This is a genomic window from Priestia megaterium (assembly GCF_009497655.1).
Classification (GTDB): domain Bacteria; phylum Bacillota; class Bacilli; order Bacillales; family Bacillaceae_H; genus Priestia; species Priestia zanthoxyli.
Genome location: NZ_CP023317.1, coordinates 4,552,558 through 4,610,228, shown reverse-complemented (window position 1 = coordinate 4,610,228; position 57,671 = coordinate 4,552,558). Strand labels below are relative to the sequence as shown.

The following is a 57,671-nucleotide window of genomic DNA, read 5'->3' as shown; positions in this document are numbered from 1 at the left end:
CAGCTGGTGAAAGAAGGAGAAGCAAATTTTGTTGGGAATTATATGTCTGGTTTCACAGGATTTATTGCTTCTTGGTATTTAATGTTTCTATTGGGCGCCGTTTTTGGAAAAGTGATGGAAGACAGCGGGGCCGCTGATAGTGTTTCTCGCTGGATTGTCAGTAAACTAGGAATGAAAAGAGCAGTGTTGGCGATTGTACTTGCCTGTGCGGTCTTAACATATGGAGGAGTCAGTCTGTTTGTAGTAGCATTCTCTGTCTATCCAATGGCTTTAAGCTTATTCAAACAAGCTGATTTGCCGAGGCGGTTTATCCCTGCTGCTTTAGCATTCGGTTCCGTTACGTTTACGATGACCTCGGCTGGATCGCCTGAAATCCAAAACTGGATTCCAATTGAATATTTAAAGACTAGTCCGTATGCAGGATGGGAAGTTAGTTTAGTTGTAGCGGTAGTGATGGCTGTATTCGGCTACTGGTGGTTAAAGCGCTTGATTTCAAAAGCAGTTAAAAATGGAGAGCGTTTTATATCACGCGAGAAAGATCCAGCAGTAACGGAAAATCAGTCTCTTCCTAATCCGTTATTAAGTTTGCTTCCGCTTGTGGTCGTGCTCATTATTTCTTTTGCACTTCATAAGCCGCTTCAGCAATCTGCGTTGATTGTCGCACTTTTAAGCGGTATCATTGTCACATACATTGTGAACCGAAAACACTTTAAAGGATTTTGGAATGCAGCATCAGAAGGGACGCTTGGAGCGTTAATTGCAATTGGGAATACAGCTGCTGTCGTAGGTTTTGGAGGGGTTGCTAAGGCTGTTCCCGCGTTTGGAGTGGCTGTAGATGCCATGACGCATATTCCAGGCAGTCCGTTGATAGGGGGAGCTATTGCGGTGAGTGTTATCGCGGGGATGACAGGTTCGGCTTCAGGAGGTCAGGCGATTGCTTTGCCAATTTTAGCCCCTCACTATCTAGATGCTGGTGTAAATCCAGAAGCTCTCCACCGTGTAGTAGCTATATCTTCTGGCGTATTAGATTCCTTGCCTCATAATGGTTATGTCGTCACCACAATTAATTCTATTTGTGGAGAAACTCATAAAGATGCGTATGGATCAGTTGCAGCGATGACGGTAATTGTTCCGCTTGTTGGTCTCGTACTTGCGATTATCCTGTTTTCTTTTGGATTTGGTATTTAATAATAGCTGTTAAAGAAAGTAGAGGCGGGGACAAAAGTATTTTAGCTGAAGGAAGATCCGAACGATAAATCGTTCGGATCTTTTCATTATTATGGTGAACTCGGCTTTTATGTGTTTAGTTGCTTTAAGCTGTTGATTGGAGCGCAAGATGAAGCCTTGCACGGAAATGAACAGTTTTGTAGCAAGGAGTCCAGATATCCTATTTATTCAGCTTTAGATAGGATTAACTTAGTTATGTCTAAATCTCTTTGTTTGGCGTTGTATGTATGTTTTTGGGAGAAGTTGTTCATATATAAGAATGAAAGAGGGGATTTAGCAACAAAGCAGTGAGGCAGTGTAGAAACTTTTACAAAATCCGTTGAACAACTTGCAGTTTGCGAACATATTATTTACAATACAAGGTAGTATGATGTAAAAACTATGATAAGGAATAGTAGTGAACGAAGCGAGCTAAGAGAGCTGACGGGTGGTGCGAGTCAGCAAACGGGCGTTCATGAACTCACCTTGGAGTTGTAAATGTGAAGTAAAGTAACATTTACCGTCTATCCGCGTTAAGGAAAATGAGTGAGTACATAATTGTGCTAATTTGGGTGGTACCGCGGGAAGTTTATTCAACCTCTCGTCCCTTTGTTTGAGGGATGAGGGGTTTTTTAGTTTAATTAAATACAGCTGGAGCGTACAAGGAGGATTATGTATGGCTTTTAATCATGAAAAGATCGAACAAAAATGGCAAAAAGTTTGGGAAGAAAATAAAACATTTAGAACAACAGAAGATGAAGGAAAGCGTAAGTTTTACGCATTAGATATGTTCCCTTATCCATCTGGGGCGGGTTTACACGTTGGGCATCCAGAAGGTTATACAGCAACGGACATTTTATCTCGTATGAAGCGTATGCAAGGATACAATGTACTTCATCCAATGGGATGGGATGCATTCGGACTACCTGCTGAGCAGTATGCATTAGATACAGGAAACGATCCGGCTGAGTTCACTGAACTTAACATTAATAATTTCCGTCGTCAAATCAAATCGTTAGGTTTCTCTTACGATTGGGAGCGTGAAATTAATACAACTGATCCTAACTACTACAAATGGACGCAGTGGATTTTCTTACAGTTATATAAAAAAGGCTTAGCTTATGTGGATGAAGTAGCTGTTAACTGGTGTCCTGCGTTGGGAACAGTACTTGCAAACGAAGAAGTTATAGATGGCAAAAGTGAGCGCGGTGGGCATCCGGTTGAGCGTCGTCCAATGAAGCAGTGGATGCTTAAGATCACAGCTTATGCAGATCGTTTACTAGAAGATTTAGATGATCTTGATTGGCCAGAAAGTATTAAAGAAATGCAGCGAAACTGGATTGGCCGCTCTGAAGGAGCTCACGTTCACTTCACAATTGATGGATATGACGAAACATTTACTGTGTTCACAACGCGTCCTGATACGCTGTTTGGGGCAACGTATGCCGTTTTAGCACCTGAACATCCGTTTGTGGATAAAATTACGACAGCCGAACAAAAAGAAGCGGTAGAAGCGTATTTAGATCAAATTAAAAGCAAAAGCGATTTAGAGCGTACAGACTTAGCTAAAGACAAAACGGGCGTATTCACAGGTGCTTATGCAATTAACCCTGTAAACGGTGAGAGAATGCCAATTTGGATTGCTGACTATGTTCTAATGAGCTATGGTACAGGTGCAATTATGGCTGTTCCTGCTCATGATGAGCGTGATTATGAGTTTGCTGTTAAATTTGAACTGCCGATTAAAGAAGTAGTAGCGGGTGGAGACGTTTCAAAAGAAGCTTATACAGGCGACGGCGAGCACGTTAATTCAGACTTCTTAAATGGTCTAGATAAAGAAGAAGCAATTTCAAATATGATTCAGTGGCTTCAAGCAAATGAAAAAGGTGAAAAACAAGTAACATACCGTCTGCGTGACTGGTTATTCAGCCGTCAGCGCTACTGGGGTGAACCGATTCCTGTTATTCACTGGGAAGATGGCACAACAACTGCAGTTCCTGAAGATCAGCTTCCGCTTGTTTTACCAAAAACAACTGAAATCAAGCCGTCAGGTACAGGTGAATCTCCATTAGCAAACATTGATGACTGGGTGAACGTTGTAGATCCGGAAACGGGCAAAAAAGGGCGCCGCGAAACAAATACAATGCCTCAATGGGCAGGCAGCTGCTGGTACTACTTACGCTACATTGATCCAACGAACAGCGAAGTATTAGCAGATGCAGACAAATTAAAAGAATGGTTGCCGGTTGATATTTATATCGGTGGAGCTGAACACGCTGTTCTTCATCTATTGTATGCTCGTTTCTGGCATAAATTTTTATATGATATCGGCGTAGTTCCAACAAAAGAGCCGTTCCAAAAACTGTTTAACCAAGGTATGATTCTTGGAGAAAACAATGAAAAAATGAGTAAGTCAAAAGGTAACGTTGTAAACCCAGACGAAATCGTAGAAAGCCACGGTGCAGATACGCTTCGCCTTTACGAAATGTTTATGGGACCGTTAGATGCATCCATTGCTTGGTCAACAAAAGGGCTTGATGGTGCACGCCGTTTCTTAGATCGTGTATGGCGTTTACTTATCGAGGATAATGGTGAATTAAGCAGCAAGGTTCAAGAAAGCAATGATACTACACTTGAACGCGTATATCACCAAACGGTGAAAAAAGTAACGGAAGATTACGAAGGTCTTCGTTTTAATACAGGTATCTCTCAACTTATGGTATTCATCAACGACGCATACAAAGTTGATGTGCTGCCAAAGCAATACGTAGAAGGATTTGTGAAGCTATTAGCACCAATTTGTCCTCATACAACTGAGGAATTATGGAGCAAACTAGGCCACGAAGATACGATTTCATATGAAGCTTGGCCTGCGTTTGATGAAGCGAAACTTGTAGATGATGAAGTGGAAATTGTCGTTCAAATTAACGGTAAAGTACGTGCAAAATTAAACGTACCTGCTGAGGCATCTCGTGAAGAGCTTCAAGATATTGCAATGGCTAATGAAGATGTTCAAGAGTTCATTGAAGGTAAGACAGTACGCAAAGTGATTGCTGTGCCTGGTAAATTAGTAAACATCGTAGCTAATTAAGTATTGATGTAGAACAGCCCTCCTGACTAAAGAGCAGTCAGGGGGGCTGTTCTAGACCTAAGGGCCTGATGTCCCCCTTTCGGGGTTGACATCAGGCCCTTAGTTAAACCTTTAACTACGATTGGAAAAGCTTAGGTAGGCTGCTGCTTAAGCTTTTCTTATTTAGTGGCATAAAGGTATTTGAATTTGCTACAATAGCGATAGCAAGCTGAATGAAAGAATAGAGAGGAATGACGAAGATGGAAGAAGTAAAAGTGATTACGCCTGAAGAGCTTCAAAAACGCGTTGAAAATGGAGAAGAGCTTCATTTAGTTGATGTTCGCGAAGATGAGGAAGTAGCAGAAGGAATGATTCCAACTGCTAAACACATTCGTATGAATGATATTCCAACCAATGTGGATTATTTCGATAAAGAAAAAGAATATATTTTCATTTGCCGTTCTGGACGCCGCAGTGAAAACGTATGTTACTACCTTCAAGAACAAGGTTATAAAGTAACAAATATGGTTGGCGGTATGTTAGAGTGGGAAGGAAAAACGGTTAATAAATAAGAAAAAGCGCCTTTGACAGGCGCTTTTTTCTTTTGGAATGAAACTTCTACCATTCAACTAAAATGATAGTAGCAAAACAAATGATGACTAAATCTATAAAAGTCTTCATAAAAATAGAGGTAGGAAGAAGTTGAAAATCAGTACGAAAGCCATCATTGAGAGAAGCAGTCCATTCTGATTGAAACAAATTTGATAGGACAAGGTGGTAGAAGCTATGATACAGGTGAAAATGTTTGATAAAGAGCATGAAAAAGATTTAGAGTTTGCGGTGAACCGATTTTTACGCAAATTAGAAGATGAAGACGTCGTGGATATTAAGTACCAAGTCACAGTGGATGTTGATTGTGATGAGCAGGTGTACTGTTTTTCAGCCATGGTTATGTATAAAGCCTAGCATATTATGCTAGGCTTGTTGCAAATTCTCCTGCATTACTGCCAGCCAAACGGCCTGTTACAAGGGCAGAAGTAATATTGTATCCTCCAGTATATCCGTGGATATCAAGAATTTCCCCGCAGAAGTAAAGGCCTTGCATAAATTTAGAAGACATTTCTTTTGGGTGAATTTCTTTAACGGATACTCCGCCTCCTGTGACGAATGCTTTCTCTAAAGAAAGTGTGCCGTTTACAGCAAATTCAAATCGTTTGCACATTCTCGAGAATTCTCTCAGTTTTTCATGCTGAAGCTGTCCCGCTAGCGCTTGGCTATCAATGTCTGCTTGCTCGAGTAAAAATAGTAGATAGCGTTCAGATACAAAACCTTTTAAAACATTTTTAATCGCTTTTTTCGGCTCTTCTTTTGTTGTTTTGACTAATTGTTGAAAAATCTCTTCTTCGTTTTGGCTAGGAAATAAATCAAGAGACATTTGAACAGTGTTGCTTTTTTGTTTCTTTAACTCTTTAACAACATATTGGCTGCAGCGAAGAGCGGCAGGGCCAGAGATGCCAAAATGAGTGAAAATCATATCCATCTGATGAGTGATGACAGGTTTGCCTTTTTTATTAAGTACGCTTAGTCCTACGTTGCGAAGCGATAGACCTTGAAGCGTTTTTGTTTTAATAAAGTGTTCGCTAGATGTAATAGGAACTTCTGTTGGGTAAAGTTCAGTAATTTTATGACCTGCATCTTTTGCCCATTGATAACCGTCTCCTGTCGAACCCGTATGAGGCACTGATTTTCCGCCTACTGCAATCACAACGCTTTTCGTTTGGATTGCTTCTCCGTCTTGAAGCACAACTTCTTTCACGGTGTTGTTTTCATAGTTTACGCGTTTAACGGCTGTGTTTGTGCGAATTGTTACACGAAGACGGTGAAGTTCACTAATTAATGCATCAACAACAGATTGTGCTTTATTGCTAACCGGAAACATACGCCCGTGATCTTCTTCTTTTAATTTAATTCCAAGGCCTTCAAAATAGGAGATGATATCTTCGTTATTAAAAACAGAAAACGCACTGTATAAAAAGCGTCCGTTTCCTGGAATGTGTTTAATAAGTTCATCAATCGGAAGGCGGTTTGTTACATTACAGCGGCCCCCTCCAGAAATGGCAAGCTTTCGTCCAAGTTTATTGCCTTTATCAATTAATAATACGTTTGCACCTGACTCACCAGCTGCAATCGATGCCATCAAACCAGAAGGTCCTCCTCCGATTACGACTACATCATATATCATACTTTCACCAACCTGTCTATTCTTAAAAAATTTTAGTTTGTTCACTGACAAATCTCTCAACATTGGATAAAATGGGCTATAGTCTTTGTTTTTTAGCTTGTTGACGAGTGTGAGTGAGTATAAGACCTTTCTTAGTGTATACTCTCACTTGCTTCTTTTCAATTCTATCATTATTATCAGTATGTAACATTAAGTATCGGAGGCAAACGTATGTCTGATTCAAAATTGTTAAGAGGGACCTTTGTGCTAACGCTTGGCACTTATGTATCCCGAATTCTGGGAATGATTTATTTATTTCCATTTGCGATCCTTGTTGGAACCGTAGGGGGAGCACTGTTTGGTTATGGATATAACCAATATGCTATTTATTTAAGTATTGCTACAGCCGGTATGCCAATGGCCGTATCGAAATTTGTATCAAAATATAATGCACTCGGTGATTATTATACGAGTAGAAGAATGTATCGGGCCGGCATGAAATTAATGCTTGTCACAGGAATACTTGCATTTTTACTTTTATATTCGTTAGCGCCTGTTATGTCTAGAATTACACTTGGAGGTTCTGATTTAAATAACTCCTTAGAAGATGTAGTAATGGTTATGCGAATGGTTAGTGTTGCGTTAATTGTAGTACCGATGATGAGTTTAATGCGAGGATTTTTCCAAGGTCACCAGTCTATGGGACCCACAGCTGTTTCACAAGTAGTTGAACAACTTGTGCGGGTTGTCTTTTTATTAGCATCCACTTATATCGTCATCAAAGTTGTACATGGGAGTCTTGCGCTAGCCGTTGGATTTGCTACAATGGGTGCTTTTGTAGGAGCTCTTGCTGGACTTGCCGTATTAATTTGGTACTGGAAAAAACGAAAGCCTCATCTCGATAAAATGGTGAACGAGCAGACGGTAACGCCTACGCGTATTTCTACCGTATCCATTTTTAAAGAGCTGCTTACGTATTCATTGCCCTATGTATTTGTCAGCTTAGCTATTCCGCTTTATCAGTATGTGGATCAATTCACATTTAACCGTGCGATGGTAGCGGCTGGACAAAAAGAAATAGCGGAGTCCATGAACGGAATTGTTCAGTCTTATGTTCCAAAGCTTGTGATGATTCCTGTTTCATTAGCTACTGCATTCGGTTTGACTCTTGTACCAACGATTACACGTTCATTTGTGAATAAAGATTATAATGTATTGCAAAAGCAAATTGATCAAACATATCAAACGATTATGTTTCTTGTGCTGCCAGCATCTGTAGGGTTAATGGCTTTAGCTGGTCCAGCATATACGTTTTTCTTTGGAACAGATGCATCGGATGCGGGTGGAAATGTCTTGCTTTATTATGCACCCGTAGCTTTATTGTTCTCGTTTTTCACGGTTAATGGAGCTATTTTACAAGGGATCAACAAACAAAAATATGCTGTTTTAAGTCTATTATTTGGATTGATTGTGAAAATTGTCGTGAACGTGCCATTTATTCTTATGTTCCACGAGATCGGTTCAGTTTTAGCGACAGCACTAGGCTATATCGTATCTCTTGTTTATATGTTTGCGCTTATTCAAAAACACGCAAAATATAACTACAGTGAGTTTATAAAACGCTCTGTGCTCATTCTCATTTTTGTTGCGATTATGGGAATCAGCGTAAAAATTGTTTCAGTAGTAATTGGTCTGTTTACAACCCCAGGACGATTCTCTGCCACGGTTATTACGATTATAGGAGCAGCAGTAGGCGGCCTTATTTACTTTATTATTACCTATCGTTCAAGCCTGCTTGAAAAAGTAATGGGAGCGAGGGTAACAGGTGCAATTGAACGAAAGATACTGCGCCGAAATAAACAGCGCAGTGCATAAGAAGATGACTCGTTAGAGTCATCTTCTTTTCAAAAAAAGGAGGATATTACATGCGTTTGGATAAATTGCTTTCTACCATTGGGTACGGAAGCCGAAAAGAAGTTAAAGGTCTTTTAAAGACTGGAGCTGTTAAGGTAGACGGTACAGCGGTTAAAGATGCTAAGGTACATGTTAATCCAGATGAACAAGAAATAACTGTGCATGGCGAAGCCGTTTCTTACCGAGAATTTGTTTACTTTATGCTGCATAAGCCGCAAGGTGTCATATCAGCGACGGAAGATTCTCTTCATGAAACAGTTTTGGACTTATTGGAAATTGACGATGCTGTGTATGACCCATTTCCGGTAGGGCGTTTAGACAAAGATACAGAAGGGCTCTTGCTGCTGACAAATGATGGTCAGCTTGCACATCAGCTGCTATCTCCTAAAAAGCACGTTCCTAAAACGTATTTTGCAAAAATTAATGCGCCGGTGACTGAAGAAGATGCTGAAGCATTTAGACAGGGTGTCACTCTTGATGATGGATACGTAACAAAATCAGCAGAGTTAAAGGTACTAACAAGCGGTGTGGAATCAGAAATTGAATTAACGATCGTTGAAGGGAAATTTCATCAAGTGAAGCGTATGTTTGAAGCAAGAGGAAAAAAAGTAACGTATTTAAAACGTTTATCTATGGGAGCTTTGCTATTAGACGAGTCGTTAGATTTAGGAGAGTACAGGGAGTTAACGGAAGAAGAACTAGCTTTATTACAAAAATCAAATGCCTAAGAAGAGGCGAAAGAAAAAGGAACCTAAGTCTAAAATGGTTCCTTTTTTTGTCCACTTTATTCGACAAGTGAAACATTTCACGTTAAAGCACTTAAACGAGTACCAACTCTGCTTGACGTGCAAATGGAGCGGGGGACTATGCACTCGTCCAAGTCTTGACTTTCTACTGCGTAGAATTTTATCTCTATATATAAATCACTTACTACCCTTGAAATAAACTTACTAGGATGACATCTTGACCTTCTTTTGCGTAGTCGTCCATGTACCGCGACTTGGGCTGCGAACTAAATCATTATATGCTAACACATTCAAGTCACGCTGAATGGTTCTTGGTGTAATACCAAATTCGTCTACGAGCTCTTGCGTTGTAACTGTTCCATTTTTACAAATGAACATATAGACCGATTTGATACGAGTTAGCATTCGATTAGTTGAAGGTTTCAAAAAACCACTTCCTTATTCGTTTTTCGTAAGGCACAACTTCTTTATAACTCTGAGATGTCAAGCACTATTTCAGTCCTTATCCTTATTGTACACAAAATCGACAGAAAAATAAAAGAGAAAACGCAAATTAACACAATATTTACAAAAAATGATATAAATATGTAATCCTTTCGTAACATCTCCTTCCTCTATTTGCACATTTTTTATAGTATATGTAAACAATAAACAAATAGAATCCGTTTTTATCGATTGTGCCTACAAATTATTTCCCGGAATTTTGACTCTGTAAACCTTTGATATGAAAGGAAAGAGACAATTATTTCTTTCTATATAAAGGTATGATAAAGTTAAATTTACCAATAGTAATGATAGATACAATCTGTAAAAGCAGGCAAAGGAGGCACACAGATGACAGCAATTAATTGGAAAGAGGAAGTGCAAAAAAGAGAAGCTGAAATTCTAGCTGAGACGCAGCGTTTTTTGCAAATTAAAAGTGTTTTGACAAGCACAGAAAAAAAAGAAGAGCCATTTGGACCTGGAGTTGCTCAAGCGCTTCACTTTCTTTTAAACAAAGGAAAAAATGACGGGTTTTCCGTCAAGAACGTAGACGGATATGCAGGTCATATTGAAGCGGGAGAAGGAAAAGACCTTCTTGGCATTTTGTGTCACGTAGACGTCGTTCCTGAAGGAGACGGGTGGTCGGTTGATCCATACGGCGGTGAAATAAAAGACGGGAAAATTTTTGCTAGAGGAGCAATCGACGATAAGGGCCCGACGATGGCTGCTTATTATGCGATGAAAATTGTGAAAGATTTAGGGCTTCCTCTATCTAAGCGGGTTCGAATGATTATTGGAACGGATGAAGAAAGTGACTGGAGATGTGTGGACCACTACTTCAATCATGAAGAGATGCCAACGATGGGATTTGCGCCGGATGCGGATTTTCCTATCATTTATGCTGAAAAAGGCATTACAGATGTAGAAATTCGCCAGCAGCCCATTGAAGGAACAAAGGGAAGCGTCCAGCTTACATCATTTGTCTCTGGGCGACGCTACAATATGGTTCCTGATCTTGCAACAGCTGTTCTTGAATTCCATAGTGAAACGGATATTAAAAATAAATATGATCAATTTTTAAAAGATAAATCTTTAAAAGGTTCAATAACCGAAAAGAGCGGTGCGTATACACTTACTCTAGAAGGAGTTTCAGCACATGGAAGCGTGCCTGATAAAGGGAAAAATGCTGGGCTTACACTTCTTCGCTTTTTACACACATTAGAACTTGATGAACAAGCTAATCAGTTTGTAGGTTATGCAAATGCGTATTTAGTCCAAGATGCACTAGGAGAAAAAATGGGCTTAAATCGCAAAGATGAGGTCACGGGTGATTTAACGATAAATGTGGGAATCATGTCTTATAATCAAGAAGAAGCGGGGCACTTTGGCTTAAATATTCGCTATCCTGTATCAGCTCATATTGACGATATTATTGATACGATTAAAGAAAAAAGTGAATCTTATCAAATGACTATCAAACATTTTACAGATTCTAAACCACATCACGTCAATCAAAAACATGAGCTTATTCAAACGCTTCAAAAGGTTTACCAAGAACAAACAAATGAAGAACCTACGCTTATTTCAATTGGAGGAGGAACATATGCCAGAGCATTAGAAGCGGGTGTGGCATTTGGACCTCTTTTCCCAGGCCGTGAAGAAGTAGCGCACGAAAAAGACGAGTACATGGTAATTGAAGATTTGCTTCGTGCAACAGCTATTTATGCACAGGCTATTTACGAATTGGCTAAATAAAAAGAGGTTGAGACATAACGAAACGAATCCAATTTAAAGGTGAATAACTAGGATACATGAGCTGGACTGTTTGTGACACCGCAGTTGATTTCCATGCAAGGCTTCGCTTTCCGCAGGCGGCCGCTGAGTCTCCTCGTCGCCTGGGCTCCTGCGGGGTCTCACCTGTTCTGCTTTTCCCGCAGGAGTCTTCGCCTTGCCCTCCAATCAACTGCTAGAAGTAACGAAACCGATGAACCTACATTCACCATCACAAAAAAACGAACCATGAATCAAACATGTTGATTCATGGTTCGTTTTTCATTTGGGCTAAAATCCTTTTGTTCCAGCCTCTTTATTATTCATATGAGAATAGGTCGCTTGATAAATAACGTTCACCTGTATCGCAAGCAATACATACGACCACTTGATCAGGAGATAATTTTTTGGCTACCTCGATAGCAGCATAGCACGCAGCGCCAGATGAAGGACCGACTAAAATCCCTTCTTCAGAAGCTAGGCGTCGCGTAATATCGTAGGCTTGTTCATCTTTAATTTTTAAAATTTCGTCGTAAACCTCTATGTTAAGCGTATCAGGAATAAATCCAGGGCTTGTTCCTACAAGCTTGTGCTTTCCAGGTCTTCCTCCAGATAATACAGGAGACCCAGCTGGTTCCACAACATGAACGGTCATATTTGGGTAGTTTTCTCTTAGGACTTCACCTGTGCCCGTGATCGTTCCGCCTGTTCCAGCAGTAGCAACAAAAGCAGATAGGTCTTTTCCTAAATCGTTCATTGCCTCAATAATTTCCTTAGCAGTCGTTTTTCGATGTGCGTCAGGGTTTGCATTATTTTCAAACTGCATGGGCATAAATGCATTTGGAATTTCTTTTGTAAGCTCTTCTGCCTTACGGATTGCGCCAGGCATTTTTTCATCGCCAGGTGTTAGAACAACTTCAGCACCATATGCTTTTAACAAGTTAATTCGTTCTTGAGTCATCGTATCGGGCATGACTAAAATAGAACGATACCCTCTTGCTGCTGCATTCATAGCTAAGCCAATACCTGTATTTCCGCTCGTTGGTTCAATAATGGTGGAATTTTCATTGAGCAAGCCTGCTTTTTCAGCTTCCACGATCATATTAAAAGCAGCACGGTCTTTTACACTACGGCTCGGATTAAAAAATTCTAGTTTTAAGTAAACGGATGCTCCATCTGCTGGTTGAAGACGATTCAATTTAACAAGAGGTGTCTCGCCAATCAAATCAGCCATATTGTTAACAACTTTCATTTTTCTCATCCTTTTCTTATAAAAATTCTCTGTATTATTTCTATGATAACACAATTTCTTATTTTTTAAGCACATGACAAATTTTCAGAAAAACCTCTCTATTTGATCCAGAAAACCTTTAAAATAAATCTAGCTCTTTTTGAACATGACAAATTGGGGAAAGATAATGAAAAGAAAAGGAGGGATTTGATGAAAAGTGATCAACACTATTTTATTGGAATCAACGTGCCAGTCTCCATTGCATATCAGGCAGAAAATTGGGCAAAAGAATTAACACCTTTTCCTTTTAAACAATGGACATACCCTGACGATTATCATATAACACTACAATTCTTAGGATTTGTAGATAACAAAAAGGAAAAGCTGATTAACCGCTTAAAAGAAGTAGCCTCCCGTCATTCAAGTTTTTCACTGCAGACCGTTCAGTACGATGTGTTCGGTGCGTATAACAAGCCTAGAGTGCTTTATGTAAGCCTTAAGCCAAATGATAAGCTTGTGAATCTACAAAGGGATATACAAGCTGTATGGGGAGACCTAAGCGGCTTATACGAAAAACGTCCTTATCGTCCCCATATTACGATTGCAAAGAAGTGGGGAGGGGAAGCCGGGCTTTCGGAAGAGCAGTTAAAGCAAACGTCGGTTGAAGAACAGTTTCAAGTAAGTTCATTTGCCCTTTTTGAAGTTCATCCTGCTAGCAAACCTAAATATAAAAAAATACTATCTTTTTCATTGCAGTCACAGTAGCATATGAACATACAAGCATGGAGAGAGGTTATTTAAAGATCACTCTTATTAAAGGAAAGAAAACGCCGATGATAATAGAGAAACAATCGGTGAACCAAGTGTTAGAGGAATTTTAATTAGGGGATTGATGTAAACGTGGCGCAGCTACTTAAGGTGCAAGATTATATTTCCCGTTATGAAAAAGACGTTTATCACTACACGTCTCAGTTTAATCATTTAAAAAAACATAATTGGAAGAAAGCAAAGCAATTGTTTGAACAAGGGCTATTACATGGCCCTCCTGTAAAAGAAGAAACAAAAGCTCAACGTTCATTTTTGCAAAAAGCAAAAGAGCGGTTTACAAGGAAAAAAGAAACGCTTGAAGTGGAAGAAGCGTTCTCTAGCGATAGCGTGGAAAATCAAGAGCTATTGAGGTTTACAACTCTTCCACAAACAGCGGAAGATTTGAAAATATTGTTTTTAGAAAATGTATTTGATCTTCAAATGAAATGGGCTACATCCACTTTATTTGAGTTCTCGCAAGCAGATCGTAAATATTACCATGATGAAGCTCTCCGTTATTTTATTCAGCGCTTTCCTGATACGTATCTCGTGATGTACAAGCCTGTTTTCCTGATTAATAAAGCTCCGGTAGAAGGGGATATCATTATTGTTACTCCAACGGAAACCCTCTGTATTTGTTTAATAGAAACATATAAAAGTGCTGTTTTTCAGTATTCAAAAGAAAATTTTTGGACAGAGTTAAGAGGAAGAGATCAAAAAAAGATATTAAATCCGTTAATTGGGTTAAATCGAATGGAGCAAATTGTCCGAAGTATCTATCGTACTCACGATATTGAACATAGCGTAAAGAAAATATTACTAAGCAGAAATGGATACATTGACTACGCTGCGGAGCCTTATCAGGTTGAATTTGTAGATGCTAGAAAGTATGAAGAATGGTTTTATGAACTTAGGAAATCTAAAGCGCCTTTAAAGTTTAAACAGATGAAAGCAGCTCAGGTACTGCTCGAACACAGCCAGAGTATTTATTTTGACCGGGAATTCGAAGCAGGTGAATAATCCGAACATTCATGCTATGAAAGTGCTTTCGTTTTTGCGTTTGCTACATATAATGCTACTAAAGAGGTAATTGGCATAAGGAGGAGAAAAGGATGACTGGTGATAATAAGTTTCAGGCTTATTTAGATCAAATAGATCGTATTACTGTTTTAGTTCCAACTTCTTATCATGAAGGTCAAATTGATTTTTTTGTGATTAAAGGTGCACAAATGCATGAGACCATCTCTATTGAAAACGTACATGAATTAGAAGGTTTTATCAAATATGAAGGTAAGGTTGAAGAGAGCATAGAAATTGGACATTCGTACGTTATCTGTGATAATCACGGGGAGAAAGTTCCGTTGCAGGTAGGGGCTGTTATACGAACAAAAGAGTTTGATGAAAGATTTTATTATAATCAAAATGATTTGGGTGCATCCTTTTATTCAGATCATATTATGATAAAAGTCTGGGCCCCGACTGCATCAGCAGTGGTTTTAAAATTAATACATGCAAATAGCGGAGAAGAAGAACTGTACGTTATGACTCGTCAAAGAAAAGGCGTATGGGAAAAGGAACTTCCCTTAGATAAAGAAGGGTATTATTATCGATTTTTAATAGATGTAAACGGTCGGACAAATGAAGCGGTGGACCCTTATGCCGTTGCAGCTACAGCAAATAGTGAATACGGAGTTCTGATAAATCTTCATACAGCCTATGTTCATCCCCATGAAAAGCCGCCTTTCCTTCAGCCAACGGATGCCGTTATTTACGAAATGCATGTTCGAGACTTTTCTATTCATCCTTCAAGCGGGATAGAAAAAAAAGGTACGTACCTAGCTGTTACTGAATCAAGCGGTCAGCCAGGCAAACCAACAGGCCTCCATTATTTAAAAGAGCTAGGAGTGACCCATCTTGAATTTCTTCCTATTAACGACTTTGGCGGAGTAGATGAATTAAATCCTCATGCTTCTTATAATTGGGGGTATAATCCATTGTTGTTTAATGTGCCGGAAGGAAGCTACTCTGCTGACCCTTCAAATCCCACCACTCGTATTGTTGAAGTGAAGCAATTAATATCAACGCTTCATCAACAGGGATTCCGTGTTATTATAGATGTAGTTTATAATCACGTATTTGTACGAGAAGAATCACCTTTTGAAAAAATTGTTCCGGGCTATTATTTTCGACATGATGAGTTTGGGATGCCTTCGAACGGGACGGGAGTAGGAAATGATTTTGCTTCTGAACGGAAAATGGCGCAAAAGTTTATTATCGATTCAGTATTATTTTGGATAAAAGAGTACGATGTTGATGGTTTTCGTTTTGACCTCATGGGGATTTTAGATATAGAAACGATGAAAATCATTCGGGAAAAAATAAATGAAATTGATTCTACTATTTTGGTGTTTGGCGAAGGCTGGGATTTAAATACGCCTCTTCCCCACACTCAAAAAGCAATGATGGCGAATGCCCGCCAAACACCTCAAATCGGCTATTTTAATGACCGCTTTCGAGATTCTGTAAAAGGAAGCACGTTCGATGTGTATGAAAAAGGTTTTATCAGCGGGAATATTCATCAAAAAGAAGCAGTGCAATCTGTGATAGCGGGTAGCATTCTGGATAAAGAAGACAGTCCCGCTTTATTTATAAATCCAGCACAGTCAATTAATTATGTTGAATCACATGATAATCATACGCTGTGGGATAAGTTAACGAATTCAAACGGAGAAGAAGACGAAGACACTCGTAGAAGTCGTCATCGCCTTGCTACTGCTATTGTGCTTCTTTCACAAGGCATACCGTTTCTTCATAGTGGTCAAGAGTTTTACCGCACTAAAAAAGGCGTAGAGAACAGCTATAATTCACCCGATGATATTAATGCACTCGATTGGAATCGAAGAAGGGAATTTTCTTCTGATGTGAATTGGGTTCAAGAGCTGATTCGTATTCGCAAACAGCACGATGCATTTCGCTTGGGGGATGCTTCAGCGATTAGGCAGCATGTCTCTTTTCTAAACACGCCGAAATCCGTTATTGGCTATTGCTTATCAAACGTATTGGCTTACGGTCCGTGGAAGAATATTATTGTGTTTTTTAATCAAGGCCTAATGGAAGAAAAAGTAGTTTTGCCAGAAGGACCATGGAAAATAGCACTTGATCATTGTAAAGTATATAAAAATGGGTATCCTACTATAGAGGATAATGCTATAAATGTTCCAAAGCTTAGCGTTCTTATTTTATTTCAAACGTAATTATTGTCTTCAACCACTTGACGAAAAAAGTGTGATGGAGATAATATTTATAAAGGATGGCTATTGATACATATCCTCAATAGCCGTCTTTTTTATTTACTAAGAAAATAACGTCATGATGTCTTAATAGATTGCTTTATTGAGTGAAATTTTTAAACGAAATGTGTGTGTTGAAATTGAAGGTGAATTGGTTGGAAGATATATTAGGAAGCGAATGGGAAATTACTCCTGCTGGCGGAGCGACAGGAGAAGCTTATTTTGCAAAATTTCAAGACCGAAAGCTTTTTTTAAAGCGTAATTCATCACCTTTTTTAGCAGTATTGTCAGCTGAAGGAATTGTACCGAAGCTCGTGTGGACAAGACGAATGGAAAATGGAGATGTGATCACAGCTCAGCACTGGCTAGATGGTCGAGAATTAAAACCAAAAGATATGAATTCGAGTCGAGTGACAGAATTGCTTAGTAAAATTCATCATTCAAACGAGTTATTAGATATGTTGAAAAGGTTAGGGAAAACACCGCTTCTTCCCGAAGACGTGCTAGCCGATATTCTAGAGAACGTGGACGAGCGACTTCAAAAAGAGAGTATTGTAGAGCAGGGAATCAGCTATTTACAAGCAGAGCTTCCTTCCATTCAGACAGATAAATATGTGGTATGTCACTGTGATGTGAACCACAATAACTGGATGCTTGGAGAGAATACGCAGCTATATTTAATCGATTGGGACGGAGCGATGATTGCAGATCCTGCTATTGATTTAGGTTTATTGCTTTATTGGTACATCAATCCATCTCAGTGGGAAGAATGGCTTGATCATTATGGGGTTGAACTAACTGAGAACTTGAAAAAGAGAATGAAGTGGTATGTGATAAGTCAAACCATTTTATTCATTGAATGGCATCGTTCGAAAAATGAACATTCTGAAATGAATTACTGGCTTGAATATCTTCGGATGTTGCTCGTCAACGACATTCAAGCACAGTAGCAAAGGTTATGACAAGGTAGATAGTTCTTGGACCCATTGTGATAAATTTTGTTGATTGGTTTGAATATGTTCGTCTAAATGAGCAGCACTTTTTGCATCTTGCGTGTATTTATAAACGTTTTGTAGTGTTGCTTGTACGTCTGTGCTAGCATATCCTTTTGCTAACATTGATTGAATTAAACGTTCAACCTGTTCACATTCCGCAACCGTTCCGCAGCAATCACTTTGATGATTAGATAAAATATCTTTTACTATATTCATTTGGTGTTCGGCATTTAAAGGCATTAAGCATCATCCTTTCTCGTATGATGCTCTTATTTTTTTCTATCTAAACACAATTATGCATGAAAATGTCGGTTGTTTCGAATAACCGACATTTTCAATGCGTCAAAATAAATTAAAGAGGTGCAACATGAGATTACGAAACAAACCTTGGGCAAAAGATAAAATTGCTGAAAATCCCCAATACGTGGTTCCAAATCCAGCGGAGTATAAAGGAAACTGGAAAGAAGTTTTTGGAAATGAAAATCCTCTTCATATTGAAGTAGGAACAGGAAAAGGCCAATTTTTAGTAGGGATGGCTAAACAAAATCCGCATATCAACTATATTGGAATTGAAATGTATGAAAGTGTCATCTTAAGTGCTCTAGAACGATTGATTGAAGAAGAGCTTCCAAATTTAAAGTTGTTGAATGTAGATGCTAACCATCTTAGTGAGTTTTTTGCAAAAAATGATGTGGGTCGCGTTTATCTCAATTTCTCTGATCCATGGCCAAAAAAGAGACATGCCAAGCGCCGCTTAACATACAAAACGTTCTTAAGCATGTATGAAAATCTGCTGGTTGATGGTGGAGAAATTCACTTTAAAACAGATAATCAAGGGCTATTTGAGTATTCATTGACAAGCTTTTCAGAATATGGACTTCTTCTCAAGTACATTAGCTTAGATTTGCATAAAAGCGATTTTGAAGGCAATGTTATGACGGAATATGAAGAGAAATTTTCACAAAAAGGCAGCCGCATTTACCGCTGTGAAGTAAAATACCTGAATGAAAAAGACTGAGTTACTCAGTCTTTTTTTGTTCAAAAAGAGAAGGGGATAGTGATAAAATAAAAAGGAATATAATGGAGGTGTAAAATGGAAACGCTAACAATAGGCGAATTAAAAGTTACATGGCTTCGTGGAGGGAATAATCATTTAGATGGAGGGGCAATGTTTGGTGTTGTTCCAAAAGAGCTTTGGACAAAAAAATATCCCATTTCAGACGGGAATCGAATTCCCATGAGGACTGATCCTTTGCTCGTTCAAACTGAAAAACACCTCATGTTAATTGATGCAGGTATAGGAAATGGGATGTTGGATGAGAAAAAAAAGCGTCATTTTGGCGTAACGGAAGAATCATTTATTGCTGAAGACTTACAAAAGTTAGGGTTCACGTGCGAAGATATTACTCATATCATTATGACGCATCTCCACTTTGATCATGTGTCAGGCTTAACAAAATGTATCAACGGAAACTTTTCCTCTGCTTTTCCAAATGCAAGAATTTTTGTTAGTGACATCGAGTGGAATGAAATGAGGAATCCTAATATACGTTCTAAAAATACGTATTGGAAACAAAATTGGGAATTTATTCAGCATCAAGTAATAACATTTAGCGACAAAGATGAAATTGTGCCTGGAGTAACGGTTCATCATACCGGCGGTCACAGCGATGGTCATGCTGTAGTTATATTAAAAGGAAACAATGACATCTTAGTGCACATGGGCGATCTTTTGCCAACACATGCACATCAAAATGTCTTATGGGTAATGGCATATGATGACTATCCAATGACTTCGATTGAACAAAAACAGCAGTGGTTAGCTTATGCCTATGAGCATCAAGCTTGGCTAAGTTTTTATCATGATGCTTTTTATCGAGCTGTAAAATGGGATAACAAAGGAGAAATAGTTGACGAAATTAAACGGGTGTATTCAGCGTCAATTCAATAATAGCACCGCTTTTTTTATCAATGAAAAACTCGTAATGTTCCTGTTTTGCATCACGTGTTCTGATAATTCCACCTGTATAACCATAAAAAGAGAGACCATGCTTTTGAATGACCTTAGTCGTCGTTTCAATCCATGAGCCGTCGATTGCCCCATTTTGTTTAAAAGCGCTTTTAACAATCGTAAGGGCTTCCGATGAGGAAATTGACGACGTTCTTTTTTGAATAATATAAGCGCTTGCAAATCCGACTGCAGCTCCTGCTATTAGTTGAGTCCATTTCACGTTATTCACCTGCTTTTTAAGGATATGTTTTCATCATTATATCAAATTGTCGAATGCTTTGTTAAGTTGAGTCATAGAAGAGAAGGACGGAACTAGCAACTATTTCCGGTTTTCGATACAATAAAGAAAATGATACATAAAGGAGAGTATATATGAACAATGAAACGCTATCTCTATTTAAAACATTAACGGAGTTACCAGGTGCCGCTGGAAACGAACATCAAGTACGTTCATTTATGCGCTCGCAAATTGAACCCCTTGTAGATGAAGTCATTCAAGATGGGTTAGGAAGTTTATTCGGCGTTCGCTATAATGAAGAAAAAGGTCCTAAAGTAATGGTAGCAGGACATATGGACGAAGTAGGATTTATGGTTACGTCTGTAACTGATAAAGGAATGCTTCGTTTTCAAACTCTAGGAGGATGGTGGAGTCAAGTACTTCTAGCTCAACGCGTCCATGTGGTGACAAAAAAAGGTCCTATCACCGGCGTAATTGCTTCTATCCCTCCCCATTTATTAGACGAATCACAGCGCAACAAGCCAATGGCCATTAAAAATATGATGATTGATGTGGGCGCAGATAGCAAGCAGGAAGTAGCAGAAATGGGCATTCGTCCTGGCGATCAAATTGTACCGATTTGTCCGTTTACGCCAATGGCAAATGAAAAGAAAATACTGGCAAAAGCATGGGATAACCGCTATGGGTGCGGACTTGCGATTGAATTATTAAAAGAAATAAAAAATGAAAAATTGCCAAATATCTTATATTCTGGAGCTACTGTTCAAGAAGAAGTAGGACTTCGCGGTGCTCAATCAGCTGCGAATATGATTAAACCGGATTTGTTTTATGCACTAGATGCTAGTCCTGCTAACGATACGTCAGGCGATAAAAATGCATTTGGACAATTAGGAAAAGGCGTATTACTTCGTATCTTTGACCGTACGATGGTCACACATAGAGGAATGAGAGAATTTATCTTAGATACAGCTGAGACAAACAGCATCCCTTATCAATACTTCGTTTCTCCAGGAGGTACGGATGCAGGGCGCGTTCATACTTCTAATAACGGAGTTCCTTCTGCAGTGATCGGCGTATGTTCACGTTATATTCATACCCATGCATCTATGATTCATGTGGATGACTATGCAGCTGCAAAAGAATTATTAGTCAAACTTGTACGCTCTACAGACCAAACAACGCTTGATACGATTAAACAAAACGGATAAAGAAGAACAAAGCAGCTGCTTTTGCGGTTGCTTTGTTTCATCATGACAGGAGAAAAAAATGAAAATTGCAATCGGAACGAAGAATCCAACAAAAGTAAATGCAGTAAAAAAAGTATTTGGAGATACTTTTACATATGTAGAGGTAGACGTGCAGTCCGGGGTGTCACCACAGCCTTTTTCTGATGAAGAAACCATCCAAGGAGCGATTAACCGCGCGCGTGCTGCTGTTAAAGAGACAGGTGCTGATATCGGCATTGGGCTCGAAGGAGGGGTGCAGGAAACACCTCATGGCTTATTCCTTTGCAATTGGGGAAGTCTTGTTACCTCTAAGGACCTTGAACCGATTTTAGGTGGAGGAGCTCGTATTCGGCTTCCTGAAGCGGTAGCCGACATGCTTCGTCATGATAAAAAAGAATTAGCCGAAGCTATGGAAGTGTATACAAACCAAAAAAATATTCGAAAAAAAGAAGGAGCAATCGGCATTTTCACCAATGGGAATTTAGATCGGACTTCTATGTTTTATCAGGTTGTTTTAATGCTAAAAGGACAGCTAGATTTTAGGACAAATCAAGCTGTTCAATAGGAAATTTCTTTGTAACCCTTTATAATAGAAAAGCATCAGTGTATGATAGTTGCAACAACTCATATACTATGTTTTGATGTAGAAGGATTAAAAAATGTATGGGGCTTTAGCCGTTTAAATACGAAAGTAAAAGAAAAAGTGGAGGAAAGAAAAATGGAAAAAATGCAAACAATTGAACAATACAAAGAAGTCATTAAAGAGGGAAAGCATATCATGATGTTTTCAGCAGACTGGTGCCCAGATTGCCGAGTAATCGAGCCTGTGCTTCCAGAAATTGAGGCGAATCATAGCGAGTATACATTTCATTATGTCGACCGCGACGACTTTATCGATCTTTGTGCAGAATTAAGCATCTTTGGCATTCCAAGCTTTGTCGGTTACAGCAACGGAGAAGAAACAGGGCGTTTTGTCAGCAAAGACCGTAAAACAAAAGAAGAAATTGAAGAGTTTATTAACGGCTTAAATGCATAAATCAAGTGAAGACTGATAGCGATCTACAGCTATCAGTCTTCATACATAAAAATGAGAAAAGGAGGCGTAAATATGGCGAAAATGAATAGTCAAAAGATGAGAAAGCTACTAGAAGAGCGATTAACGGGTGCGGATTGGTCATTTTTATTTGATCGTGAAAAAGATACGCTGCGCGTTGAACATCAGGAAACGAAAAAAGGTGTAACCATTTCTTTACCCGGGCTAATTGCAAAATGGGAAGAAAAAAAGGAAGCGGCTCTAGATGAAATGGTATATTATATAAAAGAAGCTCTTCGTGTTATGAACGATGAACAGCAGGTAACGGGAAAAGAAAAGCGCATTTATCCAGTTATTCGCTCAACGTCTTTTCCGGATAAATCGAATGAAGACGTGCCGTTGATTTATGATGAACATACAGCTGAAACACGCATTTATTATGCGCTTGATTTAGGCAATACATATCGTCTATTAGATGAGAAACTAATTCGTAAGGAAAATTTAGATCTATCCGCAGTGCGGGAAATGGCTAAATTTAATCTTCGCTCTTTGCCGATTTCACATAAAAAAGATACGGTAGCAGGCAATGACTTTTATTTTGTAAATCAGAACGATGGATACGATGCAAGCCGAATTCTTAACGAGGCATTTTTGCAAGATTTTGCTTCTAGTGTTTCGGGCACAATGGCTGTAGCAGTACCTCATCAAGATGTGCTGATTCTAGCTGATATCCAAAACGAAACGGGTTATGATATTCTTGCGCAAATGACCATGAGCTTTTTTGCAAGTGGACGTGTACCCATCACAGCTCTTTCATTTTTATACGAAAACGGTGAGCTAGAACCTATTTTTATTCTAGGAAAAAATCGCAGTAAAGGACGGGACTAATTATGAATCTTTTTTATAATAAAGAAGGTATCGGCGATACGTTAATCGTCAAGCTAGAAGATATTGCAATTGAAAATCGCACGTTTGAAACAAAAAGCGACGTTGTGCGTATCTTTGATCAAAAATCAAATACAACGGCTGGCTATAACATCTTTCATGCTTCTTCTAAGTTAAAAGTAGAGGGAAATGGTTCTCTTGAATTAACAGAAGAAATGGTGGAAGAAGTAAATCGTGTACTTAGCGAAAGCGGTTTTGAAGGTAAACTTGAAGTGGATTTATCTCCTAAGTTTGTAGTTGGATATGTTCAAGAAAAAGAAAAGCATCCAAATGCAGATAAGCTAAACATCTGTAAAGTAGATGTTGGCACAGAAACACTTCAAATTGTATGTGGAGCACCAAATGTAGACGCAGGTCAAAAAGTCGTCGTAGCAAAAGTAGGAGCGGTTATGCCAAGCGGTATGATCATTAAAGATGCAGAGCTGCGCGGTGTACCTTCTTCAGGCATGATTTGCTCTGCTAAAGAGCTGGCGCTTCCGAACGCTCCTCAAGAAAAAGGGATTTTAGTACTTGAAGACAAATATGAAGTAGGTCAGCCTTTTCAAGCATAAAAGCAGAGTGTGATACTAATTTATAGGGCAAAAGCAGGATGTTTTTTTACACGTATATTTCAAAGCGTTACAGTTGCTGAAAAGCAATTGTCAATTCTTAAAAAGGTTTGATAAAATTAAAAGCCACTAGTATAGACTAGTGGCTTTTTTCGCGTTTAATTATGAGTGCTAATTAAACATGAAAAAATATTTTTGCAAAGAGGAATTTTACTGTATAAATAAGGGAAGCAAAATAGTAGATTTTATAGTAAGAGTTCAAGCATACGTGATAGAATGATAAATGAAAAGATAGTATATATATCCATCTCAGAGAATACTTTGAGGCCAAAGGTAAATAAAGGATGCATGGATAGCTTTTTGTAGATGTCGCAGCACTGCGATATAAGAGGCTAAACGAAGTAAGATAGTCTGATAGAAAGAGTGATAAAAATGGGTTTTGTACGAAAAGTAATGGATTATTTACTAGGATACGAAGTGAAAGAAATCGTTGTAGACGAACATGGAAATACAACGGAAGAATACCCTTTAAATAGAGAAAAAACAATTCCTAAAAAGAAGGCTACTAAGCCTAAACAAATGCAGTCAGTTCATCAAAAGCCAGTGATGAAAGCAGCGCCAAAACCTTCTGTTCCACACTCGGCCAGAACGCAAAAGCGGAATTACAGTGAAGAGCAGCAAGATGTTCATACAAAAGTAGCTTATCAATACCCAAAAGGAACGTTTCGTTTCCCTTTAATTGATGATACGGGAGAAGCAAAAAAGGCAGCAGCTCCTAAAAATGAACCAAGGCCTGTAGCAAAAAAGGCACCGGCTCCGTTTTATCAAGAGCCTGTTCGCAAGTCGGCGCTAACGCAGCCTAAGTCAGTATCTCAGCCGTTAAAAGCGGTATCTGAAAAGAAAGAAGCGATTCCGCAAGTAAGAAAACGTCCGTTCCGTCCGACTGAAATCCCTTCACCTGTTTATGGGTTTAATAAGCGGCCTTCTAATGTTGTACAAAACGGAAGTGAGGAAGTAGTAGAATATGAGCTTCCGAGTACACAGTTATCAAAAGCAGCGTTTGAAGATGAAATTTACCGACGAGCGATGAATACGTCTGTTGTAGAGCCGTTAAGAAAACCAGTTTCTAAGCCTATAGCGGAAGAAGCACAGATTCAAGAAACGGAAGAAATGATGCAACTGTCTTCTCAGCGTTTTGCTCAGTGGAAGCAATATGAGGAAAATCAAAAAGAGAAGATATCATTTCCTGAAGAAAAGCCAAGTTCTTCAGTAGCCGTAAAAGAACAGGAAGAGGTTCCAACTTTTGAAGAATCACATGCGGTCGAACCGTTAGTGGCAAAAGAGAAAGCTACCGACTGGGATTTGGCGGAAGAAACAGCAGTAGCTGAAGAGGCTCCAATTTCAAAGGAAACGCCTCCGTTTGAATCATCCGTTTCTTTCCAACAAGAGATCGGAAATGAAGCTGAAGAGGCAGAAGCAGAAACGTTGATGGAAGAAAGCCCAGCGTTTTTACAAGCAGAAGAAGTAGAAGCACTAAAGCCTAGAAAGAGAGAAGAAGTTCCAGCCGCTGAAAAAGAAAGTCACGTCATTCTAGAAGAGCCAACAAACAGTGTTCATGTTGAAGCAGAACATGAGCTGAATTCTGAAAGTTTACATCCAACGCAACCCGCAGCTGATGAATGGCAACCAGAAGCGGTATCCGCTGTTGTGCACCGAGAGCTTGAAAATTCAGTGATAAAAGAGGAAGAGAGCAGGATGCAAGAAAGTCAAGAGTTACAAGGACAAGTACAGCAAGAGTCAGCTGTAGAACCTCTTGTACCTGCAGAACAGCCAGGGAATGCTGAACGAGCTCGCGGTAAGCGATTAGTGCCTTTTAACGTAATGATGCTGAAAAAAGACCGCACGAAGATGGATAACAGCGCTCGAGAAAAAAGTCAGTCGTCCCAAGGTTCATACCAAAGGCAGGAGGCAGAAGCTCTGCAAAAAAAAACGGAAGTAAGTAGGCAAGAAGAAGTTCACGGTGAAAAAACCGAAGAAGTGGTTCCGCAGGCTTCATTAAAATCTGAAGAACCTGTAAATGTAAAAGCTTCTTCTCCTTATGCATTTCCTGGAATGAACTTGCTTAACATTCCTCCAGCTGCTATTGAAGAAGATAATCAATGGGCGGATGAGCAGCGTGAGCTTTTGGATATGACATTAAAAAACTTTAACGTTCGAGCTAAGGTCGTAAACGTCACGCAAGGTCCTACCGTAACCAGATTTGAAGTACATCCTGAGCCCGGTGTGAAAGTGAACAAAATTACGAATTTAACAGATGATATTAAACTGAGCCTAGCCGCGCGTGATATTCGAATTGAAGCGCCAATTCCAGGGAAAAATACGATTGGGATTGAAGTGCCAAATCGTCAAAGTAAGCCGGTGTTAATTCGCGAAATTTTGAGGCATCCTTCTTTTAGAAAAGATAACTCTCCTTTAACGGTGGCGTTAGGGTTAGATATTTCAGGAACGCCGGTTGTGACTGACTTGAACAAAATGCCTCACGGTTTAATTGCTGGAGCGACGGGGTCTGGTAAAAGTGTGTGTATTAATACCATTATCGTCAGCTTGCTTTATAAAGCTGCGCCACACGAAGTCAAGCTTATGTTAATTGACCCTAAAATGGTTGAGCTAGCTCCTTACAACGGCATTCCGCATTTAGTCAGCCCGGTTATCACGGATGCGAAAGCAGCTACTACAGCTTTAAAGTGGGCAGTAGAGGAAATGGAGCGCCGTTACGAACTGTTTGCACATGCGGGCGTACGTGATATTACAAAATACAACGAACGTGTAAAAGAACATAATGAAAAAAGCGGGGAGCTGCCGTATCTAGTTATTATTATTGATGAACTTGCCGACTTGATGATGGTATCTCCAGGGGAAGTAGAGGAAGCTATTTGCCGTATTGCACAAAAGGCAAGAGCGTGTGGCATTCACTTATTGCTTGCAACGCAGCGTCCTTCCGTAGATGTTATTACAGGCTTAATTAAAGCAAATGTGCCAACGCGTATCGCATTTTCTGTTTCTTCGCAAGTTGATTCACGTACAATTATCGACACAGGAGGAGCAGAGAAGCTATTAGGTAAAGGTGATATGCTGCTTCTTGAAAACGGATCTTCTAAAAGCGTTCGAATTCAAGGGAACTTTGTTTCAGATGAAGAAATTGATCGCGTTGTAGATCATGTCAAAAAGCAAATGAAGCCAACATACTTATTTGATCAAGAAGATTTGTTGAAAAAGCAGCAAAGCTTTGCTTCAAATGAAGAAGATGAGCTTTTCTATGAAGCATGCGAGTTTGTGCTAGACCAAGGCGGTGCATCTACTTCCAGTCTGCAAAGACGCTTCAGAATGGGGTACAATCGCGCAGCGCGCCTAATTGATATGATGGAGCAGCAAGGAATTATTTCAGAAGCAAGAGGAAGCAAGCCGAGAGATGTGCTCATTACCGAAAACGAGCTTCAGGAAATGGAAAGTCAAACAGCCACTTCTACATTTTAAGCTGTTTTTCTGCATGTAGGTTAAAAAAAGAGGCTATGCAAAATCAGCAGGATACAGCTTTATGTGAGCTAACGCTCTGTCACTGTATCCGCCGCCTCTTTTTTTCCTGCTTTAAGTTCGTTTATACAGAATTTGAGTAGGGATTTTGGAAGAAATCCATCAGGAAAAAAAGGAAAAGGTTTGTCAGAACTAGTAAAATGATTTACTATATGTAAGGATAATGTGTGTTTTGCTTTTTTAGCATGTGATAGTTTGCTATCATTTCTCACCAGCTGAAACATATGAGCTGAAGGCGTTTAAAGAGGACAAACCAAAATAATTAGAGTACGAGTGAAGAGTAATGACAGAAGAAAATCATGAACTGATTAACTTTAATGAAATTCGTGAACAAAAGCAGCTTCAGTCTGATAATGCTATTTGCGACTTTTACAATCAATATTTCTTTTTTGTGAACCGCTATACGAATATACGAGAAAAAGTGCGGGCTTCACATCTATTTAAAGAGTTAGTAAACTTGCCTCATGAGGCGGCTCTATCTGATTCCCATGAACAATTATTTTTTCAGTGGTTTGCATTTGAATATGTAACCATTCAGGGGAAAACCCTGCTGCAGCTGTTTTTAGCTGATCAGGCGAAGCAGAAAACAGAGTCGTTTTTAATTCAAGGAGCCTTTTTTTTGACGAGTGTACTAGAGCCAATTATTGTGTCTAAAGTACCTAATTCGTTTTTCTTAAAAGGATATACCCCATTGACAAATGAGCAGGTTATCATCAAAGATGTAAGAGGAAGATTTGCAAATTTAGAGGAACAACAAGTAATTTGGATTCGAAAAATAAAATCAATCGGATATGACGTGTTAATTGACTCTTTCTTTTTAGGACATAAACAACGCATTGAACAGTTAGTAACCCAATATAATGACAAAAAAAATGCAATGACATGGCGATCGTTTTTAAAACATCAGGCTATATACTATGTGATGAAGCCAAAATAAAAGGCCGTTTCGCAAGGGAAGAGAGTAGAAATGGAGTCATGGAGTTATGTTATAAGAAGTGATATAATGTACGAATGTTATCGTGAAATCAGCAATCAAACGACATTTATATACGTTTGTAAGAGCAATTCTAGATAACCGTCATATACTGTCTTACAGATAGACGAATGTTGGAGGTTCTTTATATGACAGTTTACCATTTTGTAGGTATTAAAGGAACAGGAATGAGTGCGCTTGCGCAAATCCTAAACGATATGGGCTTTCAAGTTCAAGGATCGGATATTGAAAAAGAAATTTTTACGCAAAAAGCACTAGAACAGCAGGGAATTCCTGTTTTACCATTTGATAAAAATAATATTAAAGACGGCATGACTGTAATTGCAGGAAATGCTTTTCCTGATACGCATGAAGAAATTGCAGAAGCAGCTTCAAAAGAAGGAGTCAAGCTTGTACGCTATCACCGTTTCTTAGGTGACTTTATGAAACAGTATACGAGTGTAGCCGTAACAGGAGCACACGGAAAAACATCCACAACGGGTATGTTAGCGCATGTGATTCAAGGAGCTGAACCTACTTCATATTTAATTGGAGACGGTACGGGTAAAGGTGTAAAAGACAGCAAGTATTTTGCGTTTGAGGCATGTGAGTATCGCCGCCACTTCTTATCTTATACGCCAGACTATGCAATTATGACGAATATTGATTTTGATCACCCTGATTATTTTGCCAATATCGATGATGTATTCAGCGCGTTCCAAGAGATGGCACTTCAAGTCAAAAAAGGAATTATTGCCTGTGGAGACGATGAACATCTGCAGCAAATTCAAGCGAAGGTACCTGTTCTTTATTACGGATTAGGCGAAGAAAATGATTTCCAAGCACGTAATATCGTAAAAAGCACAACAGGCACAACATTTGACGTGTTCGTTCGAAATACATTCCACGCATCATTTGAGATTCCAGGGTATGGCGACCATAACATCTTAAATGCACTTTCCGTTATTGCACTTTGTCATTATGAAGAAATTGACGTTGCTGTGCTGCAAGAGCGTTTTAAAACATATCAAGGTGTAAAGCGTCGTTTCAGCGAAAAGAACGTTGGCAAACAAGTGCTAATCGATGATTATGCACACCATCCAACGGAAATTAATGCAACGATTTCAGCTGCTCGTCAAAAGTATCCAAACCGTGAAGTTGTGGCTGTTTTCCAACCGCATACGTTTACGCGTACACAAACGTTCTTAGAGGACTTTGCAGCAAGCTTACAGCACGCTGATAAAGTATATCTATGTGACATTTTTGGATCAGCCCGTGAGCATCAAGGTAAATTATCAATTGAAGATCTACGAAGCAAAATCAGCGGAGCTGAATTAATTAATGAAGAAACAATTGAATCGTTAAAAGACCATAATGAAGCTGTATTAGTATTTATGGGTGCTGGAGACATTCAAAAGTTTGAAAAACTATATCAGCAAACCGTATCATAAAAAAGAGGCACTCTTCTGAGTGCCTTTTTTTTATTTCAAAACTCATTTTAAATTTTCAGGGTTTAACGCTTTTAATTCTTCAATGACAAATAGCCCGTCTTTACGAATCAACACGTCATCGAAATAAATCTCACCGCCACCGTATTCTGGGCGCTGAATCATCACCATATCCCAGTGAATATTTGACTTGTTTCCGTTATACGCATCTTCGTAGCACTCGCCAGGAGTGAAGTGGAAGCTTCCGTCAATTTTTTCATCAAATAAAATGTCTTGCATTGGATGTTGAATATACGGATTTACGCCAATCGCAAATTCGCCAACAAAACGAGCGCCTTCATCTGTATCAAAAATGCCGTTGATGCGTTCTGTATCATTAGCGGTTGCTTCAACAATTTTACCGTTTTTAAATGTTAAGGATACATTCTCAAACGTAAAGCCTTGATAGTTAGAAGGAGTGTTGTAAGAAATTGTTCCGTTTACAGAATCACGTACAGGAGCCGTGTATACTTCACCGTCCGGAATATTCATTTCTCCGGCACACTTCACTGCAGGAATATCTTTAATAGAGAACGTTAAGTCTGTATTCTCACCCGTTAAACGCACTTTGTCCGTACGGTTCATGAGCTCAACTAAAGCATCCATCGCTTTGCTCATTTTGCCATAGTCTAAGTTGCATACATCAAAATAAAAATCTTCAAATGCTTCTGTACTCATTTTAGCAAGCTGCGCCATTGAATCGTTTGGGTAGCGAAGAACGACCCATTTTGTTTTTGGAACGCGAATTTCTCTATGTACTTTTTTACCGATCGTATTCCCTTGGATTTTCATTTTATCTGCCGGAACATCTGATTGTTCAAAAATGTTTGAACCAGAACGTAAGCCAATATAAGCATCCATTTCTTTCATCACATTTGCTTCGAAGTCTGCCATCATATTGTACTGCTCTTCTTGTGCACCGTTTAAAAGAGCTCGGTCTACCGAATGATCTTTTAGCAGTACAAACGGGTAGCCACTGGCCTTGTACGCTTCATCTACAAGTGCTGTCACAAGCTCGCGCTGAAGTCCAAAGTTTTCGATTAATACTTTTTCTCCTTTTTGAAGGCGAACAGAATAATTAATTAAATTTTTAGCTAATGTTGCAATTCTAGGGTCTTTCATAAATAGTGCCTCCTTAAAATAACAATGATTGATGATTCACTTTCTATTGTACCCCACTGAGCTTATTTTGTTTGTTTTTATGCTTTAAAATCCTTTTTTTCTTTAGGAAGGGAAATAACTCATATATCGCGAAATAATGTAGCAATCTTCCCTTTTTATGAATAAATGCAGAGAGAATATGGTAAAGTTAAAGAGTCTATAGGGAATAGAAGGTTTAATTGTTTATAAAATTGGGAAAGTAGTTATAACAAGAGAGATGAAAATAGGAGGTGCCTTGCACAGATGGTTATTATTCTTTATTTAAGCGCTGCTATTGTTGCCATTGCGATTTTTTACCTGGTGGTTTCCGTGTCAAAAACATTGAAATCCGTTCAGCACACATTAAATTCAGTGGCAGGTACTTTAGACGGTGTAGAAAAGCAAATGACAGGAATCACAGCTGAAACAACTGCACTTTTACATAAGACTAATCTGTTAGCTGAAGATATTCAGCGTAAATCCGAAGCGCTGAACACAGTCGTGGATTCTGTTAAAGGCGTAGGTGACTCAATCCAAGACCTAAATAAGTCGATTAAAAGCGTATCATCAAGCGTTTCAGAGAAAGTAGAAGAAAATAAAGAAACTGTTGCTCAAGTCGTTCAATGGAGCAATGTTGCATTAGACGTATGGGAACGTATAAAATTAAGAAAACAGAAAAAAATTGACGCGGAGCCTGTACCTGTTGAAGTAAAAGAAAAAGCGGTTCAACGCTCACGCTCATTTTCATAAGGATGAACTTTAAAGGAGGAGACGCATATGTCAAACAAACCAAATAAACCAAACAACACTTCAAATAAAGGCTTTTTAGTAGGAACAGTGATTGGAGGAGTTGTAGGAGCTGCAACGGCATTATTACTTGCTCCAAAATCAGGTAAAGAGTTCCGTTCGGATTTAAATGAGCAGGCAGCTTACGTTCGTTTAAAAACAGAGCAAGCGAAAAACAGCGCTGTTGAAAAAGGACAAGGGTTTGCTCAAACGGCTAAAGAAAAAACGGCTGGTTTATCACAAACATTATCTGAGCAATCTTCACAAGTAGTGGACAAAGTGAAAAACTTCCGTAAAGTAGATCCTGAACACGAAGCATTACCTCCAACGAGCTTAGAAGTGCTTGCTGATGAAGTGGAGTCTCAAAGCAACGAAGACGTTCAACAGAAGCTAACAGAAGCTCAAAAAGCATTAGATGAAGTGGAAAGCACAGTGCCACGACCATAATAAAGAATCAAAAGCGTTTACCCTATAGGGTGAACGCTTTTTTTGTATGTAATTTAGGTTGAACGGCAAGTAAATGTTAGTTTCATCAGAGGGATTTTAATTTAACAAGTTCTTTTCTTTCTATGCTGAAAATAACTTCACCTTATAAATAAATTCATTAGCATTATACATAAAGCTGAGCACTCTTTTTGTATGGAAACGGTCAAACCATGTAAACTTAAGAGTAAGTACAGAAAGGGTGAAAAAAATGAAAAAGATTTCAACAGTTGAAGAGTTCGAACAAGTTATTAAGGAAAACCATCGCTTTTTATTTTTAAAGCACAGCACGACGTGTCCAATTAGTGCAGCTGGTCATGAGGCATTTTCAGCGTTTGCTTCTAGTCATGAAGACATTCCTTCTTATTATCTTCATGTGCAAGATTCACGAGACGTATCCAACTATATTGCTGAAACGTATGAAGTGAAGCATGAATCACCTCAAGCGCTTCTGTTTGAAGATGGAAAAGTGAAGTGGCACGCTTCTCACTGGAACATTAACGAAGAAGAATTAGCGAAAAATGTAGCTCATTAATTGAAAGAGGCTGGTACAAAAGCAGTTTAGGTGAAGGAAGATCCGAACGATTAATCGTTCGGTTTTTTTGTAAGCTGATTGCGGTTTCATCCACTTTTTCGTACAATAGATGTAGTTTAGCACATAAAAGCAGAGAAGCCCCTTACATATATCCTCCATCACCTATCATCTTATGTAGTAACCCTGCTAAACGGATTTTTTAAAATCAGTGAAAGGGTGGACGTACATGACGAATTCAGATCTTCAGCATTTGCGATCTCAAATTGACGAAGTAAATATGAAACTGTTAAAGCTTATTAATGAGCGAGGCGAGCTTGTTCAAGAAATAGGAAAATTAAAAGGAATGCAGTCAACCAAACGGTTTGACCCTGTTCGTGAACGAGCAATGCTTGATGCGATTTTAAGCAAGAATGAAGGACCGTTTCAAACATCTACGCTTCAACATATTTTCAAAGAGATTTTCAAAGCTCATTTAGAGCTTCAAGAAGATGATCATCGTAAAGCACTTCTTGTATCCCGTAAAAAGAAGCCGGAAAATACAATCGTTACGGTAAAAGGAGAAACAATTGGTGACGGACTTCAGCGTTTTGTAGCAGGACCTTGTTCCGTTGAAAGCTATGAGCAAGTAGCAGCCGTAGCAAAAGCCGTAAAGCAGCAGGGTGTGCGGATGCTTAGAGGCGGAGCCTACAAGCCAAGAACATCTCCTTATGATTTTCAAGGCCTCGGCTTAGAAGGACTACAAATTTTAAAAAGAGTAGCTGACGAATATGATTTAGCCGTTATTAGTGAAATTGTCGACCCCGCTGATATTGAAACAGCTGTAGAATACGTAGATGTGATTCAAATTGGTGCTCGTAATATGCAAAATTTTGAGCTGTTAAAAGAAGCGGGTGCGGTGAAGAAGCCTGTCTTATTAAAGCGGGGCTTAGCCGCTACGATTGATGAGTTTATTAATGCTGCTGAATACATTGTATCAAAAGGAAATGATCAGCTGATTTTGTGTGAACGAGGAATTCGTACGTATGAGCGAGCAACGCGAAATACGCTGGATATTTCAGCCGTTCCCATTTTAAAACAAGAAACTCATTTACCTGTTTTAGTCGACGTCACGCATTCAACAGGAAGACGAGATTTGCTTGTTCCAACGGCTAAAGCGGCTCTTGCCATTGGTGCGGATGGAATTATGGCAGAAGTTCATCCAGATCCGGCGGTAGCACTTTCTGACTCAGCTCAGCAAATGGATATTCCGCAATTTACAGAATTTATGAAGCAGCTAAAACCTATATGTAACTTAAATTTATAAAAAAACGTAAAAAAGAAAAATTCGTATACTTTTATGACAAGTTTGAGGCACTTAATGGTTTCAAGCTTGTTTGCCTTTCGTTATAATAAAGATAAGCGAAATTATCACGTATTTTGAAAACAGTCGATAACTTTTGTCAAAATAGGAAAGAATAAGTGCAAATCCAAAAAACAAGAATTTATGAAATTCTCGTGAAACTTGTCGGAAAAAGGCGGTAAATACGTTGCGGTGAAGCACATAGTATCGTATAGTAGTTACAGATATTCGCTATCATTCTGTGAGTGCATATGATATAAATTCGCGATTCACTTTTTTTATTTACTTACTATACACCGTCTTTTACATTGTTACATATAAACTGGTAAAATTGTCTTTGCACACGTAATAATAAGGGCATAACAGGAATGATTTAGATGCATACAGGGTATCTAAGCTGTATGTAAGAGTGAAGGAGCTAGAAATAGCCATTCTATAAAGGAAGATGGATTTATATACGTAAATACAAGAAATGAAATAAGGATAAAATAAACGAAATGTTTTTCGATAAGGAGTGTTTGTTGTGAACGTAACAATTTATGATGTAGCAAGGGAAGCAAGCGTGTCGATGGCAACGGTTTCTCGTGTGGTAAACGGAAATCCAAATGTAAAACCATCAACTAGAAAAAAAGTATTAGAAACAATTGAAAGACTAGGCTATCGTCCGAACGCAGTAGCGCGTGGATTAGCCAGTAAAAAAACAACGACAGTAGGAGTTATCATTCCTGATATTTCAAATATTTTCTATGCAGAGTTAGCGCGTGGAATCGAAGATATTGCAACAATGTACAAGTATAATATCATCTTAAGTAACTCCGACCAAAATCAAGATAAAGAACTTCATCTTTTAAATAACATGCTTGGTAAACAAGTAGACGGAATCATCTTCATGAGTGGGAATGTAACGGAAGAACACGTAGAAGAGTTAAAAAAATCACCGGTTCCAGTTGTACTTGCAGCATCAATCGAATCAACTAACCAAATCCCATCTGTAACTATTGATTATGAACAAGCAGCTTTTGATGCAGTGCAATCACTAATTGACAGCGGTCATAAAAATATTGCATTCGTTTCAGGTACGCTAGAAGAACCGATCAATCATGCGAAAAAAGTAAAAGGGTACAAGCGTGCTCTTACTGAAAGCGGATTGCCTGTACGCGATTCTTATATTGTAGAAGGAGACTACACGTACGATTCAGGTATTGAAGCAGTTGAAAAACTATTAGAAGAAGATGAAAAGCCAACTGCTATTTTCGTTGGAACGGATGAAATGGCATTAGGCGTTATTCACGGGGCACAAGATCGCAGGTTGAATGTACCAAACGATCTAGAAGTTATCGGTTTTGATAACACAAGACTTTCAACAATGGTTCGTCCTCAGTTAACATCTGTTGTACAGCCAATGTATGATATTGGTGCAGTAGCGATGCGTCTCTTAACGAAATACATGAACAAAGAAACGGTAGACAGCAGCATTGTACAGCTTCCTCACCGCATCGAGTTCAGACAATCAACAAAATAATAATACCTGTGAATGAATAAGAACGAATCCAAAGTTCAGACACGGGGAGATAGAATATGAAAAAAATTGATATGCTCACACCTATAGGGATACTAATTGGTATCTCTATGGTTGTGTTTGGGGTTATTTCAAGTGGAGGAATGAGCGGTTTTTTAGCTTTTATTGATGTGCCATCGATTTTAATTGTACTGGGAGGCGTTTTTGGTACGCTGTGCGTGAGCTTTCCGTTAAAACAATTAAAAAATATGGGAAGAGTAGGGAAACAAGCGTTTCAATCGAAAGAAATAAACGTAGAAGAAATTGTAGGAACATTTGTACATTTATCGGAAAAAGCGCGTCGAGAAGGGCTTCTATCGTTAGAAGCAGAGCTTGAACAAATCGATGATTCATTTGTGAAAAAAGGTATTTTGCTAGCCATTGATGGAGTAGAACCAGAAATGATTCGAGAGCTGCTTGAAGCTGAAATAGCTGCAGTAGAAGAAAGACATACGAGAGGTCGAAGTATGTTTGAAAAAGCAGGCGATTATGCCCCCGCTTGGGGAATGATTGGGACGCTCGTTGGGCTAGTGCTAATGCTTAAAAGCCTTAATACCCCTTCATCGCTTGGGCCTAACATGGCAATTGCTCTTTTAACGACTTTCTACGGGGCGCTGCTTTCAAACTTGTTTTTTCAGCCAATCGCAGCTAAATTAGCTGGTAAAACGGAGCATGAGCTTTTTGTTAAAGAAGTGATTATTGAAGGTGTCATCGGCTTGCAGGCGGGGCAAAATTCTCGCTTTGTGCAAGCAAAGCTAAAAGTATTTGCCCCTGTTGAAAAACGAAAGCTGGAAGAAAAGAGAGAACACGTTCGTGAAGCGTAGAAGAAAAAGGTATTCGGCACAGTCGCCAAAATGGATGGTAACATTTGCTGATTTGGTGACGTTAATATTAGTTTTTTTTATTTTACTATTTTCAATGTCTAGCGTTGATAATCAAAAGTTTCAGACCGTTGTCAATTCGCTTACAAGCGGTGGCTCATTAGCTTCTGTAGAAAAGAGCCAGCAGTCTCAAAAGCTGGATAACATTTTAGCGAAAGTGCAAAATTACCTGAAGGAAAATAAGCTTCAGAATGTTATTACTGCTAAGCGAGATGAACGCGGAGTTGTGCTTATTTTACAAGAACAGGTGCTGTTTGAAACAGGACAGGCAGACATTTTGAAGAAAGGTACCCCTTTCCTGGATGAATTAGGAAGGTTATTCAGTACTATTCCAAATGATATTAAAGTAGAAGGTCATACCGATAATCGACCTATTCACACCTATCGTTATCCATCTAATTGGGAACTATCGGCAGCGCGTGCCAGCGGCGTCATACGTTATTTAACGAACCACTTTTCTCTTTCTGCTAACCGCTTTGAAGCACTTGGATACGGAGATACAAAGCCGCTTGTTCCGAACACGTCTAATGACAATTTACAAAAAAATAGACGCGTCGAAATTATTATTTCAGATCCCGAAGCACAGTGAAAAAGGCCATACGTTTGTATAGCCTTTTTTTAAGAATGAGATGTATGAGAACGAATAGGATAAAGAGCGCGCTCAAGAGTTTGAGCGTTTTTTTCTGTTATTTCTGGTTTTCTTGGAATTGGCTGATAGATATTAGGTTCATCATCCCACTGCGTGCAAATGGGGTGAGGCGATACTTTTGTCCATTTTTCAAGCCATGATAGAGGAAGCATGCCTTCTGCCTTTCGTTCAATCATTTCAAGCCAAATGAATGACCAAGCCCGAGGAACAACCCGCCAAATATCATAACCTCCTCCGCCAACCGCAATCCATCTTCCCTGACAGTATTCATGGGCAATTTCATGAGCAATTTTAGGAATCTCACGGTATATTTTCGTGGTGCCGCATAAATGAGTGAGCGGATCGTAATAATGAGAATCGGCTCCATTTTGTGTCAAGATAACATCTGGTTTAAAAAAAGCAGCTACTTCTTTTAAAGAGGTCTTATAAACGTCGAGCCAAGACTCATCTTCCGTATAAGCATCAACAGGCACATTAAATGAATAACCATAGCCTTCACTGTGCCCGCGTTCGTTAACGTTTCCCGTGCCTGGAAACAAGTAGCGTCCCGTTTCATGAATGGAAAGAGTACAAACGGAAGGATCGTCATAAAATGTCCATTGCACGCCGTCACCATGGTGAGCATCTGTATCGACATAGAGGACGCGCGCGTTGTACTTTTGCTGCATATATTTGATGGCTACCGCGCTATCGTTATAAATACAGAAGCCGGAAGCTTTTCCTCGAAAGCCGTGGTGCAATCCTCCTCCTAAATTTAGAGCATGCTTAGCTTTTCCAGTCATCACATAATCTACAGCCGTAAGTGTACCCCCAACTAAAAACGCACTGGCTTCATGCATGTTGGGAAACATAGGTGTATCTTCTGTTCCAAGACCAAAATCTGCTGCTTTTTCAACAGAAAGCTCGCCGCTTCCTGCTAATTTTACCGCTTGAATATAGCTAGTATCATGGACAAGCTGAAGTTCTTCATCAGATGCCATCCGCGGTAATACAATATCTTGATTGCCTAAAGCGCCAAATTCCCGTAACAGTTCATATGTTAGTTGAACACGAAGCTGGTTAAACGGATGATTATTGCTGAATTTGTACGAAAGAATATCATCTGAATAAATAAATACAGCATTACTAGTCATTACGTCATCTCCGGTAATTTAGGCCATAGCACCTCATAGCCGTTTTCTTTTAATGTATTTATACTAATCAATGGATTAATAGCTTGAATGCGAAGCACAAGGATTTTATATCGTTCATCTACATCAGGGTAGACAAGTACGCTTAAGATGTTTGTTCTCTTTGAACCAAAGAGGGATGTAACTTCAGCGAGCACGCCAGCCTTATTTTCTACTTTTATTTCAATTTGTGAACCTGGCTTATTAGTGCCGGTAAGCTGAATAAACGTATGTAGTAGATCTCTTTCGGTAACAACTCCTACTAACCGCTTGTTTTTTGTGACGGGAATACAACCGATTTGGTGTTCATAAAAAATGCTTGCAATTTCTTCAACAAAATCAAGAGGGTGAGCTGTAATGACTTCTGTTTTCATAATCATCCGCACGGGTTCGGATAGAAGAGCAGATGTATAAGTATTATCTAAAATAGATGGACTTGCATCTCTTACGTCTCGATCAGAAATGATGCCAACTACGTGATGAAGGTCATTAACGATAGGAATATGTCTAATCTTATGTGTATCTAAAAGTTTCATAGCTTCAGCAATCGTATGGTCGGGGGTTAAGGTAACGAGATCGGTTTTCATCATCTCTTCAACAATCATCAGACACAGCTCCTTTTCTTAAAGGTCAGCTCAATACATAAAGCGATTTCGAAAGCGCAGGCTATCAAATTCTTGTATGCTTTCTTGAGGGACTCTGCTCCCGATTCTGACCATCAAACAATTAGCAGGGTGGGAGCTAATCTCCGGATCATCTGTGGCAAACCACGTCAGTCCGCCTTTATTCATCATTTTCTCCATAATTTTGCGGTAATCCCACACATTTAGCCCTGTTCCTTTTAAATCCCAATGCCAGTAGTATTCTGTCGTAATGACAATATAATCTTCCATTGCATCATCCATCATAGATACGATAAGCAAGTTTTTTCCAACAGCGTAGCTGCGAAACGGGGCAGCTACCTCTATAGCTCCTAATTCGATTAAATTCTCCATATTTCCTTCCGACCATCGTTCTAGAGGATCGGGATATAAAAAGGTGACATAACCAATGATTGTATGATGATGACGAGCAATAATGATTCTACCTTCAGGCAAGTTGGCAATCTCGATCAATGCTTCTTTTTGCTGTTCAGGTGGACGAAAGGCCGTTAGTTGCTCATGAAAATCAAGTTGTTGCAAGGTTTGTGAGGAGACAGGTCCTTCAATAACAATTGCTCCAACCGCTGTTTTTAGTTCTTTCATATTGTATGTTTGGGAATGTTTCACATGAATCACCACCTTCAAGCAGTCTTATCTGTATTATAATACAAAAAAAACTCTACATTAAAGCGTTTTCAAAAAATTAAATAAAAGAAAAGGAGTTTTTTCAAAAACATAGAATAGGAAATTAAAAGAGATTCTTGTTAATTCGACACTTATATAACAAAGGTTGTCATATAACAAGGGAGACTATTATCCCAATTCCGACAAATAATTTTTATAAAATTGTGAAAAGTCTATTTTTGTTATATAATAGGTTTGTAAATTTTATACATAAGGGGGAGTTTGTGATGAAGGTGGAAGCGCTTCCTGTAATTGAAGGGGTATACAACTTACAGGACTACGATAAAACGTATCAAACCTTTGACTGGTCACAAGTGGAGAAGGAATTTTCATGGCATGAAACAGGTAAATTAAATGCAGCTTATGAAGCAATTGATAAGCACGCAAACTCTACGCGTAAAAATAAAGTTGCGCTTTATTATCGAGATGCGCAGCGCAATGAAAAATATACATTCAAAGAAATGAAAGAATGGTCAAACAAAGCCGCAAACGTGCTAAAACAAGCAGACGTAGAGAAGGGAGATCGTGTGTTTATCTTTATGCCTCGCTCTCCGGAACTTTATTTTGCATTGTTAGGCGCGGTGAAGCTTGGCGCTATTGTTGGTCCTTTGTTTGAAGCATTCATGGAAGGTGCAGTAAAAGATCGTTTGCAAGACAGTGATGCAAAAGTGTTAATTACAACGCCTGAACTGCTGAGCCGCGTTCCGGTGAAGGATTTGCCAGCTTTAAAACACATTCTCCTTGTAGGGGAAAATGTAGCAGAAGAAGGCATTCAACTAGATTTTCTGAAGCGATTAGAAGCGGCGAATAAAGAGGTGGAGATTGAGTGGGTAGATAGAACAGATGGTATGCTGCTTCATTATACATCAGGTTCAACTGGAAAACCAAAAGGGGTGCTTCACGTTCATAATGCAATGCTTCAGCATTATCAAACTGCTAAGTGGGTGCTCGACTTAAAAGATGACGATGTGTATTGGTGTACAGCAGATCCGGGTTGGGTAACGGGAACTTCCTACGGAATTTTTGGTCCTTGGCTTGCTGGAGCAACAAATGTGATTGTAGGAGGACGCTTTAGTCCAGATGCATGGTATCAAGCACTTGAAGATTTTGGCGTAACGGTTTGGTACAGTGCGCCTACAGCATTTCGTATGCTAATGGGTGCTGGCGATGACTTAGTTAAACGCTATGATTTAAGCAGCCTCAGACATGTATTAAGCGTGGGAGAACCATTAAATCCTGAAGTGGTACGCTGGGGAATGAAGGTTTTCCAAAAACGTATTCATGACACGTGGTGGATGACTGAAACTGGAGGTCAGACGATTTGTAATTACCCGTCTATGAAAATTAAACCAGGATCTATGGGAAAACCTATTCCGGGTGTACAAGCAGCAATCGTTGACGATCAAGGACAAGAGCTTCCACCTTATCGAATGGGTAACTTAGCAATTAAAAAAGGCTGGCCATCTATGATGCATGCAATTTGGAACAACAAGGAAAAGTATGAGTCATACTTTATGCCAGGCGACTGGTACGTATCAGGTGATTCCGCGTATATGGATGAAGACGGTTATTTTTGGTTCCAAGGCCGAATTGATGACGTTATTATGACCGCAGGAGAACGAGTTGGTCCATTTGAAGTAGAAAGTAAGCTTGTTGAACACCCTGCTGTAGCAGAAGCGGGTGTCATTGGTAAGCCTGATCCTGTGCGTGGGGAAATTATTAAAGCGTTTATCGCACTTAGAGATGGGTATGAATCTTCAGATGAACTGATTGAAGATATTCGTCAATTTGTGAAAAAAGGGTTAGCTGCTCATGCAGCTCCACGTGAAATCGAGTTTAAAGATAAGCTACCTAAAACACGAAGCGGTAAAATTATGCGTCGCGTTTTAAAAGCGTGGGAATTAGATTTGCCAACGGGCGATTTGTCGACGATGGAAGACTAAGGAGTAAACGTTTCAATCTTTGTAGGGAAAATAAGTGATTTTTATAAAGTTCAAACAGCCAGCTGTTTGAACTTTTTTTTGGACTTGAATTTTAAAATGAAATCATTCATAATTGTGGGGTGTAAACTTTTAAATAAAATAAACTGCAGTGATAGGAAGAAGTAATACTTGTCTCCCTGTTTAAGAGAGCTGATGGTTGCTGAAAATCAGTACATAGACAAATATGAAATACGTCCTTGAGCATCTTTTGTGAACTTACAGTAGCAAAAGACGGGTAGACCGTTACATCATTTAAGTGGGAAATAATTTATTTCCAAATAGGGTGGTACCGCGATATTTTCGTCCCTTCTTTTTTAAGAAGGGGCGTTTTTTATGTTGTTCAACAAATTGTAACGAGCAATTAGATAAAGGAGAGAATATAACATGGATATTTTACAAGATCTTGAGTTTCGAGGGCTCATTAATCAACAAACGGATGAAAAAGGTTTAAATGAACTTTTGAGTAAAGAGTCTGTTCGTTTGTACTGTGGATTCGATCCAACAGCCGACAGCCTTCACATCGGCCACATGCTTCCTGTTTTAATTTTGCGTCGCTTTCAACAAGCTGGACACCAACCGATTGCATTAGTTGGTGGAGGTACGGGTCTTATTGGAGATCCAAGCGGTAAAAAAGCAGAGCGTACGTTAAATGAAAAAGAAACGGTTGCTATGTTTAGTGAGCGTATTAAAGGTCAGCTTTCACGCTTCTTAGATTTTGAAGAAGGTGAAAATGCAGCGGTTATTGCGAATAACTATGACTGGATTGGCACGTTAGATGTTATTACATTCCTACGAGATATCGGTAAAAACTTTGGTATTAACTACATGATGGCAAAGGATTCTGTTCAATCTCGTATCGAATCAGGCATCTCATTTACGGAATTCAGCTACATGATTTTACAATCATATGATTTCTTGAACTTATACCAAACGTATAACTGTAAGCTTCAAATTGGCGGCAGCGACCAATGGGGAAATATTACGGCTGGCTTAGAATTAATTCGTAAATCAGAAGAAGATGCAAAAGCATTTGGATTAACAGTTCCGCTTGTAACAAAAGCAGACGGCACGAAGTTCGGTAAAACAGAAGGCGGAGCAATTTGGTTAGACGCTGAAAAAACAAGTCCGTATGAATTCTACCAGTTCTGGATTAATACAGATGATCGTGATGTTATAAAATATTTAAAATACTTTACATTCTTATCACATGAAGAAATTAATGAATTAGCAGCATCTGCAAAAGAAGCGCCTGAAAAACGCGAAGCACAAAAAGCACTAGCAGCGGCGATGACTACGCTTGTACACGGTGAAGAAGCTCTTGAGCAAGCCATTCGTATTTCGCAAGCTTTATTTAACGGAAGTATTTCAGAGTTAACAGCAGAAGAAATTAAGCAAGGATTCAAGGATGTTCCTTCTTACACGCATACAGGTGAAGATATTGGTTTAATCGATTTACTTGTAGAAAGTAAAATCTCTCCTTCTAAACGTCAAGCGCGTGAAGATATTTCAAACGGTGCGATTTACTTAAACGGTGAGCGTGAGCAAGATTTGCAAAAAACAGTAGGAGCAGAAGACCGTATTGAAGGTCAATTTACAGTAATTCGTCGAGGCAAGAAAAAATATACGCTTATTCAATACGCATAAAAAAAGGCCGAAAGGCCTTTTTTTGTATAAAGACAGTAAAAAAGCCGCTCCATAGGGAACGGCTTTTTACTATTAACGAGAGTAGAACTCTACGATTAGTGCTTCGTTGATTTCAGCAGATAATTCAGAACGCTCAGGTAAGCGAGTGAATGTACCTTCTAATTTCTCAGCGTCTACTGTTAAGTAGTCTGGTACGAAGTTGTTAACTTCAAGCGCTTCTTTCACGATTGAAAGGTTGCGAGATTTTTCGCGAACACCGATCACTTGACCAGGTTGTACACGGTAAGATGGGATGTCAACGCGTTTACCGTCAACTAAAACGTGACCGTGGTTAACTAATTGACGAGCTTGACGACGAGTGCGTGCAAGACCCATACGGTATACTAAGTTATCAAGACGAGCTTCTAAAAGAATCATGAAGTTCTCACCGTGCTTACCAGTTAATTTACCAGCAGCAACGAATAAGTTACGGAATTGACGCTCAGTTACACCATACATGTGGCGTAATTTTTGCTTTTCTTGTAATTGTAAACCGTACTCAGAAATTTTCTTACGTTGACCTGGGCCGTGTGGACCTGGAGCGTAAGGGCGTTTTTCTAATTCTTTACCTGTACCACTTAGAGAAAGACCTAAGCGACGAGAGATTTTCCAACTTGGACCTGTATAACGAGCCATGATGACTCCTCCTTGTTTGTGTTTTTATTTTATGCAAAACAAAAACAGACACATTCTAGCGATATGCTCATTTTGTTTTCATGTACCATCGCTCTAGCAGCAGAGAGTTACACGATACACCATCTTTTTAAAAGAATTGCTACTTCTGTAAAACAACCTTTTAATGAGGAACAAAATGAAAAAACATAAAGAAGATTGTATAAGCTGCAATATTTCACACAACGAGTATTATAGGTGTTTCCTCGTATAAAGTCAAGGAAGATTGAAGATTAAAAGAATGTAAAAGAAAGGATATATTCATTTGAAGTATGAAAAGAGAAGAAAGAACCTAAGAAAATGGTGGTGATGGCTAATCAAACGTTTGTTTAATAAGCAAAAACCGCTGATTTGCAGCGGTTTTTTTTTGCTTATTCATATTTAAAGAAAAGAAGTGAGTTCTTTGACGAATTCTTCAAGATACTGTTGATCGATTTCATCAAAGCGATTTTTGATTGGACTGTCAATATCAAGAACACCTAAAAGCTGACCGTCTTTTACAATTGGTACAACGATTTCAGATTGAGAAGCGGCATCACATGCAATGTGGCCAGGGAAGGCGTGAACATCTTCAATTCGCTCTGTTTTTTGATTTTGAGCTGCTGTACCGCATACGCCTTTTCCAAGTGGAATACGAACGCAAGCCGGCAGTCCCTGGAAAGGTCCAAGCACTAACTCCCCGTCTTCCATTAAATAAAAACCTACCCAGTTTACTTCATTTAAAAATTGATTTAGCAGAGCTGAAGCATTTGCTAGATTAGCAATCGTATTGCTTTCTCCTTCTAATAAGGCGCGTAATTGCTTAATTACTAACTCATAATCTTTTTGTTTTGAGCCGCTGTAGTTTTCGACATTAAACAATGTATTCTCCTCCATTCAACATAAGATTTAATGAATTTTTATCAGGAAACGTCAGTTTTAACGCTACTTTGTCGATAAAAGATTACAGGAACTAAAAAGCCTATCACGAATTATGTAGAGAGGCTACTAAAATCCTTTTTAAATACTGTAACGATTTCTACACAATTTTGCAATCATATGTGTTTTGTAAAAATAAATCGAAATGAGGTGTAGATAGATGGCTGTACAGTCAAAAACGAAAGAGAAAATTATTGATGCGGCTGTTTCTCTTTTTAACGTAAAAGGTTTTGATGGTACGTCGGTGCGGGAGATTGCAGGAAAAGCGAAAGTGAACGTAGCGAATATTTCATATTATTTTCATAGCAAAGAAGGATTGCTTGAAAGTTTAGTGATTTCTTATTTTGAAGGTTATATTGGGGTGTTGGAGCAAGCATTTCAAGAAATGAAAAAGCTGTCTTCAACAGAAAGTATGATCGTAATGATTCGAGCTATCTTACATTACCAGCACGAAAATAGGCATATTGCCCGGCTCGTATATAGAGAAATCTCTCTTGACACGATTTTAATTCGAGAAGTTATGACTACGTATTTAACCAAGGAAAAATACTACTTAAAAACAATCCTTGAAAGAGGGATGAAAGAAAAGGAGTTTCGAAAGCTGCACGTTTCCTTTACAATCATTGAGCTTAAGGGCATGCTGTCTATGCCTTATCTTCATCCTCAGTACCTAAGTGAAGTTCTTCATATATTGCCTCACGAACCGTATTTTGTTCAGCAATATGCGATTGAGCTTGAGCGATGGGTGCACACAACGGTATGTTTGCCATATGAACGGACAAACAAACTTCGCGTTCAATTATCTTAAATGAAGCTCTCTATAGCCTTGGCCTAAATCCTTCGCACAGTGGGCGTCTGACCCATATACGAGAGGGATTTTTTTCTGTTGGGCTGCTTTTACGACAAAGGGAGCTGGATACGCTTCCTTGCACAAAGGCTTAAACAATCCTGCACCATTATAATCCAAAGCCAGATCTTTCATTTTTATTTCATCGAGTATTGATAAAATAATAGGGGAAAGTGTGTCTTCATATGGAAATTGAGCTTGAAATTTATGTATGAGTGTCATATGACCAATGCGCTTAGGCTTATAAACGCCTAAATTGGCCTGTACAGAGCGTAATACCGTGTTGTAATACTTATCATATACTTTGCTTACGCTGCCAAACTTCTGTACAATATGTGCAAATACGTCAGCGCTAAAATCTAGGCAGTCATATCCTTCTTCATGTTTTAAGAAATGGACAGAAAGGATGCTGTCATCGAGACAAGGACCATACTCGTTTAAGAAATCTGTTGTTTCTTGTTCAAATCCTTCAATAAAGTCAACTTCCAATCCGACATTGATACGAATATCGCGCTCAAATTCTTTTTTAACTTGCTGTACGTTTTGAATGTAGCGATCAAGTTTGTCAGGATCCATTCCGCTGTCGCGATCAGGCGTCGGATCACTGAAGCTTTTTGGTAATGGAGCATGCTCTGTAAACGAAATCTCGCCAAAGTTCAGGGAAATCGCCTGTTCAACATATTGTTGCAATGAATCAGGTGAACCGTGTGGGCAAAATGGAGTATGAATATGTTTGTCAACTTTCATAAAAAATGCCTCCTTTTTTCTTCTTTTTCCATTGTAACGACACAAAGTGACTCCATGCCAATATTTTGTATAAAAAAATTTAATTTTTTGCTCAAAAGTTGGACTTTACATGGTATCATAAAAACATTGACGCAAAAAAATTTAAAGGATTAAATTCACCCTTTTTATAAATAAGAAACTTGTCATGTAGAACGCACTGTAAGGGGGCTTAGTATGGAATTCATTATAGCACTAATCATACTTATTATCGGATTAGTTGTGTACGGAATGTTTTCACGTAAAAAGATTTATCAAGAAATTGATCGCCTGGAAACGATCAAAGTCGAATTAGCAAATACGCCAGTTGCAGAGGAAATTTCAAAAGTAAAAGAATTGAACATGACAGGTCAAACTGAAGAGCTATTTGAACGTTGGCGTGAGCAGTGGGATGAAATTATATCAACTAATCTCCCGAAAATTGATAAAGAACTGTTTGAAACGGAAGAAGCAGCAGATAAATACCGGTTTAAAAAAGCGAAGCAGTTATCTATACATATTGATCAAGCCTTAGAACAAACCAAGATAGATATTGAAAACATACTTACTGAACTTCAAAATTTAATTGGTAGCGAACAAGATAATCGATATGATATTGAGGAATTAAATCAGCTTCACCGCCACGTGAAGAAAAAATTGCTCGCACATCGGTATTCCTATGGAAATGCTGAAAAAACGTTAGAATACGCAATTAATACATCTAAAGAGCAGTTTAAAAAATACGAGGAAGAGACGATTAACGGAAACTATCTTCAAGCACGTGAGATTGTTCTTCAATTAAAAACTGATTTAACAGCTATTGATTCGTATTTAGAACAAATTCCAAAAGTGTTAGTTGAGTGTCAGACCACTCTTCCTGTTCAGTTCAATGAACTGCTTGACGGGTTCCGCGAAATGAGTGAGCAGGGATATGTGTTAGATCATCTGCAAGTAGAAGAAACGGTAGAGCTTTTAAAACAAGAAACTGCTGAAATTATTGCAGATATTGAAGAATTATATGTGGAAGAAGCGATTACAAAACTAGATGATGTGAACGAACGCTTAGAGCAGTTATATGACTCACTTGAGCATGAGGTTTTCTCCTATCATAAAATGAACCGTGAATCTCATACGGTATCTAACTTCCTTCGTATGCTTCAAGAACGAAACCGTGAACTTCGTGAAGAAACGCTATTTGTACAGCAAAGCTATCATTTTAAAGAGCGCGATTTAGACGTATATTATAAAATGGACCGCGAACTAAAACGATTGACTAACTTGTACTATAATATTTCGGACAAGGTGGCGGAGCACAATTTAGCCTACAGTGTGATCCAAGAAGAACTCGAAGACGTTTCCAAACAGCTTAACCAATTAAAAGAATCTCAGGAATCCTATAGCGATATGCTACAAGCTCTTCGCAAAGATGAGCTCTCGGCTAAGGACAAAATAGAAGAACTGAAATCTCAGTTGATTGAAGCAAGACGCCTTATTCAAAAAAGCAACCTTCCCGGTGTTCCTGAAGAATACAAAGTGCAGCTTGAAAAAACGGTTCATATCTTAAATGAAGTAACCGCTAAGCTGAAAGAAAAACCGCTTAATATTCAAGCTGTTCAATCTTTACTTGAAGATGCTGTTGGTTTTGTCCAGGATACATTTGATGAAACAGAGGCAATGTTAGAAGAGGCGCGACTCGTTGAAAGAGTGATTCAATACGGTAACCGTTATAGAAGTACTCATCACTCGATTGCACAGTCTTTAGAAGAAGCAGAAGAAGCGTTTCGTCATTACGAATACAAAGAAGCATTAAAACAGGCATCTGCAGCTATTGAGCAAGTAGATCCTGGTGCGCTGGATCGTATACAGCGTATTGTATCTTCACAGAGTTAAAAAGCTCGTGTCCAAAGGACACGAGCTTTTTTATGACGCTTTTCTTTGTATACTATCTGTGTGATGTGTACCTCTTGCAATACTAATAATATAGCCTATGAAGGCAGCAGCAACTGTTGGAATAAGCCAGCCAAGGCCTTGGCTATAAAGCGGCAAATAGTTTTTGAAAAAATTGTCTATGCTTGTTAGGATAATTCCTGCTGCTTTTAACCCGTCAAAAATGCTCAGAATCGAGCTAATGATTACGGCTGTCACATATACTTCTCGACCAAACGAAATGGCTCTTTCAATTAATGATAAAGCAATTAGCGTAATGGCAATAGGGTATACAAAGGTCAAAATAGGTATGGAAATAGAAATTAATTGAGTAAGCCCTACATTTGAAATAACAGCACTAAACAGCATTAAAATGACGACAAATGTTTTATATGACATGCTTGGCACCAGCTGCGTGAAAAATCGTGCGCAAGCAGAAGTTAATCCGATGGCTGTCGTTAGACAAGCAAATGTAATAGCGAGTCCTAAAATAATGGTGCCAAACGAACCGAATAATGTTGTAGCTACAGCTGTTAAAATAGCTCCTCCATTTTCTTTCATACCAATTGCTTCTACGCTTGAAGCGCCGACATACGCGAGAGAAAGATAAACGATAGCTAACCCAGCAGCAGCAATCAACCCGGCTTTGATACATACCGAAGCAAGTGTTCGTTCGTCCGTTACGCCTTTTTCCTTAATACTGTTGATAACAACGATGCCAAATACGAGAGCTGCAATTGTATCCATTGTCAAATATCCATCAATAAAGCCGCCCGTAAATGGAGAGGCTATATATTTGGCGTGAGGTTCTTGAAAAGAACCCATAGGTGTCATTAAACTTTTGATAGCTAAAAGAGCTAATACTGCGAGCAGTAAAGGAGTTAGAATTTTTCCTATGCGATCAACAATTTTAGTTGGATTCAATGATAAATAAAGTGTTAGGCCAAAGAAAATAACCGTATAGACCATTAAAGGAATCTTGCTTGCAACCGCATTTTCTGATAAAAATGGGGTCACACCGATTTCAAACGCTACCGTATCCGTTCTGGGTATACCAAAAAAAGGGCCAATTGCTAAGTAAAGCAATATAGTAAAAGAAATCCCGAAAATAGGGTGAACTTTTTTAGCTACTTCGGTAAAGTTTCCATTACTTTTAGAAACAGCGATTATCCCCATAAGCGGAAGTCCTACACCTGTAATGAGAAAACCGATAATGGAACTCCAAGTGTGTGTTCCGGCTTGCTGTCCGAGCAAAGGAGGGAAAATCATATTTCCCGCTCCGAAAAAGAGAGCAAACAGCATAAGACCGATGGCAAGTATTTCTTTGTTAGTGAGTGCTTTGGTTTTCATAATGCCTCCTAGTGTTTCTTATGTTGATGATTAAATTTTCTGACTTTTTAAAAACTAAAAGTACGTGATACATACTACCACATTTATGGAATCATATATAGGTTTTTTTGAAAAAATCTAAATAGTTTATTAATAATAAAAGGAACGCCTAATTTAAAAAAATACCAAGGTGTGGTATGATAATACGTTGTTCCGAAAAAATGAAGAAGGGGGCGCGCATCCTTGATTTATTTAGATAATAGCGCTACAACAAAACCCTATAATGAAGTCATACAATCTTTTACCAAAGTAGCTACAACTTATTATGGCAATCCATCGTCCCTCCATCAATTTGGCGTACAGGCGGAGAATTTGTTGAGCCGTTCACGTGAGCAAGTAGCAGAATTGCTGCACGTATCGTCAAATGAAATTATCTTTACATCAGGAGGAACGGAAGGGAATAATTTAGCTATTAAAGGCGTAGCGATGCAATATAAAAGCCGAGGTCAGCATATTATTACGACAAATATTGAACATGATTCTGTTCATGAACCATTTAAGCAGTTAGAAGCACTAGGGTTTCATGTGACGTATGTTCCGGTAGATTCAAATGGATTTGTGTCACCTGCGGCTATTGAATCAGCTATTACGGATGAAACCATTTTAGTATCCGTTATGCATGTAAATAATGAAATTGGCACCATTCAGCCAATTGAAGAAATTGGACAGATGCTTACGAACTATTCGAAGGTGCTTTTTCATGTCGATCATGTGCAGGGGATTGGAAAAGTTCCGCTTTCTTTAGCAAATCATAAAATTGATTTATGCACATTATCAGGACACAAAATTCACGGCTTAAAAGGAACGGGGATTTTATATAAACGAAATGGAGTTCAGCTTCATCCGTTGCTTAGCGGAGGCTCTCAGGAAATGCAGCATCGATCAGGCACGGAAAATGTTCCGGGAATCGTAGCATTTGCTAAAGCACTTCGTTTAACACTTGAACATGCAGCTCAGAATCAGCAAAAAATGCAGAAAATAAAAGCAGAACTGATGGACAAACTTTCTGCTCACGAAAGAATCACGATTAATACGCCGAATGAGCATTCAGCTCCCCATATTATAAATTTTACAGCGCAAGGTATTAAAGGTGAGGTTTTTGTTCACGCTCTTGAAGAAAAAGGAGTGTTTGTATCAACTACATCTGCCTGCTCATCAAAACGAAAAAAGCCAAGTAAAACGCTTTTAGCTATCGGTAAAAATTACGAAGAAGCCGATCAGTCCATTCGTTTGAGCTTGTCAGGATTAAATGACTATAATGAAGTAACGCCCATTATAAATGCTATTTTCACAGTAATTGAAGATCTAAAGAAAGTAATGAGGTAAATAACTATGATATATAACCATATTTTAATTCGATACGGAGAAATCTCCACTAAAGGACAAAATAGAAAAAAATTTGTTGCGCAGCTAAGAAAAAATATTGTAACGGCTCTTAGTGCATTCCAAAACATTCACGTAAAATACACAAGAGACCGCATGTATATTCACTTAAATGGTGAAAATCACGAGCCTATCATTGAACGTCTTCAGCAAATCTTTGGTATTCAAAGTTTTAGTTTAGCATTAAAAGTTGAAAATGAACTTGAAGCCATTCAAGAAGCAGCGCTAGAAGCAATGAAAGAATTTGATATAGAAGGAAAAACGTTCAAAGTATCTACTCGAAGAGCGTACAAACAATTTCCTCTTGATACAAACGAATTAAATTATGCAGTAGGAAGTCATATTCTACGAAATACAGAGCATCTACAGGTAAACGTAAAAGAGCCAAGCGTAAATGTACGAGTAGAAGTGAGAAGTGAAGCAACGTATATTACATGTTTTGATTATCGCGGAGCAGGGGGTCTTCCAGTTGGTACGAGTGGAAAAGCGATGCTCATGCTTTCTGGAGGAATCGACAGCCCGGTTGCAGGATACTTAGCTATGAAGCGCGGTTTAGAAATAGAAGCGGTTCATTTTTATAGTCCGCCTTTTACAAGTGAACGTTCTAAGCAAAAAGTAATTGATTTAACGCAAAAATTAACGGCTTATCACGAAAAAGTAAAGCTTCACATTGTACCGTTTACAGCTGTACAGCAAGCGATTCAAAAGCAAATTCCAGAGAATTATACCATGACCTCTACACGCCGTATGATGCTTCGAATTACGGACCTTATTCGTGAAAAAAATGAATCGTTAGCTATCGTAACTGGCGACAGCTTAGGGCAAGTAGCTAGTCAAACGGTTGAGAGCATGTATGCGATTAATGAAGTGACGAATACGCCAATTTTGCGTCCGCTTGTGACAATGGATAAAACGGAGATTGTGGAAATTGCCCGTAAAATTGACACACATGAAATTTCGAATCGTCCGTATGAAGACTGCTGTACAATTTTTACGCCAAGCTCACCAAAAACTAAGCCAAAGCGTGAAAAAATAAATCGATACGAACAATTTTATGATTTTGAAACATTAATTCAAGAAGCGGTAAATAATGTAGAAACGCTTGAGATGACAGCTTCTTCGGCTACAAATACCGCAGACAGCGTAGAAGATTTGTTTTAAAAGTAAAATTTCATAAAATTACCAAAAAAATAATGTATGATGCCATGTGTTTTGACACAATCTATATTCAACAAGGAGGTGAAAACACATGGCAAACACAAACAAATTAGTAGCTCCTGGTTCAGCAGCTGCTATCGACCAAATGAAATACGAAATCGCTTCTGAATTCGGTGTAAATCTTGGACCAGAAGCAACAGCTCGCGCTAACGGATCTGTTGGTGGAGAAATCACTAAACGCTTAGTTCAAATGGCTGAGCAACAACTTGGTGGTAAATAAGTCATATTAATTAAATAATGATGGCTAAAAAGAGTGGGGGAAACCTCACTCTTTTGTCTTGTTTGTTTTGTCACGTATAATAGAGACAAGATCAAGCTTTATAAAGTAAAGGAGATGTTGGCGATGGGGACTTTATTTTACGGCGGCAAAATATATACGATGCTAAAAGAAGGTGAGCATGTAGAAAGCGTATATGTTGAAAAAGGATTCATTGAAGATATAGGCGCAGAAGAAGATCTAAGAATCAAATGGGGTGCTGAGATTGACAAAGAAGTACACCTCAAAGGACACCCAATGTATCCGGGCTTTGTCGATAGCCACCTTCACTTAATTGGTCACGGTGAAAAGCTTCTTCGGCTTGATTTGTCTCAAGCTACTTCTCGGGAAGAGGTGTTAAGGCTCGTTCGGAAAAAAGTAGAGAGTACGCCAAAAGGAGAATGGGTAATTGGAGAAGGGTGGGATGAAAATCAGTGGGAAGATTCCTCTTTGATTCAGTATCAAGATCTTGATCAGCTGTCAACTGAACATCCTATTATGTTGAAGCGAGTCTGTCGTCACGGATTAGTAGTAAACGGGACTGCTCTTAAAATAGCCGGGATTACAGCTGAAACACGTGACCCGGAAGGAGGTATTATCCAGAGGGATGAAGCTGGAAATCCTACCGGTTTTTTTGCTGATCAAGCGCAAGAATTAGTAACGGCTCATATTCCTAAAGTATCAGAAGCATACATTCGACAAGCGCTTTCAGTAGCCATTAAAGATTGTGTTCATCACGGATTAACGGGTGGACATACGGAAGATTTAAATTATTATGGAGGCTTTTTGCGTACATATCAAGCATTCCAAGACGTTATTCATAAAGAAAAGCAGCTGTTTCGTGCTCATTTACTTGTTCATCATGAAGCTGTAGATGATATGTATACATACTGTGAAGAAAAGAAAGACACATCCGATTTTATTGAAATAGGGCCAATGAAGATTTTTGCTGATGGTTCGCTCGGCAGTCAATCTGCGCTTTTAAGCTTTCCCTACAAAAGCGACCCTTCTACAAGAGGTGTAGCTATTCAATCACTAGATGAATTAAAGCAGCTAGTGAGGAAAGCGAGAGAATTGGGCATGACCGTTGCAATTCATGCGATTGGGGATTTAGCGTTTCAATACGTAGTGGAAAGCATCGAACAATATCCTCCTCAAACAGGGCAAAGAGATCGTATCATCCATGCGCAAATTCTACGAAAAGATTTAGTTGATCGTGTAAAAAAGCTCCCGGTTGTGCTAGATATTCAGCCTCGGTTTTTAGCCAGTGATTTTCCATGGGTCATTGAAAAAATCGGAGAAGAGCATTTGGATTATTGCTATGCTTGGAAAACGTTATTGGACGAAGGGGTTATGTGTGCAGGCGGATCGGATGCACCTATTGAACCTATCAATCCCATGTTAACGATCCATGCAGCGGTTTCTAGAAAAACTTCTCCAAATAGCTCGGTCGTTTACATACCTTCTGAGCGACTCACAGTATTTGAAGCTGTTCAGCTGTTTACGTTAGGAAGCGCGCAGGCCATTCATCAAGAGCATAAAAAAGGATACGTTCAAAAGGGTTATGTAGCTGATTTTACCGTATTAGAAAGAGATCTGTTTGAGATACCTGCAGATGATATTCCAGGGGTACGGGTGCAGATGACTGCTATTAATGGAAAAATTGTATATCAAAAATAAAAAGCGCCCTTGGGCGCTTTTTGTTATAGAAATGTACGCTTAACTCGTTGCCAGAAAGAGTTATCTTTTAGCTTAACCGTTTTAATTTGACGGTCGCTTAAACGTATTTGAACTTGATCAACTTGACGTGCATTTAATGCTTCGTTATCTATTCCAATAATTGGACTGTGGTTGTTGTCATTGGATAGTTTTAAAGTGAGCGTATGCTCAGCGCTTAGGATGAATGAAGATCCTAATGTACGATAATTATTATTGTTTAACGATGCCAATTCGCTGACTTGCATACAAGGAATTAACGGATCAACTACGGCTCCACTTACCGATTTATTATAAGCCGTACTGCCTGTTGGTGTTGAAATAATCATCCCATCCCCGCGGAATGTTTCAAAGTGATTTTCATTAATAAAAACATCTAGACTGAGTGTTTTTATAACACCTGATCGAATAGAACATTCATTTAAGCAATAAAAAGAAGTTCCTTGATCAATTTGAGTTTGTAAAACGGGAAATCGACGTACTTCTATATTTTCTGTCGTAATAGCTTCAATCATTTTATCCGTTTCATCGATATGAAAATCGCAGTAAAAGCTTAGTTGATCTGAAGTTGTGACACCAGCATATAAGCAGTCATCTCGAAAGCCAGATTGACGGACAGCCTGCAAGAAAGCTCCGTCACCGCCAATACTTACAATGATGTTAGCGCTGTCGAAATGGTCTACTACTTGAAAGTCATATTGTTTTGCAAGTTCAATAAGTGGACTTACGAGCGCCTTTGATTCCTGGTTTTTTGGATGAAAGAAATAAACGTTGCGACGATTTGGCATAGATAGTTCCCCCTTGTTTGTCTGATATGTAAAATATTAGCGATAAAGTAAACTTTTTAAAAAAAGTTTGTTACAATAATTATAGCATTATTGCTTTAAGAATTAAAAGAATAATCTTTTAATTCTGACACCTAAAAAGGAGGATTTTCATGAACAAAAAAAGGTGGATTGCTCTTTTAATTGCGGCCTGCTTATTCATTTTTTCTGCGATTGTTAATGTTGGTTTTTCAGTCAAAGAAGAAAAAGATGACGGTCTGGCAGGCATATTTGGAGGAGACGACAGTGAACTATCAGAAACAGTTATCGAAAAAGGGAATGCAGCTAAGAAAATTGCAGTACTAGAGGTCAATGGAACGATTCAAGATACAGGAAGCGGTTCCTCTCCGCTTATGTCTCAAAATGGTTATAACCACCAAGCATTTTTAAAGCAGCTAGAGGCTGCAAAAAATGATAAGGCAGTTAAAGGAGTCATTATTAAGGTGAATTCACCGGGCGGGGGCGTCGTTGAAAGTGCTGAAATACATAAAAAAATTGAAGAGCTGAAGAAAGACACGAAAAAGCCAGTTTATATTTCAATGGGATCAATGGCTGCTTCAGGAGGCTATTACATTTCAACAGCTGCTACTAAAATCTATGCAATCCCTGACACTTTAACAGGTTCACTAGGTGTAATTATGCAAAGCGTTAACTATGGCAAGCTGGCAGATAAACTAGGAGTAGAATCTGTTGTTATTAAAAGCGGGGCTCATAAAGATATTATGTCTCCAACAAGAGAAATGACCGGAGAAGAAAAAGAAATTATGCAAACACTTGTAGACAACTCGTATGATGGTTTCGTCAATGTTATCTCTGAAGGACGTCACCTTTCTAAAGAAAAAGTGCGTTCTATTGCAGATGGACGAGTGTACGATGGACGTCAGGCTAAAGAGCTGAAGCTGGTCGATCAACTAGGCTATTTTGAAGATACGGTAAAAGGAATGGAGAAAGATTACAAGTTAAAAGGTGCACAAGTAATTCAATACAATCAAGGATTCGGACTGCCTTCTTGGCTTTCAATGAGCATGCAAAAAGTAATTGGTGGAGATGAACAAGTTACCGCAATGTTAAAAACATTTGCGCAGCCAAGCTCTCCGCGCTTGATGTATTTATATGCAGAATAGAGGTGGGAACATGGAAAATCAATCTCATTCAACCGAATCAAACGACACTATAAAACATGAGCCAGCGGTAAGTGCTCCAATAGGTAGTGAATTCCATTATGCAGGCTTTTGGATGCGCTTTTGGGCATATCTTTTGGATCTAGCTGTAGTAGCTAGCTTGAACTCCCTGCTGATCAAACCCATTTTCCATTTAGCAGATATTCCTCAAGGGGATGGATTTTTTTCTCCCTATACGATTGTGACGGTAATTATCTTTTATGGTTATTTTGTTTTAATGACCAAGTATTTTGGACAAACGCTTGGAAAGATGGTGTTTGGGCTTAAAGTAGTATCACTGAAAGACTCCACTTTAACTTGGCCTGTTGTGCTGTTTCGTGAAGGAATTGGACGTTATATTTCTAAAACAGTTTTTTTACTTGGCTATTTGTTAGTTGCTTTTTTACCTAAAAAGCAAGGAGCGCATGATTACTACGCAGATACAACCGTTATACATGAAGGTACAATAAGCAGATAATAAAAAGAGGCTGGGGCAAAAATATTTAGACGAATTGAAAAACGAACCATTGATCAAGGTGTTTGATTAGTGGTTCGTTTTTTTGGGTTATGGTAAACGTAGGTTTCATGTGTGTAGGTCTTTCTAGCAGTTGATTGGAGGGAAAGCGAAGCCTTGCACGGAAATCAACTGCGGTGTCGCAAGCGGTTAAGCTCATGTATATATTTGTTCGTCTTTAAATTGGATTCATTTCGTTATGTCTCAACCTCTTTTTATTGTTTTCATAAGGTTTAATATTCTGTGTTTTGGAGATAATGTGAAGCTAAGAAGGAGTGAAGGATGTGCTATGGCTTTTATGGATATTGCTAGCACTTTTAATTGTTATTGTACTTATTGTATGGACAAAAATCACGCTATTTGTAGAGCTTCATCATGTCCGAGATAACGATTATTACAGAGTGAGACTCAGGGCTTGGTTTGGTCTTATTCGCTATACATATGAAATTCCGGTAGTGAAAGTAAAAAAAGATTCTCCTCGTTTGCTTGTTGAAAAGAAGAAAGGAATGGGTGATCAAGGAAAAGAAGACGAGAATTCATGGAGTGATTATTCTGTAGAAGACGGGTTAAGCATGTTAGAAAATGCGAAGCAATTCCTTGAACAGGTAGTCGGTTTTCATAAAATTTTTCGTCGTTTCTTACAGAAAGTGACGGTAAGGGATATTAAATGGCACAGCCGTTTCGGCTTAGGTGATGCTGCGTTAACAGGCGTACTTACCGGGGCGGTATGGTCTGCAAAGGGGGGCATAGTTGGTATAATCAGCCGTTATA

The 57,671-nt window shown here is 38.9% G+C and carries 54 protein-coding genes and 2 other annotated features (2 of these 56 only partly in view); of the genes, 39 read left to right on the top strand and 15 right to left on the bottom strand.

Features of this window, described 5'->3' with window-relative positions; genetic code table 11:
- From CEQ83_RS23555 to CEQ83_RS23540, 4 genes are all read left to right on the top strand, one after another.
- On the top strand, window positions 1-1,188 hold the 3' portion of the coding sequence (locus CEQ83_RS23555; RefSeq protein WP_028411840.1) for a GntP family permease. It extends 135 nt beyond the left edge of the window; the window shows 1,188 of its 1,323 coding nt (coding positions 136-1,323); the start codon falls outside the window, past its left edge; the stop codon is at window positions 1,186-1,188.
- Window positions 1,189-1,599: 411 nt separating this feature from the next.
- Window positions 1,600-1,818: a binding site (T-box leader), on the top strand.
- Window positions 1,819-1,882: 64 nt separating this feature from the next.
- A complete protein-coding gene (gene leuS / locus CEQ83_RS23550) occupies window positions 1,883-4,297 on the top strand; it encodes a leucine--tRNA ligase (RefSeq protein ID WP_155017521.1) in 2,415 nt (804 codons plus the stop codon).
- Between the two features lie 239 nt (window positions 4,298-4,536).
- Window positions 4,537-4,848: a rhodanese-like domain-containing protein gene (locus tag CEQ83_RS23545; protein ID WP_028411838.1), complete on the top strand. Its 312-nt coding sequence runs from the start codon at window positions 4,537-4,539 to the stop codon at window positions 4,846-4,848.
- Between the two features lie 214 nt (window positions 4,849-5,062).
- Window positions 5,063-5,242, top strand: a complete 180-nt coding sequence (locus CEQ83_RS23540) for a sporulation protein Cse60 (protein WP_155017520.1) — start codon at window positions 5,063-5,065, stop codon at window positions 5,240-5,242.
- Between the two features lie 4 nt (window positions 5,243-5,246).
- Here the strand turns inward: CEQ83_RS23540 and CEQ83_RS23535 are convergent, their stop codons facing one another.
- Window positions 5,247-6,518, bottom strand: coding sequence for a BaiN/RdsA family NAD(P)/FAD-dependent oxidoreductase (locus CEQ83_RS23535; protein ID WP_028411837.1), 1,272 nt, complete (start codon window positions 6,516-6,518; stop codon window positions 5,247-5,249).
- A 210-nt stretch (window positions 6,519-6,728) separates the two neighbouring features.
- Between CEQ83_RS23535 and CEQ83_RS23530 the strand changes: the two genes are divergently transcribed.
- Together CEQ83_RS23530 and CEQ83_RS23525 are read left to right on the top strand one after the other, a co-directional pair.
- Complete coding sequence (locus CEQ83_RS23530; protein WP_028411836.1) at window positions 6,729-8,372, top strand: putative polysaccharide biosynthesis protein; 1,644 nt, start codon at window positions 6,729-6,731, stop codon at window positions 8,370-8,372.
- A gap of 50 nt (window positions 8,373-8,422) precedes the next feature.
- Window positions 8,423-9,139, top strand: a complete 717-nt coding sequence (locus CEQ83_RS23525; RefSeq protein WP_028411835.1) for a pseudouridine synthase — start codon at window positions 8,423-8,425, stop codon at window positions 9,137-9,139.
- Window positions 9,140-9,361: 222 nt separating this feature from the next.
- On the opposite strand, the gene CEQ83_RS23520 is transcribed toward CEQ83_RS23525, so the two are convergent.
- Window positions 9,362-9,583, bottom strand: a complete 222-nt coding sequence (locus CEQ83_RS23520) for a DeoR family transcriptional regulator (RefSeq protein ID WP_013059517.1) — start codon at window positions 9,581-9,583, stop codon at window positions 9,362-9,364.
- A 408-nt stretch (window positions 9,584-9,991) separates the two neighbouring features.
- On the opposite strand from CEQ83_RS23520, the gene pepV reads away from it, so the two are divergent.
- Window positions 9,992-11,395: a dipeptidase PepV gene (gene pepV / locus CEQ83_RS23515; RefSeq protein ID WP_049166261.1), complete on the top strand. Its 1,404-nt coding sequence runs from the start codon at window positions 9,992-9,994 to the stop codon at window positions 11,393-11,395.
- On the opposite strand, the gene CEQ83_RS23510 is transcribed toward pepV, so the two are convergent.
- Window positions 11,388-11,603, bottom strand: coding sequence for a hypothetical protein (locus CEQ83_RS23510; protein ID WP_155017519.1), 216 nt, complete (start codon window positions 11,601-11,603; stop codon window positions 11,388-11,390). The genes pepV and CEQ83_RS23510 overlap by 8 nt on opposite strands.
- Window positions 11,604-11,729: 126 nt before the next feature.
- A complete protein-coding gene (gene cysK / locus CEQ83_RS23505) occupies window positions 11,730-12,662 on the bottom strand; it encodes a cysteine synthase A (RefSeq protein WP_033579594.1) in 933 nt (310 codons plus the stop codon).
- Between the two features lie 189 nt (window positions 12,663-12,851).
- Between cysK and thpR the strand changes: the two genes are divergently transcribed.
- The 4 genes from thpR (at window position 12,852) to CEQ83_RS23485 (ending at window position 17,688) form a co-directional block, all read left to right on the top strand.
- Window positions 12,852-13,406 (top strand): RNA 2',3'-cyclic phosphodiesterase, encoded by a 555-nt coding sequence (gene thpR, locus CEQ83_RS23500; RefSeq protein WP_028411832.1) that lies wholly within the window; start codon window positions 12,852-12,854, stop codon window positions 13,404-13,406.
- A gap of 135 nt (window positions 13,407-13,541) precedes the next feature.
- Window positions 13,542-14,468, top strand: coding sequence for a hypothetical protein (locus CEQ83_RS23495; RefSeq protein ID WP_028411831.1), 927 nt, complete (start codon window positions 13,542-13,544; stop codon window positions 14,466-14,468).
- 92 nt (window positions 14,469-14,560) lie between these two features.
- Window positions 14,561-16,702 (top strand): type I pullulanase, encoded by a 2,142-nt coding sequence (gene pulA, locus CEQ83_RS23490; protein ID WP_155017518.1) that lies wholly within the window; start codon window positions 14,561-14,563, stop codon window positions 16,700-16,702.
- Window positions 16,703-16,893: 191 nt separating this feature from the next.
- A complete protein-coding gene (locus tag CEQ83_RS23485) occupies window positions 16,894-17,688 on the top strand; it encodes a phosphotransferase family protein (RefSeq protein WP_049166259.1) in 795 nt (264 codons plus the stop codon).
- 6 nt (window positions 17,689-17,694) lie between these two features.
- On the opposite strand, the gene CEQ83_RS23480 is transcribed toward CEQ83_RS23485, so the two are convergent.
- On the bottom strand, window positions 17,695-17,973 hold the full coding sequence (locus CEQ83_RS23480) for a YtzH-like family protein (RefSeq protein ID WP_028411828.1): 279 nt from the start codon (window positions 17,971-17,973) through the stop codon (window positions 17,695-17,697).
- A gap of 127 nt (window positions 17,974-18,100) precedes the next feature.
- Between CEQ83_RS23480 and trmB the strand changes: the two genes are divergently transcribed.
- Both trmB and CEQ83_RS23470 read left to right on the top strand, forming a co-directional pair.
- Window positions 18,101-18,751: a tRNA (guanosine(46)-N7)-methyltransferase TrmB gene (gene trmB, locus CEQ83_RS23475; RefSeq protein ID WP_028411827.1), complete on the top strand. Its 651-nt coding sequence runs from the start codon at window positions 18,101-18,103 to the stop codon at window positions 18,749-18,751.
- A gap of 75 nt (window positions 18,752-18,826) precedes the next feature.
- Window positions 18,827-19,684 carry a YtnP family quorum-quenching lactonase gene (locus tag CEQ83_RS23470; RefSeq protein ID WP_028411826.1) on the top strand — a complete coding sequence of 286 codons (858 nt, stop codon included), beginning with the start codon at window positions 18,827-18,829 and terminating at the stop codon, window positions 19,682-19,684.
- On the opposite strand, the gene CEQ83_RS23465 is transcribed toward CEQ83_RS23470, so the two are convergent.
- On the bottom strand, window positions 19,653-19,964 hold the full coding sequence (locus CEQ83_RS23465; protein ID WP_028411825.1) for a PepSY domain-containing protein: 312 nt from the start codon (window positions 19,962-19,964) through the stop codon (window positions 19,653-19,655). The two genes, CEQ83_RS23470 and CEQ83_RS23465, sit on opposite strands and share 32 nt — an antisense overlap.
- A gap of 152 nt (window positions 19,965-20,116) precedes the next feature.
- On the opposite strand from CEQ83_RS23465, the gene CEQ83_RS23460 reads away from it, so the two are divergent.
- From CEQ83_RS23460 to murC, 8 genes are all read left to right on the top strand, one after another.
- Window positions 20,117-21,190: a M42 family metallopeptidase gene (locus tag CEQ83_RS23460; RefSeq protein WP_098112332.1), complete on the top strand. Its 1,074-nt coding sequence runs from the start codon at window positions 20,117-20,119 to the stop codon at window positions 21,188-21,190.
- 58 nt (window positions 21,191-21,248) lie between these two features.
- Window positions 21,249-21,773, top strand: a complete 525-nt coding sequence (locus CEQ83_RS23455; RefSeq protein WP_033579598.1) for a DUF84 family protein — start codon at window positions 21,249-21,251, stop codon at window positions 21,771-21,773.
- Window positions 21,774-21,926: 153 nt separating this feature from the next.
- Entirely contained in the window at window positions 21,927-22,244 is a 318-nt protein-coding gene (locus CEQ83_RS23450) for a thioredoxin family protein (protein WP_028411823.1), read from the top strand.
- A gap of 72 nt (window positions 22,245-22,316) precedes the next feature.
- The gene (locus tag CEQ83_RS23445) at window positions 22,317-23,129 is read left to right on the top strand and encodes a DUF1444 domain-containing protein (RefSeq protein ID WP_014457994.1); all 813 of its coding nucleotides are present in this window, start codon (window positions 22,317-22,319) and stop codon (window positions 23,127-23,129) included.
- 2 nt (window positions 23,130-23,131) lie between these two features.
- On the top strand, window positions 23,132-23,737 hold the full coding sequence (gene ytpR, locus CEQ83_RS23440; protein ID WP_028411821.1) for a YtpR family tRNA-binding protein: 606 nt from the start codon (window positions 23,132-23,134) through the stop codon (window positions 23,735-23,737).
- Between the two features lie 429 nt (window positions 23,738-24,166).
- Window positions 24,167-27,268, top strand: a complete 3,102-nt coding sequence (locus CEQ83_RS23435; protein WP_098112330.1) for a DNA translocase FtsK — start codon at window positions 24,167-24,169, stop codon at window positions 27,266-27,268.
- Between the two features lie 340 nt (window positions 27,269-27,608).
- A complete protein-coding gene (locus CEQ83_RS23430) occupies window positions 27,609-28,262 on the top strand; it encodes a nicotinate phosphoribosyltransferase (protein ID WP_098112329.1) in 654 nt (217 codons plus the stop codon).
- Window positions 28,263-28,447: 185 nt separating this feature from the next.
- Window positions 28,448-29,749: a UDP-N-acetylmuramate--L-alanine ligase gene (gene murC, locus CEQ83_RS23425; protein ID WP_013059499.1), complete on the top strand. Its 1,302-nt coding sequence runs from the start codon at window positions 28,448-28,450 to the stop codon at window positions 29,747-29,749.
- Between the two features lie 42 nt (window positions 29,750-29,791).
- Here murC and CEQ83_RS23420 read toward each other — a convergent pair whose 3' ends face one another.
- On the bottom strand, window positions 29,792-30,907 hold the full coding sequence (locus tag CEQ83_RS23420; protein ID WP_098112328.1) for an aminopeptidase: 1,116 nt from the start codon (window positions 30,905-30,907) through the stop codon (window positions 29,792-29,794).
- A 282-nt stretch (window positions 30,908-31,189) separates the two neighbouring features.
- Between CEQ83_RS23420 and CEQ83_RS23415 the strand changes: the two genes are divergently transcribed.
- From CEQ83_RS23415 to motS, 7 genes are all read left to right on the top strand, one after another.
- On the top strand, window positions 31,190-31,675 hold the full coding sequence (locus tag CEQ83_RS23415) for a DUF948 domain-containing protein (protein WP_028411817.1): 486 nt from the start codon (window positions 31,190-31,192) through the stop codon (window positions 31,673-31,675).
- Between the two features lie 27 nt (window positions 31,676-31,702).
- A complete protein-coding gene (locus tag CEQ83_RS23410; RefSeq protein ID WP_013059496.1) occupies window positions 31,703-32,158 on the top strand; it encodes a YtxH domain-containing protein in 456 nt (151 codons plus the stop codon).
- 247 nt (window positions 32,159-32,405) lie between these two features.
- Window positions 32,406-32,729 (top strand): bacillithiol system redox-active protein YtxJ, encoded by a 324-nt coding sequence (gene ytxJ / locus CEQ83_RS23405; RefSeq protein ID WP_028411816.1) that lies wholly within the window; start codon window positions 32,406-32,408, stop codon window positions 32,727-32,729.
- A gap of 226 nt (window positions 32,730-32,955) precedes the next feature.
- Window positions 32,956-34,032 (top strand): bifunctional 3-deoxy-7-phosphoheptulonate synthase/chorismate mutase, encoded by a 1,077-nt coding sequence (locus CEQ83_RS23400; protein WP_033579601.1) that lies wholly within the window; start codon window positions 32,956-32,958, stop codon window positions 34,030-34,032.
- Window positions 34,033-34,591: 559 nt separating this feature from the next.
- Complete coding sequence (ccpA, locus tag CEQ83_RS23395; RefSeq protein WP_098112327.1) at window positions 34,592-35,590, top strand: catabolite control protein A; 999 nt, start codon at window positions 34,592-34,594, stop codon at window positions 35,588-35,590.
- Between the two features lie 56 nt (window positions 35,591-35,646).
- Entirely contained in the window at window positions 35,647-36,450 is an 804-nt protein-coding gene (gene motP, locus CEQ83_RS23390) for a flagellar motor protein MotP (RefSeq protein WP_033579602.1), read from the top strand.
- A complete protein-coding gene (gene motS, locus CEQ83_RS23385; RefSeq protein ID WP_028411813.1) occupies window positions 36,440-37,096 on the top strand; it encodes a flagellar motor protein MotS in 657 nt (218 codons plus the stop codon). Before motP ends, motS begins: the two co-directional genes overlap by 11 nt.
- Before the next feature lie 29 nt (window positions 37,097-37,125).
- Here the strand turns inward: motS and CEQ83_RS23380 are convergent, their stop codons facing one another.
- The 3 genes from CEQ83_RS23380 to CEQ83_RS23370 are packed head-to-tail and all read right to left on the bottom strand — an operon-like array spanning window position 37,126 to window position 39,593.
- Complete coding sequence (locus tag CEQ83_RS23380; protein ID WP_028411812.1) at window positions 37,126-38,289, bottom strand: acetoin utilization protein AcuC; 1,164 nt, start codon at window positions 38,287-38,289, stop codon at window positions 37,126-37,128.
- Window positions 38,289-38,930 carry an acetoin utilization AcuB family protein gene (locus tag CEQ83_RS23375; protein ID WP_028411811.1) on the bottom strand — a complete coding sequence of 214 codons (642 nt, stop codon included), beginning with the start codon at window positions 38,928-38,930 and terminating at the stop codon, window positions 38,289-38,291. The genes CEQ83_RS23380 and CEQ83_RS23375 overlap by 1 nt, the downstream gene beginning before the upstream one ends.
- Window positions 38,931-38,960: 30 nt before the next feature.
- Window positions 38,961-39,593, bottom strand: a complete 633-nt coding sequence (locus CEQ83_RS23370; protein ID WP_028411810.1) for a hypothetical protein — start codon at window positions 39,591-39,593, stop codon at window positions 38,961-38,963.
- 284 nt (window positions 39,594-39,877) lie between these two features.
- On the opposite strand from CEQ83_RS23370, the gene acsA reads away from it, so the two are divergent.
- Entirely contained in the window at window positions 39,878-41,593 is a 1,716-nt protein-coding gene (gene acsA, locus CEQ83_RS23365; protein WP_028411809.1) for an acetate--CoA ligase, read from the top strand.
- Window positions 41,594-41,732: 139 nt separating this feature from the next.
- Window positions 41,733-41,943 (top strand) — a binding site (T-box leader).
- Window positions 41,944-42,016: 73 nt separating this feature from the next.
- Window positions 42,017-43,276 carry a tyrosine--tRNA ligase gene (tyrS, locus tag CEQ83_RS23360; protein ID WP_028411808.1) on the top strand — a complete coding sequence of 420 codons (1,260 nt, stop codon included), beginning with the start codon at window positions 42,017-42,019 and terminating at the stop codon, window positions 43,274-43,276.
- 72 nt (window positions 43,277-43,348) lie between these two features.
- Here tyrS and rpsD read toward each other — a convergent pair whose 3' ends face one another.
- Both rpsD and CEQ83_RS23350 read right to left on the bottom strand, forming a co-directional pair.
- Window positions 43,349-43,951, bottom strand: coding sequence for a 30S ribosomal protein S4 (gene rpsD, locus CEQ83_RS23355; protein WP_013059485.1), 603 nt, complete (start codon window positions 43,949-43,951; stop codon window positions 43,349-43,351).
- A gap of 417 nt (window positions 43,952-44,368) precedes the next feature.
- Window positions 44,369-44,848 carry a GAF domain-containing protein gene (locus CEQ83_RS23350; RefSeq protein WP_014458011.1) on the bottom strand — a complete coding sequence of 160 codons (480 nt, stop codon included), beginning with the start codon at window positions 44,846-44,848 and terminating at the stop codon, window positions 44,369-44,371.
- A 217-nt stretch (window positions 44,849-45,065) separates the two neighbouring features.
- Between CEQ83_RS23350 and refZ the strand changes: the two genes are divergently transcribed.
- Window positions 45,066-45,713 carry a forespore capture DNA-binding protein RefZ gene (gene refZ, locus CEQ83_RS23345; RefSeq protein ID WP_014458012.1) on the top strand — a complete coding sequence of 216 codons (648 nt, stop codon included), beginning with the start codon at window positions 45,066-45,068 and terminating at the stop codon, window positions 45,711-45,713.
- Here the strand turns inward: refZ and hisJ are convergent.
- Window positions 45,705-46,499, bottom strand: coding sequence for a histidinol-phosphatase HisJ (gene hisJ / locus CEQ83_RS23340; protein ID WP_014458013.1), 795 nt, complete (start codon window positions 46,497-46,499; stop codon window positions 45,705-45,707). The two genes, refZ and hisJ, sit on opposite strands and share 9 nt — an antisense overlap.
- A 213-nt stretch (window positions 46,500-46,712) precedes the next feature.
- Between hisJ and ezrA the strand changes: the two genes are divergently transcribed.
- The gene (gene ezrA / locus CEQ83_RS23335; protein WP_013059480.1) at window positions 46,713-48,404 is read left to right on the top strand and encodes a septation ring formation regulator EzrA; all 1,692 of its coding nucleotides are present in this window, start codon (window positions 46,713-46,715) and stop codon (window positions 48,402-48,404) included.
- 30 nt (window positions 48,405-48,434) lie between these two features.
- Here the strand turns inward: ezrA and brnQ are convergent, their stop codons facing one another.
- Window positions 48,435-49,790 (bottom strand): branched-chain amino acid transport system II carrier protein, encoded by a 1,356-nt coding sequence (gene brnQ / locus CEQ83_RS23330; protein WP_014458014.1) that lies wholly within the window; start codon window positions 49,788-49,790, stop codon window positions 48,435-48,437.
- 222 nt (window positions 49,791-50,012) lie between these two features.
- On the opposite strand from brnQ, the gene CEQ83_RS23325 reads away from it, so the two are divergent.
- From CEQ83_RS23325 to CEQ83_RS23310, 4 genes are all read left to right on the top strand, one after another.
- A complete protein-coding gene (locus tag CEQ83_RS23325) occupies window positions 50,013-51,155 on the top strand; it encodes a cysteine desulfurase family protein (RefSeq protein ID WP_098112326.1) in 1,143 nt (380 codons plus the stop codon).
- A gap of 6 nt (window positions 51,156-51,161) precedes the next feature.
- Window positions 51,162-52,373, top strand: coding sequence for a tRNA uracil 4-sulfurtransferase ThiI (thiI, locus tag CEQ83_RS23320; protein ID WP_014458016.1), 1,212 nt, complete (start codon window positions 51,162-51,164; stop codon window positions 52,371-52,373).
- Between the two features lie 88 nt (window positions 52,374-52,461).
- The gene (locus tag CEQ83_RS23315) at window positions 52,462-52,650 is read left to right on the top strand and encodes an alpha/beta-type small acid-soluble spore protein (protein WP_013059477.1); all 189 of its coding nucleotides are present in this window, start codon (window positions 52,462-52,464) and stop codon (window positions 52,648-52,650) included.
- Between the two features lie 123 nt (window positions 52,651-52,773).
- A complete protein-coding gene (locus CEQ83_RS23310; RefSeq protein WP_098112325.1) occupies window positions 52,774-54,366 on the top strand; it encodes an amidohydrolase in 1,593 nt (530 codons plus the stop codon).
- A 23-nt stretch (window positions 54,367-54,389) separates the two neighbouring features.
- Here CEQ83_RS23310 and CEQ83_RS23305 read toward each other — a convergent pair whose 3' ends face one another.
- Window positions 54,390-55,190, bottom strand: coding sequence for an NAD kinase (locus CEQ83_RS23305; protein WP_014458018.1), 801 nt, complete (start codon window positions 55,188-55,190; stop codon window positions 54,390-54,392).
- A gap of 149 nt (window positions 55,191-55,339) precedes the next feature.
- Here CEQ83_RS23305 and sppA point away from each other — a divergent pair, with 149 nt between their 5' ends.
- From sppA to CEQ83_RS23290, 3 genes are all read left to right on the top strand, one after another.
- A complete protein-coding gene (gene sppA, locus CEQ83_RS23300) occupies window positions 55,340-56,350 on the top strand; it encodes a signal peptide peptidase SppA (protein WP_028411801.1) in 1,011 nt (336 codons plus the stop codon).
- 10 nt (window positions 56,351-56,360) lie between these two features.
- A complete protein-coding gene (locus CEQ83_RS23295) occupies window positions 56,361-56,864 on the top strand; it encodes an RDD family protein (RefSeq protein ID WP_033579607.1) in 504 nt (167 codons plus the stop codon).
- A gap of 320 nt (window positions 56,865-57,184) precedes the next feature.
- Window positions 57,185-57,671: the 5' portion of a DUF2953 domain-containing protein gene (locus CEQ83_RS23290; RefSeq protein ID WP_028411799.1), read on the top strand. Its footprint extends 212 nt past the window's final position; 487 of the gene's 699 nt are visible here — the first part of the coding sequence; it begins with the start codon at window positions 57,185-57,187; the stop codon falls past the right edge of the window.

Excerpts from the sequence above, each read along its gene's own strand:
- leuS (WP_155017521.1), top strand. The coding sequence starts at position 1,883 with ATGGCTTTTAATCATGAAAAGATCGAACAAAAATGGCAAAAAGTTTGG.
- CEQ83_RS23545 (WP_028411838.1), top strand. The coding sequence starts at position 4,537 with ATGGAAGAAGTAAAAGTGATTACGCCTGAAGAGCTTCAAAAACGCGTT.
- CEQ83_RS23540 (WP_155017520.1), top strand. The coding sequence starts at position 5,063 with ATGATACAGGTGAAAATGTTTGATAAAGAGCATGAAAAAGATTTAGAG.
- CEQ83_RS23535 (WP_028411837.1), bottom strand. The coding sequence starts at position 6,518 with ATGATATATGATGTAGTCGTAATCGGAGGAGGACCTTCTGGTTTGATG.
- CEQ83_RS23530 (WP_028411836.1), top strand. The coding sequence starts at position 6,729 with ATGTCTGATTCAAAATTGTTAAGAGGGACCTTTGTGCTAACGCTTGGC.
- CEQ83_RS23525 (WP_028411835.1), top strand. The coding sequence starts at position 8,423 with ATGCGTTTGGATAAATTGCTTTCTACCATTGGGTACGGAAGCCGAAAA.
- pepV (WP_049166261.1), top strand. The coding sequence starts at position 9,992 with ATGACAGCAATTAATTGGAAAGAGGAAGTGCAAAAAAGAGAAGCTGAA.
- cysK (WP_033579594.1), bottom strand. The coding sequence starts at position 12,662 with ATGAAAGTTGTTAACAATATGGCTGATTTGATTGGCGAGACACCTCTT.
- thpR (WP_028411832.1), top strand. The coding sequence starts at position 12,852 with ATGAAAAGTGATCAACACTATTTTATTGGAATCAACGTGCCAGTCTCC.
- pulA (WP_155017518.1), top strand. The coding sequence starts at position 14,561 with ATGACTGGTGATAATAAGTTTCAGGCTTATTTAGATCAAATAGATCGT.
- CEQ83_RS23480 (WP_028411828.1), bottom strand. The coding sequence starts at position 17,973 with ATGCCTTTAAATGCCGAACACCAAATGAATATAGTAAAAGATATTTTA.
- trmB (WP_028411827.1), top strand. The coding sequence starts at position 18,101 with ATGAGATTACGAAACAAACCTTGGGCAAAAGATAAAATTGCTGAAAAT.
- CEQ83_RS23470 (WP_028411826.1), top strand. The coding sequence starts at position 18,827 with ATGGAAACGCTAACAATAGGCGAATTAAAAGTTACATGGCTTCGTGGA.
- CEQ83_RS23460 (WP_098112332.1), top strand. The coding sequence starts at position 20,117 with ATGAACAATGAAACGCTATCTCTATTTAAAACATTAACGGAGTTACCA.
- CEQ83_RS23455 (WP_033579598.1), top strand. The coding sequence starts at position 21,249 with ATGAAAATTGCAATCGGAACGAAGAATCCAACAAAAGTAAATGCAGTA.
- CEQ83_RS23450 (WP_028411823.1), top strand. The coding sequence starts at position 21,927 with ATGGAAAAAATGCAAACAATTGAACAATACAAAGAAGTCATTAAAGAG.
- CEQ83_RS23445 (WP_014457994.1), top strand. The coding sequence starts at position 22,317 with ATGGCGAAAATGAATAGTCAAAAGATGAGAAAGCTACTAGAAGAGCGA.
- ytpR (WP_028411821.1), top strand. The coding sequence starts at position 23,132 with ATGAATCTTTTTTATAATAAAGAAGGTATCGGCGATACGTTAATCGTC.
- CEQ83_RS23435 (WP_098112330.1), top strand. The coding sequence starts at position 24,167 with ATGGGTTTTGTACGAAAAGTAATGGATTATTTACTAGGATACGAAGTG.
- CEQ83_RS23430 (WP_098112329.1), top strand. The coding sequence starts at position 27,609 with ATGACAGAAGAAAATCATGAACTGATTAACTTTAATGAAATTCGTGAA.
- murC (WP_013059499.1), top strand. The coding sequence starts at position 28,448 with ATGACAGTTTACCATTTTGTAGGTATTAAAGGAACAGGAATGAGTGCG.
- CEQ83_RS23420 (WP_098112328.1), bottom strand. The coding sequence starts at position 30,907 with ATGAAAGACCCTAGAATTGCAACATTAGCTAAAAATTTAATTAATTAT.
- CEQ83_RS23415 (WP_028411817.1), top strand. The coding sequence starts at position 31,190 with ATGGTTATTATTCTTTATTTAAGCGCTGCTATTGTTGCCATTGCGATT.
- CEQ83_RS23410 (WP_013059496.1), top strand. The coding sequence starts at position 31,703 with ATGTCAAACAAACCAAATAAACCAAACAACACTTCAAATAAAGGCTTT.
- ytxJ (WP_028411816.1), top strand. The coding sequence starts at position 32,406 with ATGAAAAAGATTTCAACAGTTGAAGAGTTCGAACAAGTTATTAAGGAA.
- CEQ83_RS23400 (WP_033579601.1), top strand. The coding sequence starts at position 32,956 with ATGACGAATTCAGATCTTCAGCATTTGCGATCTCAAATTGACGAAGTA.
- motP (WP_033579602.1), top strand. The coding sequence starts at position 35,647 with ATGAAAAAAATTGATATGCTCACACCTATAGGGATACTAATTGGTATC.
- CEQ83_RS23380 (WP_028411812.1), bottom strand. The coding sequence starts at position 38,289 with ATGACTAGTAATGCTGTATTTATTTATTCAGATGATATTCTTTCGTAC.
- CEQ83_RS23375 (WP_028411811.1), bottom strand. The coding sequence starts at position 38,930 with ATGATTGTTGAAGAGATGATGAAAACCGATCTCGTTACCTTAACCCCC.
- acsA (WP_028411809.1), top strand. The coding sequence starts at position 39,878 with ATGAAGGTGGAAGCGCTTCCTGTAATTGAAGGGGTATACAACTTACAG.
- tyrS (WP_028411808.1), top strand. The coding sequence starts at position 42,017 with ATGGATATTTTACAAGATCTTGAGTTTCGAGGGCTCATTAATCAACAA.
- rpsD (WP_013059485.1), bottom strand. The coding sequence starts at position 43,951 with ATGGCTCGTTATACAGGTCCAAGTTGGAAAATCTCTCGTCGCTTAGGT.
- refZ (WP_014458012.1), top strand. The coding sequence starts at position 45,066 with ATGGCTGTACAGTCAAAAACGAAAGAGAAAATTATTGATGCGGCTGTT.
- hisJ (WP_014458013.1), bottom strand. The coding sequence starts at position 46,499 with ATGAAAGTTGACAAACATATTCATACTCCATTTTGCCCACACGGTTCA.
- ezrA (WP_013059480.1), top strand. The coding sequence starts at position 46,713 with ATGGAATTCATTATAGCACTAATCATACTTATTATCGGATTAGTTGTG.
- brnQ (WP_014458014.1), bottom strand. The coding sequence starts at position 49,790 with ATGAAAACCAAAGCACTCACTAACAAAGAAATACTTGCCATCGGTCTT.
- thiI (WP_014458016.1), top strand. The coding sequence starts at position 51,162 with ATGATATATAACCATATTTTAATTCGATACGGAGAAATCTCCACTAAA.
- CEQ83_RS23315 (WP_013059477.1), top strand. The coding sequence starts at position 52,462 with ATGGCAAACACAAACAAATTAGTAGCTCCTGGTTCAGCAGCTGCTATC.
- CEQ83_RS23310 (WP_098112325.1), top strand. The coding sequence starts at position 52,774 with ATGGGGACTTTATTTTACGGCGGCAAAATATATACGATGCTAAAAGAA.
- CEQ83_RS23305 (WP_014458018.1), bottom strand. The coding sequence starts at position 55,190 with ATGCCAAATCGTCGCAACGTTTATTTCTTTCATCCAAAAAACCAGGAA.
- sppA (WP_028411801.1), top strand. The coding sequence starts at position 55,340 with ATGAACAAAAAAAGGTGGATTGCTCTTTTAATTGCGGCCTGCTTATTC.
- CEQ83_RS23295 (WP_033579607.1), top strand. The coding sequence starts at position 56,361 with ATGGAAAATCAATCTCATTCAACCGAATCAAACGACACTATAAAACAT.